The sequence below is a fragment of the Streptomyces sp. MBT53 genome (assembly GCF_016654115.1).
GTDB lineage: Bacteria > Actinomycetota > Actinomycetes > Streptomycetales > Streptomycetaceae > Streptomyces.
Genome location: NZ_JAEQAZ010000015.1, coordinates 56,864 through 112,726, shown reverse-complemented (window position 1 = coordinate 112,726; position 55,863 = coordinate 56,864). Strand labels below are relative to the sequence as shown.

The 55,863-nt window shown below is 71.2% G+C and carries 55 protein-coding genes (2 of these 55 only partly in view); 37 read left to right on the top strand and 18 right to left on the bottom strand.

Annotated elements, in window-relative coordinates; translation table 11 throughout:
- The 4 genes from JHN45_RS08350 to JHN45_RS08335 all read left to right on the top strand — a co-directional run.
- On the top strand, window positions 1-292 hold the end of the coding sequence (locus JHN45_RS08350) for an HAD hydrolase-like protein (protein WP_200712117.1). Its footprint begins 737 nt before the window's first position; only the last 292 of its 1,029 coding nucleotides appear in the window; its start codon lies off the left edge, out of view; its stop codon occupies window positions 290-292.
- A 70-nt stretch (window positions 293-362) separates the two neighbouring features.
- Complete coding sequence (locus tag JHN45_RS08345; RefSeq protein ID WP_200712116.1) at window positions 363-1,406, top strand: iron ABC transporter permease; 1,044 nt, start codon at window positions 363-365, stop codon at window positions 1,404-1,406.
- Between the two features lie 11 nt (window positions 1,407-1,417).
- Window positions 1,418-2,458, top strand: coding sequence for an iron chelate uptake ABC transporter family permease subunit (locus JHN45_RS08340; protein WP_201048575.1), 1,041 nt, complete (start codon window positions 1,418-1,420; stop codon window positions 2,456-2,458).
- Entirely contained in the window at window positions 2,455-3,354 is a 900-nt protein-coding gene (locus JHN45_RS08335) for an ABC transporter ATP-binding protein (protein WP_201048574.1), read from the top strand. Before JHN45_RS08340 ends, JHN45_RS08335 begins: the two co-directional genes overlap by 4 nt.
- On the opposite strand, the gene JHN45_RS08330 is transcribed toward JHN45_RS08335, so the two are convergent.
- Window positions 3,338-3,685: an SCP2 sterol-binding domain-containing protein gene (locus JHN45_RS08330; protein ID WP_200712113.1), complete on the bottom strand. Its 348-nt coding sequence runs from the start codon at window positions 3,683-3,685 to the stop codon at window positions 3,338-3,340. The two genes, JHN45_RS08335 and JHN45_RS08330, sit on opposite strands and share 17 nt — an antisense overlap.
- A 42-nt stretch (window positions 3,686-3,727) precedes the next feature.
- Between JHN45_RS08330 and JHN45_RS08325 the strand changes: the two genes are divergently transcribed.
- The 5 genes from JHN45_RS08325 to JHN45_RS08305 all read left to right on the top strand — a co-directional run bounded on the left by JHN45_RS08325 (window position 3,728) and on the right by JHN45_RS08305 (window position 8,981).
- Entirely contained in the window at window positions 3,728-4,021 is a 294-nt protein-coding gene (locus tag JHN45_RS08325; RefSeq protein WP_200712112.1) for a hypothetical protein, read from the top strand.
- A 7-nt stretch (window positions 4,022-4,028) separates the two neighbouring features.
- Window positions 4,029-4,844 (top strand): TlyA family RNA methyltransferase, encoded by an 816-nt coding sequence (locus JHN45_RS08320; protein ID WP_200712111.1) that lies wholly within the window; start codon window positions 4,029-4,031, stop codon window positions 4,842-4,844.
- The gene (locus JHN45_RS08315; RefSeq protein WP_026179466.1) at window positions 4,841-5,746 is read left to right on the top strand and encodes an NAD kinase; all 906 of its coding nucleotides are present in this window, start codon (window positions 4,841-4,843) and stop codon (window positions 5,744-5,746) included. Before JHN45_RS08320 ends, JHN45_RS08315 begins: the two co-directional genes overlap by 4 nt.
- Window positions 5,747-5,898: 152 nt before the next feature.
- Window positions 5,899-7,617 carry a DNA repair protein RecN gene (recN, locus tag JHN45_RS08310; RefSeq protein ID WP_200712122.1) on the top strand — a complete coding sequence of 573 codons (1,719 nt, stop codon included), beginning with the start codon at window positions 5,899-5,901 and terminating at the stop codon, window positions 7,615-7,617.
- A 227-nt stretch (window positions 7,618-7,844) separates the two neighbouring features.
- Window positions 7,845-8,981, top strand: coding sequence for a glycosyltransferase family 4 protein (locus tag JHN45_RS08305; RefSeq protein ID WP_201048573.1), 1,137 nt, complete (start codon window positions 7,845-7,847; stop codon window positions 8,979-8,981).
- Between the two features lie 23 nt (window positions 8,982-9,004).
- On the opposite strand, the gene JHN45_RS08300 is transcribed toward JHN45_RS08305, so the two are convergent.
- A complete protein-coding gene (locus JHN45_RS08300; RefSeq protein ID WP_236583484.1) occupies window positions 9,005-9,685 on the bottom strand; it encodes a hypothetical protein in 681 nt (226 codons plus the stop codon).
- 37 nt (window positions 9,686-9,722) lie between these two features.
- Here JHN45_RS08300 and JHN45_RS54335 point away from each other — a divergent pair, with 37 nt between their 5' ends.
- On the top strand, window positions 9,723-10,235 hold the full coding sequence (locus tag JHN45_RS54335; RefSeq protein WP_200712109.1) for a CGNR zinc finger domain-containing protein: 513 nt from the start codon (window positions 9,723-9,725) through the stop codon (window positions 10,233-10,235).
- A gap of 12 nt (window positions 10,236-10,247) precedes the next feature.
- Here JHN45_RS54335 and JHN45_RS08290 read toward each other — a convergent pair whose 3' ends face one another.
- From JHN45_RS08290 to JHN45_RS08275, 4 genes are all read right to left on the bottom strand, one after another.
- A complete protein-coding gene (locus JHN45_RS08290; protein ID WP_200712108.1) occupies window positions 10,248-11,894 on the bottom strand; it encodes a PucR family transcriptional regulator in 1,647 nt (548 codons plus the stop codon).
- A 43-nt stretch (window positions 11,895-11,937) separates the two neighbouring features.
- On the bottom strand, window positions 11,938-13,320 hold the full coding sequence (locus JHN45_RS08285) for an FAD-binding oxidoreductase (protein WP_200712107.1): 1,383 nt from the start codon (window positions 13,318-13,320) through the stop codon (window positions 11,938-11,940).
- A gap of 113 nt (window positions 13,321-13,433) precedes the next feature.
- Window positions 13,434-13,643, bottom strand: a complete 210-nt coding sequence (locus JHN45_RS08280) for a DUF6243 family protein (protein WP_200712106.1) — start codon at window positions 13,641-13,643, stop codon at window positions 13,434-13,436.
- A gap of 56 nt (window positions 13,644-13,699) precedes the next feature.
- Window positions 13,700-15,502 carry a glycoside hydrolase family 15 protein gene (locus tag JHN45_RS08275; protein ID WP_200712120.1) on the bottom strand — a complete coding sequence of 601 codons (1,803 nt, stop codon included), beginning with the start codon at window positions 15,500-15,502 and terminating at the stop codon, window positions 13,700-13,702.
- Window positions 15,503-15,961: 459 nt separating this feature from the next.
- Here JHN45_RS08275 and JHN45_RS08270 point away from each other — a divergent pair, with 459 nt between their 5' ends.
- The 13 genes from JHN45_RS08270 (at window position 15,962) to JHN45_RS08210 (ending at window position 29,507) form a co-directional block, all read left to right on the top strand.
- Window positions 15,962-17,611: a CTP synthase gene (locus tag JHN45_RS08270; protein WP_200712105.1), complete on the top strand. Its 1,650-nt coding sequence runs from the start codon at window positions 15,962-15,964 to the stop codon at window positions 17,609-17,611.
- A 133-nt stretch (window positions 17,612-17,744) separates the two neighbouring features.
- Complete coding sequence (locus tag JHN45_RS08265) at window positions 17,745-18,371, top strand: NUDIX hydrolase (RefSeq protein ID WP_201048572.1); 627 nt, start codon at window positions 17,745-17,747, stop codon at window positions 18,369-18,371.
- 199 nt (window positions 18,372-18,570) lie between these two features.
- Window positions 18,571-20,637, top strand: a complete 2,067-nt coding sequence (locus JHN45_RS08260; RefSeq protein WP_201048571.1) for a tetratricopeptide repeat protein — start codon at window positions 18,571-18,573, stop codon at window positions 20,635-20,637.
- Between the two features lie 142 nt (window positions 20,638-20,779).
- Window positions 20,780-21,895, top strand: a complete 1,116-nt coding sequence (gene ald, locus JHN45_RS08255) for an alanine dehydrogenase (protein ID WP_201048589.1) — start codon at window positions 20,780-20,782, stop codon at window positions 21,893-21,895.
- 402 nt (window positions 21,896-22,297) lie between these two features.
- Window positions 22,298-23,434, top strand: coding sequence for a ParA family protein (locus JHN45_RS08250; protein ID WP_200712102.1), 1,137 nt, complete (start codon window positions 22,298-22,300; stop codon window positions 23,432-23,434).
- Window positions 23,419-23,973: a hypothetical protein gene (locus JHN45_RS08245; protein ID WP_201048570.1), complete on the top strand. Its 555-nt coding sequence runs from the start codon at window positions 23,419-23,421 to the stop codon at window positions 23,971-23,973. The genes JHN45_RS08250 and JHN45_RS08245 overlap by 16 nt, the downstream gene beginning before the upstream one ends.
- An 18-nt stretch (window positions 23,974-23,991) precedes the next feature.
- Entirely contained in the window at window positions 23,992-24,975 is a 984-nt protein-coding gene (locus JHN45_RS08240) for a ScpA family protein (RefSeq protein WP_201048569.1), read from the top strand.
- Window positions 24,972-25,628 (top strand): SMC-Scp complex subunit ScpB, encoded by a 657-nt coding sequence (gene scpB, locus JHN45_RS08235; RefSeq protein WP_200712099.1) that lies wholly within the window; start codon window positions 24,972-24,974, stop codon window positions 25,626-25,628. The genes JHN45_RS08240 and scpB overlap by 4 nt, the downstream gene beginning before the upstream one ends.
- The gene (locus JHN45_RS08230) at window positions 25,628-26,809 is read left to right on the top strand and encodes a pseudouridine synthase (RefSeq protein ID WP_201048568.1); all 1,182 of its coding nucleotides are present in this window, start codon (window positions 25,628-25,630) and stop codon (window positions 26,807-26,809) included. The genes scpB and JHN45_RS08230 overlap by 1 nt, the downstream gene beginning before the upstream one ends.
- A gap of 157 nt (window positions 26,810-26,966) precedes the next feature.
- Window positions 26,967-27,695, top strand: coding sequence for an NUDIX domain-containing protein (locus JHN45_RS08225; RefSeq protein ID WP_201048567.1), 729 nt, complete (start codon window positions 26,967-26,969; stop codon window positions 27,693-27,695).
- Window positions 27,692-28,714, top strand: coding sequence for an ADP-ribosylglycohydrolase family protein (locus tag JHN45_RS08220; protein ID WP_201048566.1), 1,023 nt, complete (start codon window positions 27,692-27,694; stop codon window positions 28,712-28,714). The genes JHN45_RS08225 and JHN45_RS08220 overlap by 4 nt, the downstream gene beginning before the upstream one ends.
- A 62-nt stretch (window positions 28,715-28,776) precedes the next feature.
- Window positions 28,777-29,100: a type II toxin-antitoxin system Phd/YefM family antitoxin gene (locus tag JHN45_RS08215; RefSeq protein WP_201048565.1), complete on the top strand. Its 324-nt coding sequence runs from the start codon at window positions 28,777-28,779 to the stop codon at window positions 29,098-29,100.
- Window positions 29,097-29,507, top strand: a complete 411-nt coding sequence (locus JHN45_RS08210; protein ID WP_200717107.1) for a type II toxin-antitoxin system VapC family toxin — start codon at window positions 29,097-29,099, stop codon at window positions 29,505-29,507. Before JHN45_RS08215 ends, JHN45_RS08210 begins: the two co-directional genes overlap by 4 nt.
- On the opposite strand, the gene JHN45_RS08205 is transcribed toward JHN45_RS08210, so the two are convergent.
- The 4 genes from JHN45_RS08205 to JHN45_RS08190 are packed head-to-tail and all read right to left on the bottom strand — an operon-like array spanning window position 29,496 to window position 31,917.
- Window positions 29,496-30,176 carry a DNA polymerase beta superfamily protein gene (locus JHN45_RS08205; protein ID WP_201048588.1) on the bottom strand — a complete coding sequence of 227 codons (681 nt, stop codon included), beginning with the start codon at window positions 30,174-30,176 and terminating at the stop codon, window positions 29,496-29,498. The two genes, JHN45_RS08210 and JHN45_RS08205, sit on opposite strands and share 12 nt — an antisense overlap.
- Window positions 30,177-30,218: 42 nt before the next feature.
- Window positions 30,219-30,632, bottom strand: coding sequence for a Rieske (2Fe-2S) protein (locus JHN45_RS08200; RefSeq protein ID WP_201048564.1), 414 nt, complete (start codon window positions 30,630-30,632; stop codon window positions 30,219-30,221).
- Window positions 30,629-31,210 carry a DUF6529 family protein gene (locus JHN45_RS08195; protein WP_201048563.1) on the bottom strand — a complete coding sequence of 194 codons (582 nt, stop codon included), beginning with the start codon at window positions 31,208-31,210 and terminating at the stop codon, window positions 30,629-30,631. The genes JHN45_RS08200 and JHN45_RS08195 overlap by 4 nt, the downstream gene beginning before the upstream one ends.
- A gap of 26 nt (window positions 31,211-31,236) precedes the next feature.
- On the bottom strand, window positions 31,237-31,917 hold the full coding sequence (locus JHN45_RS08190) for a hypothetical protein (RefSeq protein WP_201048562.1): 681 nt from the start codon (window positions 31,915-31,917) through the stop codon (window positions 31,237-31,239).
- Between the two features lie 262 nt (window positions 31,918-32,179).
- Between JHN45_RS08190 and aroH the strand changes: the two genes are divergently transcribed.
- The 5 genes from aroH to der all read left to right on the top strand — a co-directional run bounded on the left by aroH (window position 32,180) and on the right by der (window position 36,656).
- Entirely contained in the window at window positions 32,180-32,548 is a 369-nt protein-coding gene (gene aroH / locus JHN45_RS08185; RefSeq protein ID WP_201048561.1) for a chorismate mutase, read from the top strand.
- Window positions 32,545-33,630 carry a prephenate dehydrogenase gene (locus JHN45_RS08180; RefSeq protein WP_200716096.1) on the top strand — a complete coding sequence of 362 codons (1,086 nt, stop codon included), beginning with the start codon at window positions 32,545-32,547 and terminating at the stop codon, window positions 33,628-33,630. Before aroH ends, JHN45_RS08180 begins: the two co-directional genes overlap by 4 nt.
- 112 nt (window positions 33,631-33,742) lie before the next feature.
- Entirely contained in the window at window positions 33,743-34,438 is a 696-nt protein-coding gene (gene cmk, locus JHN45_RS08175; protein ID WP_200716097.1) for a (d)CMP kinase, read from the top strand.
- On the top strand, window positions 34,396-35,106 hold the full coding sequence (locus JHN45_RS08170) for a lysophospholipid acyltransferase family protein (RefSeq protein ID WP_374195599.1): 711 nt from the start codon (window positions 34,396-34,398) through the stop codon (window positions 35,104-35,106). The genes cmk and JHN45_RS08170 overlap by 43 nt, the downstream gene beginning before the upstream one ends.
- Window positions 35,107-35,180: 74 nt before the next feature.
- Window positions 35,181-36,656, top strand: a complete 1,476-nt coding sequence (der, locus tag JHN45_RS08165) for a ribosome biogenesis GTPase Der (protein ID WP_200716099.1) — start codon at window positions 35,181-35,183, stop codon at window positions 36,654-36,656.
- An 81-nt stretch (window positions 36,657-36,737) separates the two neighbouring features.
- Here the strand turns inward: der and JHN45_RS08160 are convergent, their stop codons facing one another.
- On the bottom strand, window positions 36,738-37,160 hold the full coding sequence (locus tag JHN45_RS08160) for a hypothetical protein (RefSeq protein WP_200716100.1): 423 nt from the start codon (window positions 37,158-37,160) through the stop codon (window positions 36,738-36,740).
- Between the two features lie 37 nt (window positions 37,161-37,197).
- Entirely contained in the window at window positions 37,198-37,986 is a 789-nt protein-coding gene (locus JHN45_RS08155; RefSeq protein ID WP_200716101.1) for a hypothetical protein, read from the bottom strand.
- Between the two features lie 504 nt (window positions 37,987-38,490).
- Between JHN45_RS08155 and JHN45_RS08150 the strand changes: the two genes are divergently transcribed.
- Window positions 38,491-39,222: a transglycosylase family protein gene (locus tag JHN45_RS08150; RefSeq protein ID WP_201048559.1), complete on the top strand. Its 732-nt coding sequence runs from the start codon at window positions 38,491-38,493 to the stop codon at window positions 39,220-39,222.
- Between the two features lie 70 nt (window positions 39,223-39,292).
- On the opposite strand, the gene JHN45_RS08145 is transcribed toward JHN45_RS08150, so the two are convergent.
- The 3 genes from JHN45_RS08145 to JHN45_RS08135 are packed head-to-tail and all read right to left on the bottom strand — an operon-like array spanning window position 39,293 to window position 43,727.
- Window positions 39,293-39,928, bottom strand: coding sequence for an ATP-binding cassette domain-containing protein (locus JHN45_RS08145; protein ID WP_201048558.1), 636 nt, complete (start codon window positions 39,926-39,928; stop codon window positions 39,293-39,295).
- Window positions 39,925-43,251: a branched-chain amino acid ABC transporter permease/ATP-binding protein gene (locus JHN45_RS08140; protein ID WP_201048557.1), complete on the bottom strand. Its 3,327-nt coding sequence runs from the start codon at window positions 43,249-43,251 to the stop codon at window positions 39,925-39,927. Before JHN45_RS08140 ends, JHN45_RS08145 begins: the two co-directional genes overlap by 4 nt.
- Window positions 43,251-43,727, bottom strand: coding sequence for a hypothetical protein (locus tag JHN45_RS08135; RefSeq protein WP_201048556.1), 477 nt, complete (start codon window positions 43,725-43,727; stop codon window positions 43,251-43,253). The genes JHN45_RS08140 and JHN45_RS08135 overlap by 1 nt, the downstream gene beginning before the upstream one ends.
- Before the next feature lie 122 nt (window positions 43,728-43,849).
- Between JHN45_RS08135 and JHN45_RS08130 the strand changes: the two genes are divergently transcribed.
- The 4 genes from JHN45_RS08130 to JHN45_RS08115 all read left to right on the top strand — a co-directional run bounded on the left by JHN45_RS08130 (window position 43,850) and on the right by JHN45_RS08115 (window position 47,228).
- Window positions 43,850-44,407, top strand: a complete 558-nt coding sequence (locus JHN45_RS08130) for a hypothetical protein (protein WP_201048555.1) — start codon at window positions 43,850-43,852, stop codon at window positions 44,405-44,407.
- On the top strand, window positions 44,376-45,692 hold the full coding sequence (locus JHN45_RS08125; protein WP_201048554.1) for an ABC transporter substrate-binding protein: 1,317 nt from the start codon (window positions 44,376-44,378) through the stop codon (window positions 45,690-45,692). The genes JHN45_RS08130 and JHN45_RS08125 overlap by 32 nt, the downstream gene beginning before the upstream one ends.
- A gap of 56 nt (window positions 45,693-45,748) precedes the next feature.
- Window positions 45,749-46,750, top strand: a complete 1,002-nt coding sequence (locus JHN45_RS08120; protein WP_201048553.1) for a YafY family protein — start codon at window positions 45,749-45,751, stop codon at window positions 46,748-46,750.
- A gap of 262 nt (window positions 46,751-47,012) precedes the next feature.
- On the top strand, window positions 47,013-47,228 hold the full coding sequence (locus JHN45_RS08115) for an I78 family peptidase inhibitor (RefSeq protein WP_093625044.1): 216 nt from the start codon (window positions 47,013-47,015) through the stop codon (window positions 47,226-47,228).
- Window positions 47,229-47,323: 95 nt separating this feature from the next.
- Here JHN45_RS08115 and JHN45_RS08110 read toward each other — a convergent pair whose 3' ends face one another.
- The gene (locus JHN45_RS08110) at window positions 47,324-48,361 is read right to left on the bottom strand and encodes a phosphatase PAP2 family protein (protein ID WP_201048552.1); all 1,038 of its coding nucleotides are present in this window, start codon (window positions 48,359-48,361) and stop codon (window positions 47,324-47,326) included.
- Window positions 48,362-48,598: 237 nt separating this feature from the next.
- Window positions 48,599-49,765: a hypothetical protein gene (locus JHN45_RS08105; protein ID WP_201048551.1), complete on the bottom strand. Its 1,167-nt coding sequence runs from the start codon at window positions 49,763-49,765 to the stop codon at window positions 48,599-48,601.
- A 259-nt stretch (window positions 49,766-50,024) separates the two neighbouring features.
- Between JHN45_RS08105 and JHN45_RS08100 the strand changes: the two genes are divergently transcribed.
- Both JHN45_RS08100 and JHN45_RS08095 read left to right on the top strand, forming a co-directional pair.
- A complete protein-coding gene (locus JHN45_RS08100) occupies window positions 50,025-51,626 on the top strand; it encodes an MFS transporter (protein ID WP_200716110.1) in 1,602 nt (533 codons plus the stop codon).
- A gap of 210 nt (window positions 51,627-51,836) precedes the next feature.
- Window positions 51,837-53,030, top strand: a complete 1,194-nt coding sequence (locus JHN45_RS08095) for an acyl-CoA dehydrogenase family protein (protein WP_201048550.1) — start codon at window positions 51,837-51,839, stop codon at window positions 53,028-53,030.
- A gap of 68 nt (window positions 53,031-53,098) precedes the next feature.
- Here JHN45_RS08095 and JHN45_RS08090 read toward each other — a convergent pair whose 3' ends face one another.
- Window positions 53,099-53,539 carry a cell division protein SepF gene (locus JHN45_RS08090; protein ID WP_019074897.1) on the bottom strand — a complete coding sequence of 147 codons (441 nt, stop codon included), beginning with the start codon at window positions 53,537-53,539 and terminating at the stop codon, window positions 53,099-53,101.
- Window positions 53,540-53,837: 298 nt separating this feature from the next.
- Between JHN45_RS08090 and JHN45_RS08085 the strand changes: the two genes are divergently transcribed.
- Window positions 53,838-55,100: a DUF5685 family protein gene (locus tag JHN45_RS08085; RefSeq protein ID WP_236583483.1), complete on the top strand. Its 1,263-nt coding sequence runs from the start codon at window positions 53,838-53,840 to the stop codon at window positions 55,098-55,100.
- A 211-nt stretch (window positions 55,101-55,311) separates the two neighbouring features.
- Window positions 55,312-55,863 carry the 5' portion of a nitrate- and nitrite sensing domain-containing protein gene (locus JHN45_RS08080; protein WP_201048549.1) on the top strand. 1,680 nt of this gene lie beyond the right edge of the window, so 552 of the gene's 2,232 nt are visible here — the first part of the coding sequence; the start codon lies at window positions 55,312-55,314; its stop codon lies off the right edge, out of view.

Sequence of the window (55,863 nt, the reverse complement as noted above, 5' to 3'; positions counted from 1 at the left end):
GGGCGTGACCGACGGAGCGCAGCTTCTTGCCGCGCCGCCGCAGCACCGGCCGACGTACGTCGACGCCGATCTGCGGGGCATGCTCACCGGGCAGCCCGAGGTCAGCGAGGCGGGAGACGGCTTCCGTTGCGGGGGTTGGACGGCGAAGGCGGGCCGGGAGCGGCTGGAACTCGACGGTGAGGGCGAGCCCCTGGACGGGCTGCGCGCGCTCTGCGCGGCGGCCTGGACGGCGGCCGGGGACGGCTCCTGCGCGCTGGACGCGGAGAAGGCGCTGGCGCGACTGGGGCTGTGACGAGGGGGCTCACCTTCCGGACAGGGACTCGCCCTCCGGGCCGTATGCGAGGGTAGGCTAACCTAACCTCGTGTTGGTCGACAGTCCCCCAGAACAGCGCGCGGAGACCGCCCCCGCGCCCCCGACCCGCAGGGCGGTACGAGTCCTTGGGCTCTTCGTCTCCGTGGTGCTCCTGCTGCTCGTCGCCCTGGCGAGCATCGCGATCGGCGCGAAATCGCTGCCGTTGGGGGATGTGTGGCACGGCCTGTTCCATGACTCGGGGACGTACGCCGACATCGTGGTCGACGACCGTATCTCCCGTACGGTCCTCGGGCTGCTCGCCGGAGCCGCGCTCGGCCTCTCCGGTGCGGTCCTCCAGGCGCTCACCCGAAACCCCCTCGCGGACCCGGGGCTGCTCGGCATCAACGCCGGCGCCTCGGCCGCGGTCGTCACCGCGATCACGTATTTCGGCGTCACCTCGCTGAGCGGCTACGTCTGGTTCGCCTTCGCGGGCGCGGCCGTCGTCGGGGCGCTGGTCTGGTTCCTCGGCGGCAGCCGGGGGGCCACCCCCGTGCGCCTCGCCCTCGCCGGTACCGCGATCAGCGCCGCGCTCTACGGCTATCTCCAGGCCGTCATGATCATGGACGACGCGGCGCTCTCCAAGATGCGCTTCTGGACGGTCGGTTCACTGTCCTCGGCCACCGGATCGACCATCACCCAGGTCGCGCCGTTCCTCGCGGTCGGCACCGTCGTCTCACTGCTGCTCGCCCGGCCGCTGAACGCGGTGGCGATGGGCGACGACACCGCCCGCGCCCTCGGCGCCAACCTCAACCGCACCCGGGCGCTCGCCATGCTCTCCGCGACCGTGCTGTGCGGAGCCGCGACCGCCGCCTGCGGGCCGATCGTGTTCGTCGGCCTGATGGTCCCGCACGTGGTGCGCTCCTTCACTGGCCCCGACCTGCGCTGGATCCTGCCGTACGCCACGGTCCTGTCGCCCGTGCTGCTGCTCGGCGCGGACGTCCTGGGCCGGTTGATCGCGCGGCCCGCGGAGCTGCAGGTCGGCATCGTGACCGCGGTCCTCGGCGGTCCCGTCTTCATCTTTCTCGTGCGGCGCCGAAGGACGGCTCAGCTGTGAAGACTTCACGTATGGGGGCCTCCCGGGTCCAGGCCGTACGGACCGGTGGTCTCTCCCTCCGCCTCGATCTCCGTGCCCTCACGGTCGTCGTCCTGCTCCTCGTCTGCGCGCTCGCCGCGAGTGTCGTGCTGATCGGTACCGGCGACTTCCCGATCTCGGCCGGTGACGTGCTCAAGACGCTGTTCGGGGGCGGTGACGCGGGCCAGGAGTTCATCGTCAACGAGCTGCGGCTGCCGCGGGTCCTCGTCGGGCTGCTGGTCGGCGCCTCGCTCGGGCTGGGCGGTGCGTTGTTCCAGTCCATCTCCCGTAATCCGCTGGGCAGTCCGGACGTCCTCGGCCTCTCGCAGGGGGCGACCGCCGGGGCGCTCGTCATGATCGTGCTGTTCTCCGGCAGCGCGACCGCCGTCACCTTCGGGGCGCTCGTCGGCGGTCTGGTGACCGGGCTCGCGATCTATCTGCTCGCCTGGAAGCAGGGGGTGCACGGGTACCGGCTCGTCCTGGTCGGCATCGGCGTCTCCGCCGTCGTCACCGCCGTCAACGGCTATCTGCTCACCAAGGCCGACCTCGTCGACGCGGCCCGCGCGGTCGTGTGGATGACCGGTTCCCTCAACGGCCGTGACTGGACCCAGGTCTGGCCGCTGCTCGCGCTGTGCGCCGTACTGCTGCCGCTCGTCCTCGCCAACGCGCGCGGGCTGCGGATGATGGAGATGGGCGACGACGTGTCGTACGCCCTCGGGGTGCGGGTCGAGCGCGTACGGCTGCTGCTGATGGTGGCCGCCGTGCTGCTCACCGCCGCCGCGACCGCCGCGGCCGGACCCGTCGGCTTCGTCGCCCTCACGGCGCCGCAGTTGGCCCGGCGGCTGACCCGCTCGCCGGGCCCCAACCTGGTGTCCTCGCTGTGCATGGGCGCCACCCTGCTCGTCACCGCCGACTGGGCCTCCCAACGGGCCTTCGGCGCCGACCAGTTGCCCGTGGGCGTGGTCACCGGAGTCCTCGGCGGGGTCTACCTCCTGTGGCTCCTGGTCACCGAGCGCAAGGCGGGCCGGATATGACCACGGAGAAGAACGCGAATACGAACACCTCGGCGAACGAGGCCAACCGAAGGAGCACCGTGAACCGCCTGTCCGCCGAGAACGTCACCCTCGCCTACGACCAGCGCGTCATCGCGCGCGAGCTGTCGGTGGAGATCCCCGACAACTCCTTCACGGTGATCGTCGGCCCGAACGCGTGCGGCAAGTCCACGCTGCTGAGGGCGCTTTCGCGGATGCTGAAGCCGAGCGAGGGCCGGGTGCTGCTCGACGGGCAGGTCATCCAGTCGATGCCCGCGAAGAAGGTCGCGCGGACGCTCGGCCTGCTCCCGCAGTCGTCCATCGCGCCCGACGGGATCACCGTCGGCGACCTCGTGGGCCGCGGCCGGTACCCGCACCAGGGCATCCTGCGCCAGTGGTCCCAGGAGGACGAGCGGGTCGTACGGGAGTCGATGGCGCAGACCGGGGTCGCCGAGCTGGCCGATCGCTATGTCGACGAACTCTCCGGCGGGCAGCGGCAGCGCGTGTGGATCGCGATGGCGCTCGCCCAGCAGACGCCCCTGCTGCTGCTCGACGAGCCGACCACCTATCTGGACATCCAGCACCAGATCGACGTCCTCGACCTCTGCGCCGAGCTGCACGAGGAGCAGGGCCGCACGCTGGTCGCGGTGCTGCACGACCTCAACCACGCGGCCCGGTACGCCACCCACCTCATCGCGCTGCGGGAGGGCGCGGTGATCGCGGAGGGGGCGCCGGGCGACATCGTCACGGCGGAACTGGTCGAGGAGGTCTTCGGGCTGCGCTGCCAGGTCATCGACGACCCGGAGACGGGGACGCCGCTGGTGGTGCCGGCGGCGCGCAAGGCACGTACGCGGGCGCGGACCGACCTCGACAAGGTGCCCGCTACAGAAGCTTCCTGAGGCGGAACAGGTCGAACACGTTGGCCTCCAGCTTCACCCGGCCCGAGCCCCAGGCCTTCGCGAAGTTCAGCCCGCCGTCGACCATGGCGACCAGGTCGTCACCGGCCATGGTCAGCCTGATCTGGGCCTTCTCCGGGGGAAGGCCCTCCACGGTCTCGTCCACCACGATCCGGCCGCCGGTCAGCCGCCCGACGAAGGTGACGTCGAGATCGGTGATCCGGCAGCTGACCGAACGGTCCATGGCCGCGGCTGCGCGGACATTCCCGTCGGCCTTCTGCATGTTGTCGGAGAGCTTCTCGAGTGCGACGCGGCACTCTTCGATCGTTGCCATCGTGATCGACGGTACCCCAGGCCGGCGGGGTAGCGTCTGGGCATGAGCGACTCAGTTCCCGAGGCCCAGGCCGTACCCGAGGCGGAGGCAGTACCCGAGGCGGAGCCCACGTACGACCCCGCCGCCCCCGCCCCGCTGAACGTGGACCGCACCCCGAGCGGCAACGCCGACGTCGACGCCCAGCTGGGGCGCCTCGCCGACACCGACCACCTCGCCACGGACGGCCATGTCGAGGTGTACGAGGATGTACATCGGGGGCTGCGCGACGCGCTCACCGCGCTCGACGCCCGCCCGGGACCTCCGGCGCCCCCTTCGTCGTACGGCAATAGGAGCTGAACCGAACGTGGCAGGAGTGGCACGCCGACGTCTCGACGCCGAGCTGGTGCGGCGGAAGCTCGCGCGCTCGCGGGAGCACGCGAGCCAGTTGATCGCCGCAGGGCGGGTCACCGTCGGCAAGACGGTCGCGACCAAGCCCGCCACCCAGGTGGAGACGGCGGCGGCCATCGTCGTCGTGGCGGATGACGACGACCCCGACTACGTGTCGCGGGGCGGCCACAAGCTCGCGGGCGCCCTGGAGGTCTTCGTGCCCCAGGGGCTCGTGATCGAGGGGCGGCGGGCGCTGGACGCCGGCGCGTCCACCGGAGGCTTCACCGATGTCCTGCTGCGGGCCGGGGCCGCGCAGGTCGTGGCGGTCGACGTCGGGTACGGACAACTCGCGTGGTCTCTGCAGAGCGATGAACGCGTCACCGTCAAGGACCGTACGAACGTACGCGAGTTGACGCTTGAAGCGATCGATGGGGAGCCTGTGGATCTTGTCGTGGGGGATCTGTCCTTCATCCCGCTCGGACTGGTGCTGCCCGCCCTGGCGCGGTGCACGAAGCCGGACGCGGACCTGGTGATGATGGTCAAGCCGCAGTTCGAGGTGGGGAAGGAAAGGCTGGGGAGCGGCGGTGTCGTACGCAGCCCGGAACTACGGGCCGAGGCCGTGCGCGGAGTCGCCCGGCGGGCGGCCGAGTCGGGGCTCGGGGTGCAGGGCGTGACCGCCAGCCCACTGCCCGGGCCGTCCGGGAATGTCGAGTACTTTCTGTGGCTGCGGGCCGGCGCACCCGAACTGGACCCGGCCGATGTTGACCGTGCAGTGGCGGAGGGGCCGCGTTGACACAGAACCGAGCTCGTACTGTTTTCCTCCTCGCGCACACGGGTCGCCCCGCGGCGATCCGGAGTGCCGAACTGGTCGTCAAGGGGTTGTTGCAGTCCGGCATCGGAGTGCGGGTCCTGGAGTACGAGGCACGCGACCTGCCGTTGCCCGACGAGGTGGAGACGGTCACCGAGGCCACCCCGCAGTGCCTCGAGGGCTGCGAACTGCTCATCGTCCTCGGCGGCGACGGCACGCTGCTGCGCGGCGCGGAGTTCGCACGCGCGTCCGGGGTGCCGATGCTCGGCGTCAACCTCGGCAGCGTGGGATTCCTCGCGGAGGCCGAGCGGGACGATCTCGACAAGGTCGTGGACCGGGTGGTCACCCGGGCCTACGAGGTCGAGGAGCGGATGACCGTCGATGTCGTCGTGCACAAGAACGGCAACATCGTGCACACGGACTGGGCTTTGAACGAGGCGGCGGTGCAGAAGGCCGGCGCCGAGAAACTGCTGGAAGTCGTGCTGGAGATCGACGGGCGCCCGGTGACGGGGTTCGGGTGCGATGGGATCGTTTGTGCGACGCCTACCGGGTCGACCGCTTACGCCTTCTCTGCCGGTGGGCCTGTGGTGTGGCCCGAGGTGGAGGCGTTGTTGATGGTGCCGATCAGTGCGCACGCGCTGTTCGCGAAGCCGTTGGTGACCTCGCCGGATTCTGTGCTGGCCGTCGAAGTGTTGCCGCACATTCCTCCGGGGGTGTTGTGGTGTGACGGGCGGCGGACTGTGGAACTGCCTGCTGGGGCTCGGGTTGAGGTGCGCAGGGGGGCTGTGCCTGTGCGGCTTGCTCGGCTGCACCATGCGTCGTTCACGGATCGGCTTGTTGCGAAGTTCGCGTTGCCTGTTTCGGGGTGGCGGGGGGCTCCTCACTAAGCGCGGCTGAGTGGGGGCTGAGCGCGCCCACGCGGCGGAGCCGCAAATCGATACAGCCCCGCGCCCCTTTGGGGCGCTTCCCTCCCCCGGGTGACAGGGTGCCTCGCGCTTCTCCCGCCCTACCTCGTAAGGTCTTCACCGTGCTGGAAGAGATGCGGATACGGTCGCTCGGAGTCATCGACGACGCTGTCGTCGAGCTGTCGCCGGGGTTCACCGCTGTCACGGGTGAGACGGGTGCGGGCAAGACCATGGTCGTCACCAGTCTCGGGTTGTTGCTCGGTGGGCGGGCGGACCCGGCGCTGGTGCGGATCGGGGCGAAGAACGCGGTCGTGGAGGGGCGGATCTCCGTCCCTCCGGGCGGCTCCGCCGTGCTGCGCGCCGAGGAGGCCGGGGCCGAGCTGGAGGACGGGACGCTGCTCATCAGCCGTACCGTTTCCGCCGAGGGGCGGTCCCGGGCGCACCTGGGCGGGCGTTCCGTGCCGGTGGGCGTGCTCGCGGAGCTGGCCGACGAGCTGGTCGCCGTGCACGGGCAGACCGACCAGCAGGGGCTGTTGAAGCAGTCCCGGCAGCGGCAGGCGCTCGACAGGTACGCCGGGGACGCCGTCACCGGGCCGCTGGCCAAGTACGCGGAGGCTTACCGGCGGCTGCGGGCGGTCGCCGTCGAGCTGGACGAGATCACCACGCGCGCGCGGGAGCGGGCCCAGGAAGCCGACATGCTGCGCTACGGCCTCGACGAGATCGCGGGCGTGGAGCCGCGGGCCGGGGAGGACGTGGAACTCGCCGCCGAGGCCGAGCGGCTCGGGCACGCGGAGGCGCTGGCGTCGGCCGCGACGGTCGCTCATGCCGCGCTGGCCGGCAACCCCGAGGACCCGGAGGGCATCGACGCGGCGACCCTCGTCGCGGGTGCGCAGCGGGCCCTGGAGGCCGTACGGTCGCACGACTCGGCGCTGGCCTCGCTCACCGACCGGATCGGTGAGATCGGCATCCTGCTGGGCGATGTGGCGGGGGAGCTGGCGGGCTACGCCGACGACCTGGACGCCGATCCGCTGCGGCTGGCCGCGGTGGAGGAGCGGCGGGCCGCCCTCAACGCGCTCACGCGGAAGTACGGCAAGGACATCGCGGCCGTGCTCGCGTACGCCGAGCAGGGGGCCGCGCGGCTGACCGAACTCGACGGCGACGACGAGCGGATCGACGAGCTGACCGCCGAGCGGGACGCGTTGCGGGCCGAACTGGGCGGCCTGGCGCAGGCGTTGACCGACGCGCGGACGGAGGCCGCCGAGCGGTTCGCCGCGGCCGTCACCGCCGAGCTGGCGTCCCTCGCGATGCCGCACGCGCGCGTGTCGTTCGAGATCCGGCAGACCGAGGACCCGGAGGGCGTGGAGGTCGGCGGGCGCGCGGTCGCCTACGGTCCTTCGGGCGTCGACGAGGTCGAGCTGCTGCTCGCCCCGCATCCCGGTGCTCCGCCGCGGCCCATCGCCAAGGGCGCGTCCGGCGGTGAGCTGTCGCGCGTGATGCTGGCCGTGGAGGTCGTGTTCGCGGGGACGGACCCCGTGCCGACGTATCTCTTCGACGAGGTCGACGCCGGTGTCGGCGGCAAGGCGGCGGTCGAGATCGGGCGGCGGCTCGCGAAGCTCGCGAAGACCGCACAGGTCGTGGTCGTCACGCACCTGCCCCAGGTGGCGGCCTTCGCCGACCGGCAGCTGCTGGTGGAGAAGACCAACGACGGGTCCGTGACCCGTTCCGGCGTGAAGGTCCTCGAAGGCGAGGAACGGGTACGGGAGTTGTCCCGGATGCTGGCCGGCCAGGAGGACTCGGAGACGGCCCGTGCCCACGCGGAGGAGCTGCTGGCGACGGCGAGGGCGGACGGCTAGGGCGGGTTCGTCGTTCAGGAGGTACGCGCTCCTCACTCGTACGGGTGACATCCCCGCCCGTGTTGCCCTTTCGTTCGGCCTCCGGGCTTTTCCGCGTTGTCGGAACACCCGTACGTACTGGCATCCTTGAGTTGGAACGCGTAGGAAGCGTGCGGTACACCCCCACCGCACGATCCTTCTGTACTTTCTTCGTGACCGCCCGTCGCCGAACCAGGAGCCCCGGCCACGTGACCCCCGTGAGCAGCCACTCACCGCACGGCCAGTCGCCGCTGCGCACCGTGCAGGTGCTCGGCGGGGGCAACGCCGCCAGCAGCGCGCATGTGCGCTCCCTGGCCTCCGGGCTCGTCGCGCGGGGCGTGCGGGTCACGGTGTGCGCCCCCGTCGAGGCCGATCACACCTACGACTTCACGGGTGCCGGCGCCGAACACGTGTACGTCCCGCGCAGCAGCGACCCGTCCTCCGTGGCCGCGCTGCGAGCCGCCTGCGCCGACGCCGACCTGGTGCACGCGCACGGACTGCACGCCTCCTTCCGCGCCGTCCTCGCGCTCAGCGGCCGTCGTACGCCCCTCGTGGTCACCTGGCACGACCGCGCCCAAGTCGAAGGGGCGCGCGCCCATCTGCTGCGGCTTCTGGAGCGGCGGGTCGTGAAGGCTGCGGTCGTCGTGCTGGGGGCCACGTCCGATCTCGTCGACCGGGCGCGGCGGACCGGCGCCCGGGACGCGCGGCTCGCCGCCGTCGCGCTGCCGGGGCCGCGCAAGGCCGTCGAGCACGAGGATCCCGACCGGCTGCGCCCCAAGCTCCGCGCCGAACTCGGCACCGCCGACCGCCCGTTGCTCGTCGCCGTCGGCTCGCTCGACCGGCAGCGCGGCTACGACACCCTCCTGGACGCCTCGCGCGGCTGGTGCCGCCACGATCCGACCCCGCTGCTCGTGATCGCGGGGGAGGGGCCGCTGCGGGCCGAGTTGCAGCGGCGGATCGAGGACGAGGAACTTCCGGTCCGGCTCATCGGGCGCCGCGACGACGTGGGTGAACTGCTCGCCGCCGCCGACCTCGCACTCCTGCCCAGCAGTTGGGAGTCCCGCTCGGTGATCGCGCAGGAGGCCCTCCACGCGCGCGTCCCGCTCGTCGCCACCGCCGTCGGCGGCATCCCCGAACTCGTCGGCGACGCCGCCGAACTCGTGCCCTACGGCGATGCCAAGGCCCTCTCCGACGCGGTCACCCGCCTGCTCCGCGACCCCGAACGCCGGGAACTGCTCCGGGAGAAGGGCGTCCGGCAGGCGTCCACCTGGCCCACCGAGGACGAGACCGTCGCCCAAGTGCTGAGTGTCTACGACGAGTTGACCCAGCCGCTGCCGTTGACCTGAGCGGAGCGTCCGGGCCCGGCGGATCAGTTCTCCGACAGCAGCCAGCCGATGCGTAGTTCTTCCGCGCCCGGACGGAAGGTGCGCATCAACTCGGCGCGCTCCGGGTCGTCCTCGGGGAGGCTGTCGGCGAGGAGGGCCTGCGAGGCGACCGTCTGGGGCCGGGCTCCGAGCGCGGCGCGCAGATGAAGTGAGCGGCGTAGCATCGCGATCCGCACGGCGGGCTCCTTGTGCGGTGCGAGGTGGCGGATGATGTAGGACTCGAAGAGGCCGTCACCGGTCTTCGTCGCGATCGTGAGAGCCGACTCGTAGAGCGGGACGGCCCCGGCCGCGTCCTCGTCGATGTTGTCCAGCAGGACCGCCCGGTGGTACTCGGCCCAGGCGCGCTGCTTCTCGTCGCCGCTCTCGGCGGCCGCGCGGTAGCCGGCCTCGGCCGTGGCGCGGTCGTCCGCGCGGGGGTCGCGCCGGAACAGCAGGCGGCTGTAGGCCAGTCGGCCCGTGAGCAGGTGACGGGTCGGCGACGCGGGATCGAGCGCCTCGACCGCCTTCTCGGCCTCCTCGTGCCCCTCGATCCGGAAGAACCAGCGGTCTACGGCGATCTCCGCGCGCAGTTCGGGTTCGGTGTCCGGGCCCAGGACGGCGAGCGCGGCGTCCCACTCCCCGAGCAGAAACAGGCGGCGGGCCGTGTAGGTGTCATCGGGTAACATGACGCCTACATTAGGAAGCGGCGACGTAGGTGGTCAAGTGCTCTACGGTGACTACATCGGGAACGTGACGCGGCTGGCCGTGGAGCTGGCCAATACCGGGACCCTCGACGAACAAGGCGAACTGGTCGCCGCGTTCTTCACGGAACACGAGGTCACTTCGCCGCCGGGTGGCGATTACGGCGAGCTGCCGGACCTCGTGCGCACGGCCCTGGCGGAGTCGGTCGACGGCGCCGCCCCCAAGGCCGTGCACCGCCTGCTGCGCGACTATCCGCCCGAGATGCACCTGTCCGACCACGACGGCGGCTGGCACATCCATTTCAGCCGCAACGGCACTCCGGCCCAGCGCTGGGCCGGTCAGCTGATCGCCGCCCAGCTCGCCCTGGTCGCGGCCGGGGATCCGGCGGTGACGCTGGGGCGCTGCGCCGCGGCCGGATGCGGCAACTACTTCGTGGACCAGTCACGGAACCGGACCCGACGGTTCTGCTCCAACGCGTGCGCGAGCCGGACGACGGTCGCGGCCCATCGGGCCCGGGCGGCGAAGAACTCGTAGCGGCCCGCGGACTCAGGGCACCAGCCTGCGCGCTCGCAGTGCGAGGCTCAACGCCAGTACCGTCTGGGGGTCTTCGAGGTCCGTGCCCAGCAACTCGCCGATGCGGGCGAGCCTGTTGTAGAGGGTCTGCCGGTTGAGGTGCAGTTCGCGGGCGGTCTCCGCCTTGCGGCCCGCGTGCGCCAAGTACGTTTCCAGCGTGGGCAGCAGGGGCGGTTTCGAGCGGTTGTCGTGGTCGCGGAGCGGGCCGATCGCGCGGTCCACGAAGGCCGCCAGGTCGGGGTGGTCGCGCAGTCGCCACAGCAGCAGCTCGATGTCCAGGCGCCGGGCGTCGTACCAGGGGCGGTCGGACAGGCCCTGGGCCGCCGTCGCCGTCTCGGCCGCGTGCCGCAGCCCCGCCGACGCCGCCGCCCAGCCGCCGGCCACCCCGACGACCACGATCGGCGGCTGCGCGCCCGGGCGTTGCATCCCGGCCCGCTCCACGCCCGCCCGCAGCGCCGCCGCGACCCGGTCCGCGACCGCCGACCGTTCCGACTCCGAGCGCAGGCCGAGGAGAAGGGGGACCCGGCCCTCGACCGGTCGTACGCCCAGCAGGACCGGGACTCCCACCGAGGCCAGCTCTTCCGCGACCGCGCGGGCCAGGACCGCCCAGCCGCCGCCGGGTGCGGTCAGCGCGTCGCCCAGCCGCATCACCACGGGCAGCAGCGGGCTGGTGCCGGGCTTGAAGCCGAGCACGCGGGCCTGGGCCGGGGCGTCCTCGGCGGCGATACGGCCCTCGGCGAGGTCGGTGAGGAAATCGCCGCGTCCGCGGGCCGCCAGCTCCTCCTCCTGGCGGGCCTGCATCAGGACCACGGCGAGGATGCCGGCGGCCCGTTCGGCGGCGATGCGGTGCACGGGGGCGAGGGGAGCGCGGACCGGGAGGAGGACGATCCGCGCGCGGACCGAACCCGTGCCGGGACCGCCCCCGGGCACGTCCACCAGCACCGAACCGGCGGACGGCGAGGCGTCCTTGTGCTGGCCGCGCAGCCCCTCCCACACCTGGAGCGGGTCGGCGCCCTCGGGTCCGGACCCGGCGGCGTAGAGGAGTTGGCCGTCCGGGGTCTCCAGGAAGACCGGGTTGCCGCTGAAGTCGGCCAGGATGCCCAGGACTTGGGGGATTCCACCGCCGCCCAGCAGGGCCTGCGTGCAGCGGCGGTGGACCTCCTCGGCCTGCTGGAGGAGCGCGTAGTGGCCGTTGACGATCTCGGTGTGGATCTCCTCGGTGACTGCCACGAACGGCACCTCGCGGTGCAGCTGGACCAGCGGGAGTCCGGTCGCCCGGGCCGTCTCGACGAGGGTGGCGGGGAGGCGGGTGAACCGCGGGCCGAGTTCGACGACCAGGGCCGCGATGCCCCGCTCGGCCAGGGTGCGGACGAAGGCGCGCTGCTCCGCCGGGCGCGTGCCGAGGCCGTAGCCCGTGGTCAGGAGGAGTTCGCCGCCCTTGAGGAGGGAGGCGATGTTCGGGACCTCGCCCGCGTGCACCCAGCGCACGGTCCGCTGCAGCCGGTCCGCGCCCGCCAGGATCTCCGGCAGCCCGCTGCGCAGCCCGGGCAGCTCCAGCGCCCGCTGAACGGTGATCCCGGCACCCTGGCTGTCGAATGTGCTGTCCGTACGGCTGTCCATGCAGCGGACGCTACCTGCGCGGATGCCCTCCGCACACCTCGGGCTAGGCAGGCGCGATGTTGTGGTTGAAGCGGAAAACGTTGTCGGGGTCGTACTCCCGCTTCACGGCCGCGAGCCGCCGGGTGTTCTCGGCGCCCAGGCCCGCCGTCACGCGGTCCGTGCCCTCGTCGCCGACGAAGTTGAGGTAGACCGCTCCGGTGCTCCAGGGCTGGACCCGGGCGCGGACGTCCTTGACCCAGGCGATGCAGCGTTCGTCGTCGGCCGGGTCCTCCCAGATGCCGAAGGGGTGCACGGCCCAGGGCGCGTCCCGATAGGGCACCGGGAACTCGGTGGGCCCGGAGGCGATGGCGCCGCCCAGCGGGAACAGCACGTGCTGGGTGCCGGTGGGGACCGGCATGCTCTCCCCGAGCGCGCAGAAGACATCCGTGAACTCGTCGGGCGCGCCGGTCAGATACTCGGCCGACCAGTAGTTCCGCAGGTTCGGCGGGTCGTCGAGCATCGTCTGGAAGTGGGTGTACGGCAGCGCGGTGACGATCTCGATCTCGTGCGGCAGCGCCAGCAGCGGCTGGGCCAGCTTGCGCAGGTCCTCCTCCGCCCCGGCGTAGGTGATGAGAGCGCCACACAGTCGCGTGCCGACCAGGTGCTCGGGCACGAACTCCTCGGGCGGGCCGGTGAGATAGATGACTCCGCCGCTCGCCTCCTGCGGGCCGTTCTCGATGATCTCGCGGTAGGTGCGGACCACGTCAGGGCCGTGCTCGGGGTCGTACATCATCAACGCGACGGAGAACTCGGGCAGTTCGTGCAGTCTCAGGGTCAGCGCGGTGGCGATGCCGAAGTTCCCGCCGCCGCCGTGCAGGGCCCAGAACAGCTCCGGGTTCTCCTCGGCGCTCGCGTGCACCACGGTCGCGTCGGCGGTCACCAGGTCGACGCCGAGCAGGTTGTCGACGGAGAGGCCGAAGGCGCGGTCCAGCCAGCCGGAGCCGCCGCCCAGGACGAAGCCGCCGACCCCGGTCGTGGAGACCCGGCCGCCGGTGGTCGCGAGACCGTGCTCCTGGGTCGCGCCGTCCAGTTCGCTCATGGTGGCCCCGCCGGCGATCCGTACCGCCCGGGCCGCGGGATGGACCGTCACCTCGCGCATATGGCGCAGGTCCACGACGAGCGCCCCGTCGCCCAGCGCCATGCCGGCGACGCTGTGGCCGCCGCCGCGCACCGCGATCGGCAGGTCCAGGTCGCGCCCGAAGCGTACGGCCCGTACGACATCCGCCTCGTCCACACACTGCGCGATCACGGCGGGACGCCGGTCGATCATCGCGTTGAAGACGACACGGGCGTCGTCGTAACCCTGATCCCCCGGGGCGAACACGTCGCCGACCAGATCCTCGCGCAACGCGGTGAGAGCCGCGCTCGCCGTCGAGAGGGAAGCCATGGCCGCCCCCCTTTCAGAAAAGGGGCTTTTGTCGGCTTCCAGCCTAGGCGGGTGACGTGCGGCGGTCGCGCTGGGCCGCCGCACGTCACCAAGCCGTAAGGACCGGCCGGGCGTCAGCCCTTCGCGGTGTCGTCGCCCGCCTGCCCGGCGGCCTCGGCCGCCTTCTCGCGCATCTTGCGCACGAGTTCCGCCTTCAGGTCGGCCGCGCCCTGGCGGTCGAGGTTGCGGTGCGGACCGTGGTTCTGCCGTTCGGCGCGGGACTGCTTCTTGCGCTTGCCGCCGCCCTGGCCCACGGGGTTGTTGATGTTCTTGCTGACGGTCATGGTTCTCCCGGTAGTGATGTCAAGTGGTCCGCGGATTCATCACCCCGGCGACGGTGTCAGCCGCCGTAGGCCCCCGAAGCCGTGAGGCGCAGGGCCGTGTCGATCAGCGGGACGTGGCTGAAGGCCTGCGGGAAGTTGCCGACCTGGCGTTGCAGGCGCGGGTCCCACTCCTCGGCCAGCAGACCCAGGTCGTTGCGGAGCGAGAGCAGCTTCTCGAACAGCTTACGGGCCTCGTCCACCCGGCCGATCATCGCGAGGTCGTCCGCCATCCAGAACGAACAGGCCAGGAACGCGCCCTCGTCACCGGGGAGGCCGTCGACGCCCTCGTCCTCGCCCGAGGTCGGGTAGCGCAGGATGAAGCCGTCCGGGGTGGACAGTTCGCGCTGGATCGCCTCGATCGTGCCGATGACGCGCTTGTCGTCGGGAGGCAGGAAGCCCATCTGCGGGATGAGCAGCAGCGAGGCGTCCAGCTCCTTCGAGCCGTACGACTGCGTGAAGGTGTTGCGCTCCTTGTCGTAGCCGCGCTCGCACACGTCCCGGTGGATGTCGTCGCGCAGTTCGCGCCACTGCTCCAGCGGGCCGTCCGCGTCGCCCGACTCGATCAGCTTGATCGTGCGGTCGACCGCGACCCAGGCCATCACCTTCGAGTGCACGAAGTGGCGGCGCGGGCCGCGGACCTCCCAGATGCCCTCGTCGGGCTCGTCCCAGTGCTTCTCCAGGTAGCGGATCAGCTTGAGCTGGAGGAGGGAGGCGTAGTCGTTGCGGGCCAGGCCGGTCATGTGGGCCAGGTGCAGGGCCTCGGTGACCTCGCCGTAGACGTCGAGCTGGAGCTGGTGCGCGGCGCCGTTGCCGACCCGGACCGGGCCGGAGTTCTCGTAGCCGGGCAGCCAGTCGAGCTCCGCCTCGCCGAGCTCGCGCTCGCCGGCGATGCCGTACATGATCTGCAGGTTCTCCGGGTCGCCGGCCACCGCGCGCAGCAGCCACTCGCGCCAGGCGCGGGCCTCCTCGCGGTAGCCGGTGCGCAGGAGGGAGGAGAGGGTGATGGCCGCGTCGCGGAGCCAGGTGTAGCGGTAGTCCCAGTTGCGGACGCCGCCGATCTCCTCCGGGAGGGAGGTGGTCGGCGCGGCGACGATGCCGCCGGTCGGGGCGTACGTGAGGGCCTTGAGGGTGATCAGGGAGCGGACGACGGCCTCGCGGTAGGGGCCGTGGTACGTGCACTGGTCGACCCAGTCGCGCCAGAACTCCTCGGTCGCCACCAGGGACTGCTCCGGCTCGGGGAGGGCCGGGGGCTGCTTGTGCGAGGGCTCCCACGAGATGGTGAACGCGATGCGGTCACCCGGCGCGACGGTGAAGTCGGCGTAGGTCGTGAGCTGCTTGCCGTAGGTCTCCGCCGATGTGTCGAACCACACCGAGTCGGGGCCCGCGACGGCGACCGTGCGGCCCTCGTGCTTGTGCACCCAGGGGACGACCCGGCCGTAGGAGAAACGCATCCGGAGCGCCGAGCGCATCGGGACGCGGCCGGAGATGCCCTCGACGATGCGGATCAGCTGGGGGGCGCCGTCACGAGGGGGCATGAAATCGGTCACGCGGACCGTGCCTCGCGGGGTGTCCCACTCGGACTCCAGGATCAGCGAGTCACCTCGGTAGCCGCGCCGGGCCGCGGTGGGCGGCGGCGCGTCGGCGGCGTGGGCCGGGCCCAGCCGCCAGAAGCCGTGTTCCTCGGTGCCGAGCAGACCGGCGAAGATGGCATGGGAATCGAATCGGGGCAGGCACAGCCAGTCCACCGTGCCGTCCCGGCAGACCAGGGCAGCGGTCTGCATGTCTCCGATGAGTGCGTAATCTTCGATGCGCCCGGCCACGTGCAACTCCAGTCGAACGGCCACGTCGCCCCACCAAGAAGGGGGCGGTCGCTGTGTGCGGTCAAGGGATCGTTTGTAGTGCGTCGTTGAGCCATGAAGCAAATGGGGGTCGTCGCCCAACGGGCCGACGAGCTCTCGTTGTTCCGGGATATACGGGCGGGGGTGGTGCCGTGTTCCGGACCGGCTCGGCAGCGAGTGTCCGAGCAGGATACGACGCACGTAGATGATCTGTGTGCCGCTCTCGCCAACGGACCTGGGCCGAACGGGTGAGCAGCACGTGAGAAGCAGGTAACCAGGGCGCGTCTGTGTCGACGCGAGTCACCAGTGTGTCGAGGCGAGTGCGGAGCGTGGCCGGAAGCCATCTCGTCCGGGCGCTGATACCCTGGTAGCCCGTGGACCGGTGGGCACAAAACCCCCGACCGCAACTCGAACCGCGACCACGGGAGCCCCCTCTTGGCCATGCCACCCAAATCCACGACGACCAAGCACATCTTCGTCACCGGGGGTGTCGCCTCCTCGCTCGGCAAGGGTCTGACGGCCTCCAGCCTGGGCATGCTGCTCAAGGCCCGGGGCCTGCGCGTCGTGATGCAGAAGCTCGACCCGTATCTGAACGTCGACCCCGGCACGATGAACCCCTTCCAGCACGGTGAGGTCTTCGTCACCAACGACGGCGCCGAGACCGACCTCGACATCGGCCACTACGAGCGTTTCCTCGACCGCGACCTGGACGGCAGCGCCAACGTCACCACCGGCCAGGTCTACTCGACGGTCATCGCCAAGGAGCGGCGCGGCGAGTACCTGGGCGACACCGTGCAGGTCATCCCGCACATCACCAACGAGATCAAGCACCGCATCCGGCGGATGGCGACCGACGAGGTCGACGTCGTCATCACCGAGGTCGGCGGCACGGTCGGTGACATCGAGTCGCTGCCCTTCCTGGAGACGGTCCGCCAGGTCCGCCACGAGGTCGGCCGGGACAACGTGTTCGTGGTCCACATCTCGCTCCTGCCGTACATCGGCCCCTCGGGAGAGCTGAAGACGAAGCCCACCCAGCACTCGGTTGCGGCCCTGCGGAACATCGGTATCCAGCCGGACGCGATCGTGCTGCGCTCCGACCGCGAGGTGCCGACCGCGATCAAGCGCAAGATCTCCCTGATGTGCGACGTCGACGAGGCCGCCGTGGTCGCCTGCCCCGACGCCCGCTCGATCTACGACATCCCCAAGACCGTGCACAGCGAGGGCCTGGACGCCTATGTCGTCCGCAAGCTGGACCTGCCGTTCCGCGATGTGGACTGGCGGACCTGGGACGACCTGCTCGACCGCGTCCACAACCCGCTGCACGAGATCAACCTCGCGCTGGTCGGCAAGTACATCGACCTGCCCGACGCCTACCTCTCGGTCACCGAGGCGCTGCGCGCCGGCGGCTTCGCCAACAAGGCCCGGGTGAAGATCAAGTGGGTCACCTCGGACGACTGCAAGACCCCGGCGGGCGCCGCCAAGCAGCTCGGTGACGTCGACGCGATCTGCATCCCCGGCGGCTTCGGCGACCGCGGTGTCTCCGGCAAGGTCGGCGCCATCCAGTACGCCCGCGAGCACAAGATCCCGCTGCTCGGCCTCTGCCTCGGCCTCCAGTGCATCGTGATCGAGGCCGCGCGCAACCTGGCCGGCATCGCGGACGCCAACTCCACCGAGTTCGACGCGGCCACCGGCCACCCCGTCATCTCCACCATGGCCGAGCAGCTCGACATCGTCGCCGGCGACGGCGACATGGGCGGCACCATGCGCCTGGGCATGTACCCCGCCAAGCTCGCCGAGGGCTCCATCGTGCGCGAGGTGTACGACGGCAAGGAGTACGTCGAGGAGCGCCACCGCCACCGCTACGAGGTCAACAACGCCTATCGCGCCGAGCTGGAGAAGAAGGCCGGGCTGCAGTTCTCCGGCACGTCCCCGGACGGCAAGCTCGTGGAGTACGTGGAGTACCCGCGCGAGGCGCACCCCTACCTCGTCGCCACGCAGGCCCACCCGGAGCTGCGCTCCCGCCCGACCCGGCCGCACCCGCTCTTCGCGGGCCTGGTCAAGGCGGCCGTGGCACGCAAGACGGGCAAGTAGTACGAGGGTTGTACGGTGACCGGGGTGCGCGCCTTCAAGAGGTGTGCACCCCGGTTTCTTTTGTCATGCAGGTCGTAATACAGGTCGTAATACAGGTCTTTGCAATGCAGGCACGTGCGCGGGAGGACAGGGCATGACCATCAAGGACACCCCGGAGGAGTGGGAGGTCCGGGCGACCGCGACCCCCTTCGTCGGCAACAAGACCTCCGTGCGCACCGACGACGTCGTGATGCCCGGCGGCGCGGTCGTGCACCGCGACTACCAGGTCCACCCCGGCTCCGTGGGCGTCCTCGCCCTCGACGAGCAGGACCGGGTGCTGCTCATCCGGCAGTACCGCCACCCCGTGCGGCAGAAGCTGTGGGAGATCCCGGCCGGACTCCTCGACATCCCCGGCGAGAACCCGCTGCACGCGGCCCAGCGCGAGCTGTACGAGGAGGCGCACGTCAAGGCCGAGGACTGGCGGGTGCTGACCGACGTCTACACCACGCCCGGCGGCTGCGACGAGGCCATTCGCATCTTCCTCGCCCGCGATCTCTCCGAGGCCGACGGACAGCGCTTCGAGGTCGAGGACGAGGAGGCCGACATGGAGCACGCGCGCGTGCCCCTCGACGACCTGGTCCGCGGGGTCCTCGCCGGCGAGCTGCACAACAACTGCCTCGTCGTCGGCGTCCTCTCCCTGGTCGCCGCCCGGCACGGCGAGGGCATCGACGCGCTGCGCCCGGCCGAGGCGCCGTGGCCCGCGCGTCCCTTCGAGTCCTGAAGCCGCAATTCCCCTGAAGCCACGCCTCATCCTTTCGGCGTCCTTCGGCGTCTTCCGGTGTGACCATCGGCTGATCCGATCGGGGGATGTGCCCGCCGCGCTCCGCACGGTTCGTCGCAGAGCGTGAACTAGGCTCTGGAATCACCCGATCCGGAGTCCCGGCGGGCTATGCGCGTGCAGTGGGACGGGAGTGTGGCCCGTGACGGATCAGGCAGTGGACACAGATGGCGTGAAGCTGTCCGAGGACACTTCTGCCGAGGGTCAATTCCTGGGCCGCGCAAGAGAGTTGAAGGAGCTGCGGGCCGACATCGAGCGCGCGGGCCTGGACACCATCGCCGGCCGGAAGGCGCCCCGCGCGCGTGTCCTCCTCATCGCGGGCAAGCCCGGCTCCGGCCGCAGTGCCCTCGCCGGGGAACTCGTCCGGCAGGTCGCTGACCGTTACGACCACGGTGTGCTCCGGGCCCGGCTCAGCGAACCCGACGGCACCCCCGTCCCCACCGAACGCACCGCCCGCGAACTGCTCACCGCCCTGGAACTGCCCACCCCGGCCGGCGCCTCCGAGGACGACCTCTCGGACATCCTGCGCGCCGCCCTCGCCGACCGGCGGGCCCTGCTCCTGCTCGACGACGCGGCCGACGCCGAACAGGTCGACGCGCTCCTTCCGGACACGCCCGACTGCCTGGTCGTCGCCGTCTCCGGCGGCCCGCTCACCGGCATCGCCGACGTCCGCCCGTGCACTCTGGGCGGCCTCGACACCAAGTCCGCGCTGGAACTGCTCACCCGCTACACCGGCGCGGTCCGCATCACCGTCGACCCGCTCGCCGCCGAGGGCCTGGTCGAGGTCTGCCGGGCCCAGCCCGCCGCGCTGACCCTGGCCGGCGGCTGGCTCGCCGCCCGCCCGCAGGCCGCCGTCGCCGACCTCGCCAAGCACCTGCACGCCGAGAGCGACGAGGGCACCGCGCTCAGCCGAGTCTTCCGGCTCGTCTACGGCTCGCTGCCCAGCCCCGCCGCCCGGATACTGCGACTGCTCTCCCTCGCCCCGGCCGGCCTGGTCGACCCGCAGACCGCCTCCGCGCTCGCCGGCTGCTCGGTCAACGGCGCCCGCGCCACCCTGGACGACTTCGTCACCGCGGGCCTGCTGCGCGCCCTGGACTCCCCGCTGCCGCAGTACGAGGTCCCCGGCTGCCTTCACCCCCTGCTGCACGCCCTCGCCGAGACCCAGGACCGCCCGGCCGAACTCCAGCTCGCCCGCGCCCGCATGCTGGAGCGGACCGTACGGCTGCTCCAGTCCTGCCGCGCCATCACCGAGACCGACAGCCCCCAGGCCAAGGAAAAACTCCTCGGCATGCCCAGCTCGCTGCGCTTCCCCAACCCCCGGGCCGCCGCCGACTGGCTGCGCGTCCGCCAGCCCGCCCTGCTGGCCTCCGCCCGCCTCGCGGTCGCCGACGGCGAACTCGACACGCTGGCGCGGCGGTTGATGTCCCAGCTGGTGCGCGCGATGGTCGCCCACTTCGGCACCCAGGCCGCCGCCCCCGAGCTCTACGGCATCCACAGTCTCGTCCTCGACGTGGCCGAGCGGCGGAATCTGCCCCGCGAGCAGGCCGCCGCGCTGCTGAACCTCGCCGATCTGGACGCGCAGACGGGCCGTACGACCGAGGCGCTGGCGCGCTATCGGGCCGCGCTGGACGCCGGACGCGAAGCAAATGACCCGTATGCGACCGGGCGCGCGATGGAATCCGTAGGGTGCGCGCACCAGGAGCTCGGCGACTACGACCGGGCCGCCGACTGGTTCGGCCGCGCGCTGGCCCAGCGGCTGGCCCGGGACGAGCGCGCGGAGGCCGCCCGGCTGTACGGCCGGATCGCCGCCGCGCACACCTACGCGGGCCGCTACGGCGAGGCCCTGCGGAACTGGCGGGCGGCCGTCGCCGGGTACCGCAAGAACGGTGATGTGCCCGCCCAGGCACGGGCGTTGAGCGAGCTGGCCCGGGTCCAGGAGTACGCGGGCCGCCCCGAGGAGTCGCTGCTCACCTGTCACGAGGCCGTCGAGTGGGCGCGCCGCGCGGAGGACGTACGGCTGCAGGCGGCGCTGCAGCTGCGGCTGGCCGACACCCTCGACCGGCTGGGCGATCCGGCGTCCGCCGCGCTGCACCGCGGCACGGCCGAACGCATGCTCGGTGAGGAGCTCCAGGAGGGTGATCCGGCCCCCGAATCCCTGGAACATGACGCTAACGCCTGCGAAATCCGTAGTACATCCGCTGAAGATTGATGCATTGAAAGGCTAGACAGCGAGAACACCTTCATTAAACTGGCTCTGCCGCACCTTCTCCTGCGGTCTCCCGGTGCGCTCACGCATGTCCGGGTATGAGATGTATTGCCCCACACCCTCTGAGCCAAGGACCGTGATCCACGTGAAGGTCGGCATCCCCCGCGAGGTCAAGAACAACGAGTTCCGGGTGGCCATCACACCCGCCGGCGTGCACGAGCTGGTGCGCCACGGCCACCAGGTCGTCATCGAGCAGAACGCCGGCGTCGGCTCCTCGATCCCGGACGACGAGTACGTGGCGGCGGGCGCGAAGATCCTCGCCACCGCCGACGAGGTCTGGGCCACCGCCGACCTGCTGCTCAAGGTGAAGGAGCCCATCGCCGAGGAGTACCACCGCCTCCGCAAGGACCAGACGCTCTTCACCTACCTGCACCTGGCCGCCTCCAAGGAGTGCACCGACGCGCTCATCGAGTCCGGCACCACCGCGATCGCCTACGAGACCGTCGAACTGCCGGGCCGCGCCCTGCCGCTGCTCGCCCCGATGTCCGAGGTCGCGGGCCGCCTCGCCCCGCAGGTCGGCGCCTACCACCTGATGCGCTCGGTCGGCGGCCGCGGTGTGCTCCCCGGCGGTGTCCCCGGCACCCAGCCCGCGCGGGCCGTCGTCATCGGCGGCGGTGTCTCCGGCTGGAACGCCACGCAGATCGCCGTCGGCATGGGCTTCCACGTCACACTGCTCGACCGCGACATCAACAAGCTCCGCGAGGCCGACAAGGTCTTCGGCACCAAGGTCCGGGCGATCATGTCCAACTCCTTCGAGCTGGAGAAGGCCGTCCTGGACGCCGACCTCGTCATCGGCGCGGTGCTCATCCCGGGCGCCAAGGCCCCGAAGCTGGTCACCAACGAACTCGTGTCCCGGATGAAGCCCGGAAGTGTGCTTGTCGACATCGCGATCGACCAGGGCGGCTGCTTCGAGGACTCCCGCCCGACCACCCACGCCGAGCCGACCTTCCCGGTCCACAACTCGGTCTTCTACTGCGTCGCCAACATGCCCGGCGCGGTGCCGAACACGTCCACCTACGCGCTCACGAACGCGACGCTCCCGTACATCGTGGAGCTCGCGAACCGCGGCTGGGTCGAGGCGCTGCGACGTGATCCTGCTCTCGCCAAGGGCCTCAACACCCATGACGGCAAGGTGATTTACCGCGAGGTCGCCGAGGCGCACGGACTGGAGCACGTCGAGCTGGAGAGCCTGCTCGGCTGACTCTGTCGACTAAGTCACCGTTCAGCAAAAGGCGATACGTCAACACAGGTCGTCAACACCGCGCACCCGGCCGGGCCTTGCTCGACAGGCCCGGCCGGAAGTGTGTGTATGGTCACTTTGCGGCGATCGGTCAACTCGCCCCGAACATAACCCTTGAACCGATTCGTGCACCGGTGAAACCTGCCGTGCGACTGCCGTACGCCCTTGACAGAGGGATGTTTCATTGCCGACACATCGGGCCGGGTCCGGCGGATTGTGTTGCTGCGAACACCCGACACGCCATAGAGTCGCCAACCGTCGGCATGGTGCCACGCTGACCTATCGAGAAGTTCCCTGGTCACCAAGGAGGTAAGACGACTTGTGAATGAGTCGACATTTTCTCCCGGGGGTGGTCAACCAGGAATGCCGGCAAGGGGCCAGGAGCCCGCGGGGTTCGAGGCTGTCGGCTCCGTCGCTGTGCGCACCTTCGCAGCCCACCGGGGTCACCACAAGCCAGGGGTGACCCAGCCAGCACACCAGAGCATGGATGGCCATCACGTGAACGCCATGGCCGGCGACGGAAGGGGCGCGCCCCACAACCATTTCGCCGACTACGACGAACTGCCCGACGGGCACTTCTACGACCCCGACGCCGAGTACGAGCCCGATCCCGAGTACGCGGCCACACTCGCGCCCGACGCGGCCCGTCAGCGCCGCGAGCGCGTGGGCCCGACCGGACGCCCGCTGCCCTACTTCCCGATCCCGGGCCCGCTGACCAGTCACGGCCCCGCGACGATCATCGCGATGTGCAACCAGAAGGGCGGCGTCGGCAAGACCACGTCGACCATCAACCTGGGTGCCGCGCTCGCGGAGTACGGACGACGCGTACTGCTCGTCGACTTCGACCCGCAGGGCGCGCTGTCGGTCGGACTGGGCGTCAATCCCATGGAGTTGGACCTCACCGTCTACAACCTGCTCATGGAGCGGGGCATGTCGGCCGACGAGGTGCTCCTCAAGACAGCTGTCCCGAACATGGACTTGCTGCCGAGCAACATCGACCTGTCCGCCGCCGAAGTGCAGTTGGTGAGCGAGGTCGCGCGCGAGTCCACCCTGCAAAGGGCGTTGAAGCCGCTGATGGCCGACTACGACTACATCGTGATCGACTGTCAGCCCTCCCTCGGCCTGCTCACCGTGAACGCCCTGACGGCGGCCCACAAGGTGATCGTGCCGCTGGAGTGCGAGTTCTTCGCGCTGCGCGGTGTCGCGCTGCTGACCGAGACGATCGAGAAGGTCCAGGAGCGGCTCAACCCCGAGCTGGAGCTCGACGGCATCCTCGCCACGATGTACGACTCCCGGACCGTGCACAGCCGTGAGGTGCTCGCCCGCGTCGTCGAGGCGTTCGACGATCACGTCTACCACACGGTCATCGGCCGCACGGTGCGCTTCCCGGAGACCACGGTCGCCGGTGAGCCGATCACCACGTACGCCTCCAACTCCGTCGGTGCCGCCGCCTATCGCCAGCTCGCCAGGGAGGTGCTCGCCCGGTGTCACGCCGAGTGAGTCTGCCGGGGGCCGACGAACTGTTCCGTACGACAGGGGGGATGGCGCTCCAGGCGTCCACCCCCAGGCGCCAGTCCAACGGCGAGGCGCGGGTACCGGCTCCGGCGGGGGAGAGCGACGGTGCCGCCGCCGGGGAGGACGCCCCGCATTCCGTACCCGCACAGGGCGGTGACGGCGAGGGCGCGGAGCATGTGGCGGCCGACGCGGACGCGGGCGAGTCCCGCAGCCGGGCCGCGGAGGGCTCCGTACGACGTCAGGAGGCGCAGGAAGGTTCTGCCGCCGGACAGCCCCGCAAGCGCGGCCGACAGCCCGCCCAGCGGCGTCCCAGCGGGCGGGAGCGACACGACGAGAAGATCACCGTGTACGTCTCCGCCGAGGAACTGATGGACCTGGAGCACGCCCGGCTGGTGCTCCGGGGCGAGCACGGCCTCGCGATCGACCGCGGACGGATCGTCCGCGAGGCGGTCGCCGTGGTGCTGGCCGATCTGGAGTCCAGGGGGGACGCGAGCATTCTCGTCCGCCGGCTTCGCGGGCGGTAGCGGTAGCCTGCGGGGGCCATGACCTCGAACGACGCTCCCGCCGCCGGCGCACCCGCCGGACGTCGGCGTGCGCTCGGGAAAGGGCCGGGCGCGGCTCCGGAGCCGGAGCCCGAGGCCGTCGTAGAAGAAGCGGTCGTCGAAGAGGTTGTCGAAGAAGTCGCGGACGAAAGCGCTGAAGAACCCGACGACGGGGTCTTCAAGGTGCGGCTCGCCAACTTCGAGGGGCCCTTCGACCTTCTCCTCCAGCTGATCTCGAAGCACAAGCTCGATGTCACCGAGGTGTCGCTGTCCAAGGTCACCGACGAGTTCATGGCGCACATCAGGGCGATGGGGCCCGACTGGGACCTGGACCAGACGACCGAGTTCCTCGTCGTCGCGGCGACCCTGCTGGATCTGAAGGCGGCCCGGCTGCTGCCCGCCGCCGAGGTCGAGGACGAGGCCGACCTCGCGCTGCTGGAGGCCCGGGACCTGCTGTTCGCGCGGCTGCTGCAGTACCGGGCGTACAAGCAGATCGCCGAGATCTTCAACCGGCGCCTCGACGAGGAGGCCCGGCGCTACCCCCGTACCGTCGGACTCGAACCGCACCACGCCGAGCTGCTGCCCGAGGTGGTCATCAGGATCGGCCCGGAGGGCTTCGCCAGGCTCGCCGTGAAGGCGATGCAGCCCAGGCCCAGGCCGCAGGTCTACATCGACCACATCCACGCGCCGCTGGTCAGCGTGCAGGAGCAGGCCGGGATCGTGGTGGCGCGACTGCGGGAGCTCGGCGAGGCCAGCTTCCGCACGCTGGTCGAGGACGTCGACGACACCCTGACCGTCGTGGCGAGGTTCCTGGCGCTGCTGGAGCTGTACCGGGAGAAGGCCGTCGCCCTCGACCAGGAGACCGCGCTCGGCGATCTGATCGTGCGCTGGACCGGTGGGGACGGGGAGGCCGAGCCCGTGGTCACGGACGAGTTCGACCGGCCGCCCGAGGTGCCCAAGGAGACCAAGGAGGAGTCGGCGTGAGCGAGGAGTCCACGGGAGTACCGGCGAGCCCGTCAGCCGTCGCGGAACTCGACCTCAAGCCCGCCCTGGAGGCCGTCCTCATGGTCGTGGACGAGCCCGCGACCGTCGAGCACCTCGCGAAAATACTCCAGCGGCCCAAGCGGCGGATCGCGGACGCGTTGCGCGAGCTGGCCGACGAGTACACCGTCCAGGGGCGCGGTTTCGAGCTGCGGCTGATCGCCGGCGGCTGGCGTTTCTACTCCCGGCCGGAGTTCGCGCCGGCCGTCGAGGGCTTCGTCCTGGACGGTCAGCAGGCCCGGCTCACCCAGGCGGCGCTGGAGACCCTGGCGGTCGTCGCGTACCGCCAGCCGGTCAGCCGCAGCCGGGTCTCGATGGTCCGCGGAGTCAACTGCGACGGCGTGATGCGCACCCTGTTGCAGCGCGGTCTGGTCGAGGAGGCGGGGACGGAACCCGAAACAGGTGCGATCCTGTACGTGACGACGAACTACTTTCTGGAGCGGATGGGCCTGCGAGGCCTGGACGAGCTCCCGGAGCTCGCGCCCTTCCTCCCTGAGGCCGAGGCGATCGAGGCGGAGACGCTGGAAGGGGTCCCGTCGTTCGATCCGGATGCACCGGATGCAGATGCAGACGACACGACGACGACGGAACTTTGATGCGAAGCAGTGGCAGTGGCAGCAGTGGTGGCGGCGGTAGGAGCGGCGGGCGCGGTAACCCCCGCGGGACCGGCGGGGGCAACCCCCGGGGTTCCGGTGGGGGCGGCGGCGGTCGTGGTTCCGGCGCGGGCAACTCCCGGGGTGCCGGCGGGGGCGGCTCCCAGCCGAGGGGCGCGGGAGGCCGCGACGACAAGCCGAAGCGCGCCGGAAAGCCGCGTCCCGAGGAGCGGCGCTACGACGTAGGCCCCACGGGGTCCCACGAAGGCCCCAAGACCGGGCGTGGTGCCTCCGCGCGCGGTGGCGCCAAGGGCGGCCCCAAGCAGGGCCAGAGCACCGGACGCGGGCGCTGGGCGCCGGCGACCTCGCGTGAGTACGACGCGCGGGCCGAGGAGCGCAACCGGGAGCGTTACGCGGGCAAGAAGGACATCAAGCCGCCCAAGACCTTCCCGGGCGCCGAGCAGGAGGGCGAGCGACTCCAGAAGGTCCTCGCCCGCGCGGGCTACGGCTCCCGGCGCTCCTGCGAGGAGCTGATCGAGCAGTCCCGGGTCGAGGTCAACGGCGAGATCGTGGTCGAGCAGGGGCTGCGCGTCGACCCCGAGCACGACGAGATCAAGGTCGACGGGCTGACGGTGGCGACGCAGTCGTACCAGTTCTTCTCGCTGAACAAGCCCGCCGGTGTCGTCGCGACGATGGAGGACCCCGAGGGCCGGCAGTGCCTCGGCGACTACGTCACCAACCGCGAGACGCGTCTTTTCCACGTCGGGCGGCTCGACACCGAGACCGAGGGTGTGATCCTGCTCACCAACCACGGCGAGCTGGCGCACCGGCTGACCCACCCCAAGTACGGCGTGAAGAAGACCTACCTCGCGCACATCGTGGGCCCGATCCCGCGAGACCTGGGCAAGCAGCTGAAGGACGGCATCCAGCTGGAGGACGGGTACGCGCGTGCGGACCACTTCCGGGTCGTCGAGCAGACCGGCAAGAACTACCTGGTCGAGGTGACCCTCCACGAGGGCCGCAAGCACATCGTCCGCCGCATGCTCGCGGAGGCCGGCTTCCCGGTCGACAAGCTCGTGCGGGTCTCCTTCGGCCCGATCACCCTGGGCGACCAGAAGTCGGGCTGGCTGCGGCGGCTGTCGAACACCGAGGTCGGCATGCTGATGCAGGAAGTCGATCTGTAAGTCGATCTCCAGAAGCGCGAGTTGGGTGCGGCCGGTTCCGGGTTCTCCGGGGCCGGCCGTTTCGTTTTCCTCGTCTCGTTTTCGTCGGGTGCGGGGGGTTGTGCGGGACCGCGATCGCTCTTTATAGTCGAAGTGACTATTAACGGGGTTGATCACCATGACCGCAACATCGGCCTACGACAAGTACGCCTTCGAACCCTTCGCCGTCACCGCCGACCTAGCCGTCCTCACGATCCGGGCCGGCGCCCTGCACGTCCTGCTCGTCGAGCGCGGCCAGGAGCCCTACGCCGGACACTGGGCGCTCCCCGGTGGCTTCGTGGCACCCGACGAGTCCGCCGAGACGGCGGCCCGGCGTGAACTCGCCGAGGAGACCGGCCTGTCGGACGTCTCCGGGCTCCACCTGGAGCAACTGCGCACCTACAGCGAGCCCGACCGCGACCCCCGCATGCGGGTCGTCACCGTCGCCTTCGCCGCACTGCTCCCCGACCCGCCCGAACCGCGTGCGGGCAGCGACGCGGCACAGGCCCGCTGGCTGCCCTACGACGCGCTCGGGCCGCTCGCCTTCGACCACGACCGGATCCTGGCCGACGCGCACGAACGGGTGGGCGCCAAGCTGGAGTACAGCTCCCTCGCCACCGCCTTCTGCCCGGCCGAGTTCACGCTCGGGGAACTGCAACAGGTCTACGAGACCGTGTGGGGCGCCGAGTTGGACCGCCCCAACTTCCGCCGCAAGGTGCTCGCCACGCCGGGTTTCGTCGAACCGGTGCCCGGCGGCGCCAAGTTGACCGGCGGTCGCGGCAAGCCGGCCGCGCTGTACCGCGCGGGCACCGCCACCACCCTGTACCCGCCGCTGCTCCGCCCGACCCGGGAAGGAAGCCCCGCATGACCACGACCAGTGTCCGCAAGCGCGCCGCCACCGGAGCCCTGATCGGCCTCGCCCTCGGGGACGCGCTGGGCTTCCCGACCGAGTTCAACGACGTGCCCGCGATCCTCGCCAAGTTCGGTCCCTGGCGCGAGATGGAGCTGCCGAAGCCGGCGATCGTCACCGACGACACCCAGATGACACTGGCGTTGGGGCGCGGGCTGCGAACCGCCATGGATCGAGGGCTGCTGGGGCCCAAGCGGATGGAACGGCCGGTGCGCGAGGAGTTCGTGGACTGGTACCAGTCGCCGGAGAACAACCGTGCCCCCGGCCGGACCTGTCTCGTCGCCTGCAACCTGCTGAAGGCCGAGGACCGGCTCTGGCAGGACGCCAGCCAGATCGGCTCGAAGGGCTGCGGGGCCAACATGCGCGTCGCACCGATCGGACTCGTCCCCGGCCTGAGCGACGAACAGCGGTCCGGCGCCGCCCAGTTGCAGTCCGCGCTCACCCACGGCCACCCGACCGCGCTCGCCGCGTCCGACCTCACCGCACACGCCGTACGGCTCCTCGCGCAGGGCGCCGAACCGACCGGACTGGTCGGGCTGCTGCGGTCGTACGCCGTGGAGAACCGCACCCGCTATCACCACCGCTGGCTGGGCGACCTGTGGACCCGGAGCCAGGACCCCACGCCCGAGCACTTCATCGCGCGCGGCTGGGACGACTGCCTGGAGATCCTGGACCGCCTCCAGGAGGCCGTACGCGCCAACTCCCCGGAGACCGACCCCTGTCTGGCCACCGGCGCCGGCTGGATCGCCGAAGAGGCCCTGGCGACCGGCCTGTTGTGCTTCCTGCTGTTCGTGGAGGAACCGGTGACCGCGTTGCGCCGCGCGGCCTGTACGTCCGGCGACTCGGACTCGATCGCCTGCCTCACGGGAGCTTTCGCGGGCGCACACCTCGGCGCGGACGCCTGGCCGGAGGAGTGGGCGGGGCGGATCGAGTACCGGGGGGAGCTGCTGGCGTTGGGGGCGCTCTGGGACGCCTGACGGTCCGCGACGGCGCATGACATCGATGGACGCTGTCATGCGCCAGGCGTATTGTGGCAGGCATGGGCAAAACGAAGCGCAGGCGAGTGCCGGCCCGAGAACTGGCTCGGCACACGGCGGCTCTGCTGGACGCGGTGGCGGCGGGTGAGTCGATCGAGGTCACTCGGGACGGTGTACCGGTCGCCATACTGTCTCCGCTGGAGCCGGCCGAACGGGACATCCGTGCCGCGATCGCCATCGGCCTGCTCGACGCCTCGGTCATGGACGAGAGCCACGGCACCGAGGCCGCGGACGCGCTGGAGCGGCTGCGCGCGGTCAGGCGGGACGCGGAAGGACATGGGCCCACCGCGGAACTGCTCGCTCAGCGCGAGGAGGAGACGCGGTGACGCTGCTCTACCTCGATGCCTCGGCGATCGCCAAGCTGCTGCGGGCGGAGGCCGAGACGACCGCGCTGGAGCAGTGGATCGGGCGGCACGGCGGGATGCGTCGCGTGGTCACCTGCGACCTGGCACAGACCGAAGTGCGGCGACTGCTGCACCGGCTCGGCGCGGACGAGGTCGAGCGATCGGCCGCGGACGCTCTGCTGAACGCCATCGCCCATGTTCGTCTCACGCCTGAACTGATGCTGGAAGCGGGGGAGTTGGCGCCCGGCTCCGCACTGCGCAGCCTCGACGCGATCCACGCCGTGGCCGCCCTCAAGCTCGGCCACGGCGTCAGCTGGTTCGTGACGTACGACAAGCGGCAGGGCGAGGCCGCTGCCGATGCCGGGTTGCCGGTGGCGTCACCCCGCTGAAGCGCGCCGCACCCCGATCAGGAAGTCCTCCACGCGAGCGCGGTCCGGCTCCGCCGGGAGCGGAGTTCGGGTCGCCGCCTCGTCCGTCTCCGTCGCCAGGCGGGTCATCCACAACTCGACGTCCGGCCACGGCACTTCGCCGCGTTTGACGGCCAGCAAGGGGTCACGCTGGTCGCCCACGTCGATGGTCAGGGTGCCCGTGCGGAGCACGTCGCGGGCGCTCATCAGCAGGCGGAGCAGATGCATCGCGTGTTTCCAGCGGGGCGCTCCGTGCAGGCGGATGTCCGCCTCCAGCTTCTTGCGCTGGCCCAACGCGTAGCGGGTGAACGTCTCGTGGACCTGGCGGGAGAGGAACGCGCCGCGCAGGGCGAGGAGTTCACGGCCGGTGTCGTCGATGCGCTCGACGACGGGGGAGTGCAGGCACTCCAGGATGTTGGGGTTGGCGCGCAGGGCCAGTTCGCAGAAGCGCTCCAGCTCCCAGCTGAACTGCTCCTCCGCCGGGCCCTCCAGATGCGTCGGCGGCTTCTGGAAGCGCCAGAACAGGGGAGTGGGGGCGAGGAACACGCCCCGGCGGTCCGTGTCGCTGCCCTCCGTCGCCAGGCCGAAGGCGCGCGACCCCATCACGCAGGAGTAGATCGTGTGGTCGCGGACCAGGGACTCGGGGTCCATGACGGGAGTGTCGGGCTGCATTCCGGGAGCGTACGCGGCACTTCACGCCAGGCGGATCGAATTTCCCTCCACCGTGATCTGCTCCGCCGGCAGCGGCTTCGGCGCCGGGCCGCCCGCGACCGTACCGTCGGCGATGTTGAACTTGCTGCCGTGGCAGGGGCAGTTGATCGTGCCGTTCGCGATGGCGCTCACCGTGCAGCCCTGGTGGGTGCAGATCGCCGAGAAGGCCTTGAACTCGTCCTTCTTCGGCTGGGTCACCACGATCTTCTGGGCCTTGAGGATCTTGCCGCCGCCGACCGGGATGTCGGCGGTCTTCGCCAACTCCTGGCCGCCGGAGGCCTTCACGGACGACGAGCCCGAGGAGTCGTTGCTGTCGCCGTACTTGCTGCATCCGGCGGTGAGCGCGGCGGCCGCACCCGTGACGAGAACCGTGCGGCGCGTCGAGCTGTCGGTCATGTACTCACTCCGAAGGTGCGGAAGAACCAGAGGGCGGAAGTCAGCCAGAGCAGGGTGAGGCCGGTGAAGACCAGCCCGCCGACGAGCGGCAGCAGCCAGCCGGGGAGGCGCTCCGAGCGGAGCAGCAGCATCTTGGCACTGAAGGCACCGAAGAACAGGCACCCCAGGAGGGAGTGCCACATCACGCGTGTCGAGTACGTCTGGTACCCGAAGGCGTAGAGGCAGTGCACCGCGACCGGCACCGCCACCAGGAACGCGATCCGCCCCGACCAGCGGTGCAGGGTCGCCGACCAGCTCGGTCCCGGCAGCTTGCCGTAGACCATGAAGGCCGAGACGACCTGGACGAGGGCGAAGAAGAACGCGGTCGTCGCGAGCCACGACTTCACCGCGCCCGTGCTGCTGAAGCCGGCGAGGTTGAAGGCGGTGCCGGCCGGGTCGTGGACCTTGCCGTAGACACCGAGTCCGACGGCCACGGCCGCGGCCACCAGGGCCGGGACCAGATAGCGGGCGGCGCTGTCGCGGCGGTGTCCGGGCGGGGGCGGGAAGGCCTGGGTGGCGGCGTTCGGGTCGGCGGTCATGATCGGCTCCCGAGGCGGATGGTGGGTCAGGGGGTGACGGGCTGTGCGGTGAGCTGCTGTCCGTCGACCGTGACCGCGCCGGTCTCCGGGTCGATACGGGGTGCGGCGGAAACCTTGCCGTCGCGGGTGACGATGCCGGTCTGGCGGCCGTTCGGCAGCACGATCCAGCCGCCGTCGATCTTGGCGCCGCGCACCTTGGCCGTGGCCCGCCACAGTCCGGACGGCTTGACGGCCTTGTCGGCGGTGAAGGCGTAGTTCCGGCCCTCGTCCTTGACGGTGCCGCGGATCTTCGTGCCCTGCTGGAGCTTTCCGTCGAGTACGGCGCCGTTCGGTGCGGTGAGTTTCATCGTGCCGTCGTCCGCGACCGGGCCGCGCAGCCAGGCCTCCTTGTAGCGGCCGTCGCAGAAGTACGCGACCGCCTTGCCGTCGCGGATCGTCACGGCGACCGAGGCCGTGTCGTCGTCGGTGCGGCCGGCGTAACTGGCGTTCGGGACGGCCGACTTGGACGGCGTCGGGCTGGGCGTGACGGTCGGTGTCGGCGTCCGTGACGCGGGCGCCGACTTCTTCGGGGACGCCGACGCCGACGGCGATGCCTCGCTGTACGAGGACGACGCGGTCTTCGTCCCCGACGTCACATTGAGCGTCAGCATGAACAGGCCCAGCACCAGGCCCGCCAGAAGTGTGAGCAGTGGTCCAGGACGCTTCATTACTGTCCTCCCCCGAGGCGAGCTACCAGCCCATGAGAGCGGACTCGGGGCCGTGCGTAAAGAGGCATACCGGGATGATCTCACCACCTGTAGCGGACCAGTAGCGGAACAGAGTGATTCAGGTGACATTGGCAGGGTTCGCGAGGCCCGCTCCGGCCCACCCCTGGCCCGTCTCAGGAGGCGGGCGCCGGGCACCCGTACCGGACGGGCTGACTAGGCTGGATGCGCAGAGCCGGGTTGTACATCAGCGAGGAGCAGAGCAGTGGCGGTACGAGCGGTCCGGGGCGCCGTCCAACTGGACAGGGACGAGGCCGGCCACATGGACGAGCGGGTCGGCGAGCTGCTGACCGCCGTCCTGGAGCGCAACGGCCTCACCGCCGACGACCTGATCAGCGTCTGGTTCACGGCCACGCCAGATCTGCACAGCGACTTCCCGGCCGCCGCCGCCCGCAAGCTCGGCAGCGGCTTCGCCGACGTACCGCTGATCTGCGCGCAGGAACTCGACATCGCGGGTGCCATGCCCCGCGTGGTCCGCGTCCTCGCGCACATCGAGTCCGACCGGCCCCGCGCCGACATCGCCCACGTCTACCTCGGTGCCGCCGCCGCCCTCCGCAAGGACATCGCCCAGTGAGAACCGCGCTCGTCATCGGCACCGGCCTCATCGGCACCTCCGCCGCGCTCGCCCTCGCCTCCCGGGGCGTCGTCGTCCACCTCGCCGACCACGACCCCGAGCAGGCACGTACGGCCGCGGCGCTCGGCGCCGGTACGGAGGAGGAGCCGGAGGGGCCCGTCGACCTCGCGATCGTCGCCGCCCCGCCCGCGCTGGTGGCCGGGGTGCTCGCCGACGCGATGCGCCGGGGCGTGGCCCGCGGCTACCTCGACGTGGCCAGCGTCAAGGGCGGCCCGCGCCGCGAACTGGAGGCGCTCGGCCTCGACCTGTCGTCGTACATCGGCTCGCACCCCATGTCAGGCCGCGAGAAGTCCGGCCCGCTGGCCGCGACCGCCGACCTCTTCGAGGGCCGCCCCTGGGTGCTGACCCCCACCCGGGACACGGACACCGAGGTACTGAACCTCGCGCTGGAACTGGTCTCGCACTGCCGTGCCGTGCCGGTCGTCATGGACGCCGACGCCCACGACCGCGCGGTCGCCCTCGTCTCCCACATGCCCCACCTGGTGTCCAGCATGGTCGCCGCGCGGCTGGAGAACGCGGAAGAGGCAGCCGTACGGCTGTGTGGGCAGGGGATTCGCGATGTGACCCGGATCGCCGCGTCCGACCCCCGGATGTGGATCGACATCCTGTCCGCGAACCCGGGGCCGGTCGCCGACCTGCTCACCGATGTCGCCGGGGACCTGGAGGAGACGGTACGGGCACTGCGCTCGCTGCAGTCCGCCGACGAGGACAAGCGCCGCGAGGGTGCGGGCGGCATCGAGGACGTGCTGCGGCGCGGCAACGCGGGCCAGGTCCGCGTCCCCGGCAAGCACGGGTCCGCGCCGCGGGTGTACGAGGTCGTGGCCGTACTGATCGACGACCAGCCGGGGCAGCTGGCCCGGATCTTCGCGGACGCGGGGATGGCCGGGGTCAACATCGAGGACGTCCGCATCGAGCACGCGACCGGGCAGCAGGCGGGTTACGTGCAGCTGATGGTGGAGCCGAAGTCGGTGCCGGTGCTGAGCGCCGCGCTGCGGGAGCGGGGCTGGGCGATCCGGCAGTAGTGCCGGTCGGCCATCCGGCAGTAATACGCCGTGCGGGGAGCCAGTAACCTTGTCCGGGGCGCACTCGCGTCCCCACCCCGCTCACCACCCTTCACCAGGAAGGTGTCCTCCCGTGGAAAACGGCGCCGCCCGGACCGCCCCGGCAGTGATTGTCGCCATCGACGGCCCCTCCGGCACGGGCAAGTCGAGCACGTCGAAGGCCGTGGCCGCGCAGCTCGGGCTGAGCTATCTGGACACCGGCGCCCAGTACCGGGCGATCACCTGGTGGATGGTGAACAACGGGATCGACCTCACCGACCCCACCGCGATCGCGGACGCGGCGGGCAAGGCGGAGATCGTCTCGGGCACCGACCCGGCGCACCCGACGATCAGCGTCGACGGCGTGGACGTGGCAGGACCGATCCGCACCCAGGAGGTCACCTCCAAGGTCAGCGCGGTCAGCGCGGTGCCCGAGGTGCGGGCCCGGATCACCGAGCTGCAGCGCTCGCTGGCCGCCGACGCGGAACACGGGATCGTCGTCGAGGGGCGGGACATCGGCACGACCGTGCTGCCCGACGCCGATCTGAAGATCTTCCTCACCGCCTCCCCGGAGGCACGGGCCGCCCGGCGCAGCGGTGAGCTGAAGGGCGCCGACGTCCAGGCCACCCGTGAGGCGCTGCTGAAGCGGGACGCGGCCGACTCCTCGCGCAAGACCTCGCCGCTCGCGAAGGCGGACGACGCGGTCGAGGTGGACACCTCCGACCTCACGCTCCAGCAGGTCATCGAGTGCGTGGTCACCCTGGTCGGGGAGAAGCGGGCCGCCAAGTGACAGCTCCAAAAGCTTCAACAGCTCCGACCGTCGCATCGGAGCGGGGCGCCGAGGTCGGGCGGCGCATCGGCGTCGGCCTGATGTACGGGCTGTGGAAGCCGCGCGTACTGGGCTCCTGGAAGGTGCCCGCCGCCGGTCCGGTGATCCTCGCCGTGAACCACTCCCACGGCGTGGACGGCCCCATGGTCATGGGTGTGGCACCCCGGCCGACGCACTTCCTGATCAAGAAAGAGGCGTTCGTCGGCCCGCTGGACCCCTTCCTGCTGCGCATCGGCCAGCTGAAGGTGGACCGTTCGGTCGCCGACCGTACGGCGATCACCGGGGCGCTGGACGTCCTGGCGGCCGGCGGCGTCCTCGGGATCTTCCCCGAGGGCACCCGCGGCGAGGGCGACTTCGCCTCGCTGCGCGCGGGGCTCGCCTACTTCGCGGTCCGCAGCGGCGCCCCGATCGTGCCGGTGGCCGTGCTGGGCACCGCCGAGAAGAGCGGACGACTGATAAAGGCGCTGCCTCCGCTGCGCTCCCGCGTCGACGTCGTCTTCGGCGACCCGTTCGACGCGGGCGACGGCTCCGGCCGCCGTACGCGCAAGGCACTGGACGAGGCGACCGAGCGGATCCAGAAGCAGCTGGCCGCCCACCTGGACGATGCCAGGCGCCTCACCGGGCGCTAAGAGACACTTGAGTAGTGGATCACCCGAAATCCGGGGGTTCCACCGATCACCACGATGAACGAGGTACCGACTTCATGAACGACCAGATCCAGCCCGACGGCTCCGGCGAGGAGCACGAGCACGGGGCGCTCGGCGACGCCGAGTACGCGGAGTTCATGGAGCTCGCCGCCGTAGAGGGCTTCGACATCGAGGACGTCGAGGGCGCCATCGAGGAGGCCGGTCACGGGCCGCTGCCCGTGCTCGCCGTCGTCGGCCGCCCGAACGTCGGCAAGTCGACTCTCGTCAACCGCATCATCGGGCGGCGGGAAGCCGTCGTCGAGGACAAGCCGGGTGTCACCCGTGACCGGGTGACGTACGAGGCCGAGTGGGCCGGGCGCCGCTTCAAGGTCGTCGACACCGGCGGCTGGGAGCAGGACGTCCTCGGCATCGACGCCTCCGTGGCCGCCCAGGCCGAGTACGCGATCGAGGCCGCCGACGCGGTCGTCTTCGTCGTCGACGCCAAGGTCGGCGCCACCGACACCGACGAGGCGGTCGTACGACTGCTGCGCAAGGCCGGCAAGCCCGTCGTGCTCGCCGCCAACAAGGTCGACGGCCTCAGCGGCGAGTCCGACGCGGCCTACCTGTGGTCCCTGGGCCTCGGCGAGCCGCACCCCGTCTCCGCGCTGCACGGCCGCGGCACCGGCGACATGCTGGACGCCGTCCTGGAGGCCCTGCCGGAGGCGCCCGAGCAGACCTTCGGCACCGCGACCGGCGGCCCGCGCCGGATCGCCCTCATCGGCCGTCCGAACGTCGGCAAGTCCTCGCTGCTGAACAAGGTCGCGGGCGAGGAGCGCGTGGTCGTCAACGAGATCGCGGGCACCACCCGCGACCCGGTCGACGAGCTGATCGAACTCGGCGGTGTGACCTGGAAGTTCGTCGACACGGCGGGCATCCGCAAGCGCGTCCACCTCCAGCAGGGCGCCGACTACTACGCCTCGCTGCGCACCGCCGCCGCCGTCGAGAAGGCGGAGGTCGCGGTCATCCTGATCGACGCCTCCGAGTCCATCTCGGTGCAGGACCAGCGCATCGTCACCATGGCCGTCGAGGCGGGCCGCGCGATCGTCCTCGCCTTCAACAAGTGGGACACCCTCGACGAGGAGCGCCGCTACTACCTGGAGCGCGAGATCGAGACCGAGCTGGCCCAGGTCGCGTGGGCGCCCCGGGTGAACATCTCGGCGCGCACCGGACGCCACATGGAGAAGCTGGTCCCGGGCATCGAGACCGCCCTCGCCGGCTGGGAGACCCGCGTCCCCACGGGCCGCCTGAACGCCTTCCTCGGCGAGCTGGTCGCCGCCCACCCGCACCCGGTCCGCGGCGGCAAGCAGCCCCGCATCCTCTTCGGCACCCAGGCCGGCACCAAGCCCCCGCGCTTCGTGCTCTTCGCCTCCGGCTTCATCGAGGCGGGCTACCGCCGCTTCATCGAGCGCCGCCTGCGCGAGGAGTTCAGCTTCGACGGCACCCCGATCCACATCTCGGTCCGGGTGCGCGAGAAGCGCGGCAAGAAGAAGTAGCCGTAGCCATACGGCAGTTGCTACGACGAGGAGGGCGGCCCCTGTGGAAACAGGGGCCGCCCTCCTCGTGTGCGTGCCGCGTCAGATCCCTCGGCGTGGGCCGGGCGGCAGGGCCGGGATGTGGTGCATCCCGGTGTGGCCCTGCTGCTGGCCGACATGGCCGAGCTGTCCCACGCGCTGCCACTGCGACTGCTGCCGGGCGCTGTAGGCCCCGGCGCTGTACGCGCTGTACGAACCCCCGCCCAACGAGCCGCCACCGAAGGAGCCGCCGCCGAACGAGCCTCCGAACGAGCCCGTGCTGTGCGGGCTGTGCCCGAAGGCGGTGAAGCCCAGCTCCTCCTCGCCGCTGCGGTCGCCCGGCAGCGAGCGGAAGGTCTTGACCCACTCCGAGTAGAGCCGGTCGTAGATCGGCGTGGCCGACGGGCCGCCGGAGCTGTCCCGGTCCGATCGCGAGGACGGGATCGACTGGTACGGCCGGCTGCGGGGAACATCGTATGCGTGCACGTATGTCCAAACGACGCGTGACCTGAAGGGATGCGGCTCAGGTGCCCGCGAGCGGGAGCGCGGAGCCGACCAACTGGCCGTTCGCCGCCGCCTTGTCGAGCGCGCCGCGCAGCAGGTCCTCGCGGGGCTGGCGGCCGATCGAGCCCACCGGCGCCGCGAACATCAGCACCTGCTGGTGCTTGTTGGCGGCGGCCCGCCAGCTGTCGGTGACCTGGAGCGGCTGGTGCGCCTGCCACCAGGCCACCGGGGAACCGCCGTTGCTGCTGGGCTGCAGCACCGCGTGCAGCTGGCCCGCGGCGAGCAGCACCGACCAGCCGTGCAGTACCGGCGGCACGGTGGTGATCTCGCTGAGCGGCATGAAGCCCTGCTCGATCAGCAGCGGCAGGAAGTCGTCGCCGGCACCGGTCGAGCCGGGCCGCACGATGGCCGCGGTCGGCTCCACCACCAGCGCGGGGTGCAACTCCCCTGAGATCAGAACGAGTCCGCTGGTCACACCGAGCACGGCCTGCTCGGGTACGGCCTTCTCCGGTTCGCCGGCCGGGGTGTGCGCGTTGCCGCTGATGGAACGGACGGCGCCCTGCAGCTGCTCCTCGGTGACCTGGACGATCTGGGAGGGCAGGCAGGTGGCGTGGGCGAAGGCGAGAACGGCGGTCTCGTCGCCGATGAACAGGACGGTGCTGGTGCGCTCCTGATCGGAGTCGCCCTGGGTGCGGCACGACGTGCAGTCGTAGCTGCCCGGGGCGTTGTCTCCGGCGAGCAGCCGGTCGGCTTCTTCGTCGCCGATCTCGGCGCGTACGTCGTCGCTGACGTCGAGCATGCGCGGCACGGGGGGCTCCCTCGGAATGCGGTGCCCGGTGGGTCCCGGGCTCATGAAGAAGACAACGGAGGATCTGTGGCGGGAGTCACGCTCCAGAGCGAACCGAATCCAACCAACCGCAGCACAGCGTCACACCGGGTGCGGAATCGGGCACTCCCTGTCAACTGCATGGAAATGCAAGGGAGTTGGTTGCGTGAACCGAGTCACAGTGCGAAGGGGTAGTTGGTCGAAAAATCAGTAAATGAGGGAATGTAGTGGGTGGCCGGAAAATGCCGCTACCTGGGGTAACAGTCAACTGGCCTGGCACAACGGGCCGTTGGTCGACACCGGCTCGTCCACGTCCGTACATTCCTCCGCCGTGTGCAACGAGCACCGCTCGGGAACGTCCGCCGGCCGATCAAGCCAGTTCAACAGCACAGCCGCCGGCGGACGGGGAGGAGCGCGAGGACCACGTCGATGCGTGGGAGCCGCGAACCGCCTTGGGGGACCCCGAGTTGTTGGAGAGGGAACTACATGTCCGAATGTGCCGATACCACTCGCGACAACACGCCTGAGACCCACCGCAAGGGTCAGGCACGGACGACGGCGGTCCTCGCCGGAGCCGCCCTGCTCGCCCCCCTGGGCGTGCTCGCGGCCACCGGCAACGCCGCGGCGGCCGACAGCGGAGTGTGGGACCGCATCGCCCAGTGCGAGAGCGGCGGCAACTGGCACATCAACACCGGCAACGGCTACTACGGAGGACTCCAGTTCTCCGCCGGCACCTGGCGCGCCTACGGCGGCTCGGCCTACGCGGCCACCGCCGACCAGGCCTCCCGGTCCGCGCAGATCACCGTGGCCACCAAGGTCCAGCACGCCCAGGGCTGGGGCGCCTGGCCGGTCTGTTCGGTACGGGCAGGAGCGAGCGGCAGCGCACCCGCGGCCTCCTCCGGCACGGTCACCGAGAAGTCCACGAAGACGAAGTCCAACAAGTCCGCGAAGACGACGAAGAAGTCGTCCACCGAGTCGACGGTCAAGTCGACCAAGAAGGCGGCCCCTTCGAAGCCCGCGGCGAAGACTCCGGACCGCGGCACGAACAACGCCTCGCGCGGCACGTCCCGCGGCGACTACACCGTTCGCCAGGGCGACACCCTCAGCGGCATCGCGGCCGAACACGGCACCACCTGGCGGAAGATCTACGCCGCCAACAAGGCCGTCATCGGCGGCGACCCCGATCTGATCATGCCCGGGCAGCAGCTCGACCTCTGAGCCGAACCGCTCCCGTGCCGCCGCCCCCGCCAGGTCCTCCGACCGGGCGGGGGTCCGGCCGTTGCAGGCCTCAGTGCAGTTCGGCCGCCTCGCCGCCGAACACGACCGCCCCGCGCCGCAGTTCGTACACGAGGGCGGCCCGGCCGCGCAGCACGGGCGGCAGCCGCTGCTCGGCGACGACCACGCACGCGTCCAGCCCGCGCAGCAGTTCGTACGTGCGGTCCGCGACCGCCGGTGACATGCCCTGCGCGGGCTCGTCGACGAGCACCACCCGCGCGCGTGCCAGCAGGGCACGGGACAGGGCCAGCATGCGCTGCTCGCCCCCGGAGAGGGTGCCGGCCCGGCGGGGGAGCAGGGGGCCGAGCTGCGGGTACGCGTCGAGGGCCACGGAGTGGTCCCGCGCCGCGAGTTCGAGGTTCTCGCGGACGGTGAGGGACCCGAACACGGCCCGCCGCTCCGGCACCAGACACAGCCCCCGGCGGGCCCGTTCGTGGGCGGGCATACGGGTCACATCGGCGCCGTCCCACACCACCGCGCCGCCCGACAGCGCGACCGTACCGGCGAGGGCGCGCAGCACGGTCGTACGGCCGGAGCCGTTGCGGCCGAGCAGGACGGTGAGCCCGTGGGCGGGGGCGGCGAGCGTGATGCCGTGCAGGGCTTCGAGGGGGCCGTAGCGCACGCGCGCGTGGCGCAGGGAGATGGTCATGCCGGGGCCTCCCAGGTACCGGGTGCGTCGAGGACACGGTCCGGCGGTCCTATGGCGACGATGCGGCCCGCCGCCATCACATGGACCACGTCGGCGAGGTCGGCGACCAGATCGAGGTCGTGCTCCACGACGAGCAGCGCGGTGCCCTCGGCGGCCAGCGCCCTCAACACCAGGGTCAGCGCGGCCACTTCGGCGGTGTCGAGTCCGGCGGCGGGCTCGTCGAGCAGCAGCACGCGAGGGCCGCCCGCGAACGCCCTCGCCAGCTCGACCCGGCGCAGCGTCCCGGTGGACAGCCCGGCGGCGGGCAGCGACCGCAGCTCCCCGCCGAGCCCGAAGAGCCGCAACGCCCGCTCCACGGCCCCCGGTTCTTCGACGCGCCCCTGCTCGGCCCCCACCCGCACGTTCTCGGCGACGGTCAACGAGGGGAAGACGGCGAGCTGTTGAAAGCTCCGAGCGACCCCGAGCCGCGTCCGGGCGTGCGCGGGCAGCCGGGTGATGTCCCGCCCGTCGAGCCGCACCCGCCCGCGCACGGGCCGCAGGGTCCCGGCCAGACAGTGGAACAGGGTGCTCTTTCCAGCCCCGTTGGGCCCGACGACGGCGGTCACCTGCCCCGCCCGCACGACGAGATCGACACCGTTGAGGGCGGTGAAGCCGCCGTAACCGGCGTGCAGGCTATGGGCGGTGAGGACGGTCGGGACCCGTGCCGGGTCCCGTTCGGCAGGGCGTGCCCGTTCGGGCGGGCGAGTGGCCCCAAGGCCGCGAGCCCACCCGGCGTAGCCCGCCGCTGGACGCGCAACGCCCCTGCGGGTGGAGGCCGGTGGGTCGGTGTCGCTCCTACGGGTGGAGGGCGGTGGGCTGGTGTCGCTCCTACGGGTGGGTGCTGTTGGGTTGGCTTCGCCCCTGCGGGCGGCCGCCGCGGAGCCGGTCTCGCTGCTGCTGGTGGCTGCCGTTGGCTCGGCTCCGCTCCTGCGCGCGGCGGCCGTTGAGCCGACCCCGCGTCCGCGAGCAGCCGCAGGAGAGCCCGCCTCGTCCTGCTGCCCAGGTCCGGCGGTGTGCTCTCGTGGGTTCCGGGCTCCGGGGGTTCGTCCGGGGTCGGTCTGTGCTGGGTGTGCAACGTCCTTGTGGGTGGCTGCCGTTGGGCCAGCCCCGTCTCCGCGAGCAGCCGCCGGAGAGCCTGCCTCGTCCTGCTGCCCAGGTCCGGCGGTGTGCTCTCGTGGGTCCTGAGCTTCGGGGGTTCGTCCGGGGTCGGTCTGTGTTGAGCGTGCAACGTCCCTGCGGGTGGCCGCCGTTGAGCCGACCCCGCCTTCGCGAGTAGCTGCCGAAGAGCCCGCCTCGTCCCGTTGCCCAGGCCCGGCGGTGCGTCCTCGCGGGTTCCGGGTGTCGTCGGACAGCCGACCGCCACCGAGCTCCGCGCGGCGCGCAACACCCGTGTGCACAGACGTCGTTGAGCTCATCCGCAGCGGCCCGGCCGCCACCCGCAACCTCCGCCGCACACGCACCCCCAACGGCGTGAGCCGCGCCCGCCGTTGAGGTCGCAGGCGTTCCGCCGCCGTCCGCAGCGCCTCGTACGGGCCTCCGGGAAACCGTCCCACGCACACCGCCAGCACCCCGATCAGTGCCGCCGCCACTCCGCCGCGCGCGCCCGCGTCCAGGCCCACCAGCAGGGCCGCGGCCGTCAGTGCGCCCAGTGTGCTGTCGGCGCCCAGGACGACCAACGCGGCGAACCACAGCAGGCCCCGGACGGGGTCGTAGGCCGAAGGGTCGAAGGCGCGCAGGCCCATGCCGAGCATGCCGCCGCCGAGGGCGGCCAGGGCGGCGCCCGTGACGAACGCCAGGAGCTTCAGGGCGGGGACGCGGACGCCCGCCGCCGACGCGCCCGCCTCGTGGTCGCGCATCGCGGCGAGGGCGCGGCCCGTGCGGCCCCGGCGCAGGGCGTGGGTCGCCAGCAACGCGCCGGTCAGGAGGGCGAGTTCGAGGGTGTAATAGGCGCGGTCGCCGTCGAAGCCGGACGGGCGGTCCAGCGACAGGCCCGCCGTGGCGTACGGCTGGGCGAAGACGAAGCGGCTGACCCCGACGCCGACCGCGAAGGTCGCGAGGGCCAGGGACAGGCCGTGGCGGCCGATCGCCGGCCAGCCGGTGAGTAGGCCCAGGGGGGCCACCAGGAGGACTGCTGCCGCGAGTGCGGCCAGTTCGGGGAGGCGGGGCAGGCCCGGGAAGCGGCCTGCCGCCAGCAGCGCCGTGAACAGGGCGCCCAGGCCCGCGTACGCCGCCTGCCCCAGCGAGAGCTGGCCGCCGCGCCCGGTGACCACCACCAGGGACAGCAACACCACGCCCAGCGCCGGAACTTGGACCGAGGTGTGCAGGTCCGAGCCCGCGAAGCCGAGGGGGACCAGGAACAGGACCGCCGCCACGATCCAGGCTCCGGGAGGCGTCGCGACGCGTGCGGAAGCCGTACGGGGGAGGGCGTCCCTCGCACCGACACCCGGCAGTACCAGTGCCGCGACCAACAGCGCGACCACGAACAGGTTCGCGCCCACCGCCTGCACCAACTGCCCACCCCAGCCGGACAGATGGACCCGCGTCAACTGGCTCTGCCCGACCCCGATCCCCAGCGCCACCACCACGACGACCGGCAGACTCCGCATCCGCGCGGCCACCGCGACCGCCACCACCTCCATGACGAGCAGGGGCAGGCCGTACGGGTCCAGGCGCACGAACGGGGCGAGGAGCACGCCCGTCAGGCCCGCCGTGAAGGACCCGAACGCCCAGCCCGCCGCCGCGACCCGGTCCGCGTCCACCCCGCCCAGCACCGCGAGTCGGCGGTCGTCGACCACGGCCCGGAGTTCCCGTCCGAACCGCGTCCAGCGGATGACCGCCCCGACGCCCGCCGCGAGGACCAGGACCACCGCCAACTGGCCCCAGGGATCGGCCGACACCAGCTCCGGCGCGTCGTCCCGCGCACCCTGTCCCCACACCAGCACCGCCCCGCCGACCAGCAGCACGAACACGCCGATGGACGCGACCAGGGTCTGCGCCGGATCGCCGCCGAGGACCGAGAGCGGCCGGAAGACGAACCGTTCCAGCGCGACTCCGACGGCGGGCGCGAGGAACAACAGCGTCACCACCGCGCCCAGCCACAGCGGCCAGCCCCACCCCACCACGCACTGCCGCAGCGCGTACGCGCAGACCATCGCGACCGCGCCGTGCGCGAAGTTGAGGACGCCGGTCGCCCGGTACGTCACGATCAGGCCGATCCCGGTGAGCGCGGCGGCGCTGCCGACGGACAGGCCGGCCAGGGTGAGGTCGTAGGTCAGCGAGGACATCAGTCGTCGGCTTCGGCGGGCTCGCAGATCGGGCAGGGGCTCAACTCGCCGTTCGCCACCAGCTTCGAGTCCACCGGCACCGCCTCCGCCTTCCCGGCGACCAACGGGCAGTCCGCGCGGTGCCACAACGTGCCGCCGGGCACCATCAACAGGTCCCCGCTGACCGCCAGGGGCGCGGCGGCGGCCTCCGCCGACTCCTCCGCGTCGTCGGCCCCGGCGGCCACGAGAAGGGCGTACAGCTCCTCCACGCGCGCGGTGGCGAGGGCGCTGCGGCCCTGGGCGAGCAGGACCGCGCCGGCGACGATCAGCGCGGCGCCGGGGATCGTGCAGGAGGCCAGGTAGGGGAGTTGGCGCTCGGCGTAGCGCTCGCCGGAGACGCCGTACCAGCCGAGCACGCACAGCACCGCACCCGCGGCGAGCGCGGCCCAGCCGGCCCACAGGATGGGACGCACGGTCCGCAGTCGGGCTGTCCGCATTTACGGCTCCCACATGTCATGTGTCTGTCCATGCCGGCCAATGGCTTGCACTATGCCTTCTGACACCCGACCTGAAAACACCGGGCGCGCACGGCCCGGACCGACACCCGGCGGTGAGCCAGATGGTTCTCGGGAGCGACCTCAGGCGAAGGAACTCAAGGCGCGGGCGGGGCACGGTAGTTACGGCCGCCGCCCTGATCCTTGTGCTCGGCTCGGCCCTGGCGGCCTGCAGCGACGACAGCGGGGGCGGCAGCAGCGCACCACCGCCGACCCCGTCCGTGGAACAGACCACGAGCGCACCGGCGACCGCGCCCGCCGACCCGGCCGCCGCCACCACCCAGATCAAGGCCAACTGGAAGAAGTTCTTCGACCCGGCCAGCTCCACCAAGGACAAACAGGCCGTCCTGGAGAACGGCGACAAGATGGGCCCCGTCCTGAAGGCGTTCAACGGCGACAAACGCGGCGGCCAGGTCCAGGCGGAGGTCACCAAGGTCGTGTTCACCAAGACGGACAAGGCGACCGTGACCTACACGCTGACCCTCAACGGCGCCACCGCCCTGCCGGACGCCTCCGGGACCTCCGTCGAACAGGGCGGCACCTGGAAGGTGTCCGTCAACACCCTGTGCGCGCTGGTGGCGTTGAGCGGCGATGCCTCGTCGTCGCCCGGGTCGGGCTGCTGAGGCCGCTGCCGCGGTGCTGCTGCTCCTCCTCGGGGGCACGGCCTGCGGCAGCCGTCTCCCGGAGAGCGACTTCGAGCACGGCGGCACCCGTACGCCCGCGCCGAGCACGGGTACGGGCACGGGCACGCCGATCCGGGTCGGCATCATCACCAGCGCGACCAGCCCGGTCGGCGGCGACACCTTCACCGGCCCCCGCGACGGCGCCGAGGCGTACTTCGACCGCGTCAACGCGCGCGGGGGCATCGCCGGGCGCCGGGTCGAGGTGCGGATGTGCGACGACGGCGGCAGCGGTGTCGGCGACAACGAGTGCGTGCACCAGCTGATCGACGAGGACAAGGTCGTCGCCCTGGTCGCCACCACCGCCCTCGACTACGCGGGCGCCTCCCGCGTCTCCCACGCGCGCGTGCCCGACATCGGCGGCCAGCCCATCGGCGCCGCCTACGACACCTGGCCGCACCTCTACGGCATCTACGGCAGCCTCGCACCCCGCGCGGGCACCCCGGGCTGGGGCGGCAAGCTGTACGGCGGCACGGAGGTCTACCGCTACTTCAAGCAGCGCAAGGGCGCCCGTACCGCCGCCGTCGTGTCGTACAACCAGGCAGCCTCGGCCGCCTACGCCCGGCTCGTCGAGCAGGGGCTCAGGGCCGAGGGCTACAAGGTCGTCCCCGAGCAGGTCGACTTCGCGCTGCCCAACTTCCGCGCGGCGGCGGCCGACCTGAAGCAGCAGGGCGCCGACCTCGTCTTCGACGCCCTCGACACGCACGGGAACGCCCAGTTGTGCGCGGCGATGGACCAGGTCGGCGCGAGCGTCGTCGCCAAGGTGACGAACGTACAGAATTGGACATCCACCGTCCCGGAGGACTACAAAAACTCCCCGCGCTGCCGCAACGCCCTGTGGGCGACCGGGTCCAGCCGTGACTTCGACGACGTGTCGCAGCCGGCCGTACGGGAGTTCCGGGACGCCACCAAGGGGCTGAAGACGCATTCCCAGTGGCAGTTGGAGGGCTGGGCGGCGGCGATGTGGTTCACGGACGCGGCGAAGGCCTGCACGGAGACGAAAACGGGCGTCACGCGCGCGTGCGTCGACGGGTTCATGAACCGGAGCGAGCACTACACCGCCGACGGCCTGCTGGTTCCCGTCTCCTTCGAGCGGCTCGCCGCACCGCCGACCACCCGCAGGACGTGTCTGTCGGTGGCCCGCTGGCAGGACGGCAAAGGGTGGATCCCGCAGGGGGACATGAACAGCACTTGCTTCGAGGTGCCCCAACTCCCTTACAGCCCTTGATAACTGCCCTACAGCTCTTGATAACTGCCCTACGGCCCTTGATACAGACTTTGACCATGTTGGAGACCTCGGCACGACTCCTGCGGCTGCTCTCGTTGCTCCAGGCCCACCGCGAGTGGTCCGGCGCCGACCTGGCCGACCGGCTCGGGGTCACCCCGCGCACCGTGCGCCGGGACGTCGACCGGCTGCGCGAGCTGGGCTACCCCGTCAACGCGAGCCCCGGCACGGGCGGCGGCTACCAGCTGGGCGCGGGCGCCGAGTTGCCGCCGCTGCTCCTGGACGACGACGAGGCGGTCGCCGTGGCGGTCGGTCTGCGGACCGCCGCCGGGCAGGGCATCGAGGGCATCGGCGAGACCTCCGTACGCGCCCTCACCAAGCTGGAACAGGTGCTCCCGAACCGGCTGCGCCGCCGGGTGGGCGCGCTCAACGCGTTCACCGTGCCGATGCTGCACAACACCCTGCCGTCCGCCGTCGACCCCGCCGTACTGACCGAGCTGGCCGCCCTGTGCCGGGACGCCGAGCGGCTGCGCTTCGAGTACGAGAGCCACGACGGCGCCCCCACCCGCCGTACCGTCGAACCGCACCGCCTGGTGTGCACCGAGCGCCGCTGGTACCTGGTCGCCTGGGACCTGGACCGCGAGGACTGGCGCACCTTCCGCGTCGACCGCGTCACGCCCAAGCCGCCGCACGGCCCGCGCTTCACCCCGCGCGAACCACCGGCCGAGAACCTCGCCGCGTACGTCTCGAAAGGGGTCTCCACGCGCGCGTACGCCTCGCAGGCCGTCGTCCGGCTGCTCGTGCCCCTGGAGCGGGCCGCCGAGCGGATCTCACCGTCCGCCGGGACGCTGGAGGCGGACGGGCCGGACGCCTGTCTGCTGCGGACCGGGGCGCCGAATCTCGATGTGATGGTGATCCATGTGGTGATGATGGGCTTCGATTTCGAGGTCCTGGAGCCTGCGGAGCTGACCGGGGCGATCAGGACGGCGCGGGACCGGCTGACCCGTGCGCTGGACCGGGACGGCCGGGTGCCGCACGACGATTCTGTGCCGGAACGGTGAAACTCTTATGCGGCGTCAGCTCCCGCCGTACGGCACGGAATCGGAATGGAATGGGGCACCCGGCCGGTTCTCGCGGAACTTTCCGCCGGGCTATTCGACGGGCCGGACCGACACGCGGGAATTACGTTCGAATGGCCGCGTAAGGCGTACGGAACCGCTCATACGTGTGAGCCGGACGGAACAAAACACACGTCCTGATCCTGTGACAGAAGTGTGACCGGAGCGGGTCATGGAGAGCGGGAGAAGGGCTAGCGTGGCGGGCATGGCACCCATTCCGACTCCACCGGCGGAACCCCAGGACAACCCCAACACCTACGTCGGCCTCGACGCCCCCGAGGCCGAGCGGCTCGCGCGGGAACGGGGGTGGTCGACCGTGCGGTCGCTGCCGCCGGGGGCGATCATCACCATGGAGTACCGCGAGGGCCGACTGAACTTCGAGGTCAAGGACGGCACGGTGGCGCGTGCCTGGAAGGGCTGAACGCGCACGTCACGAAGGCCCCGGTTCCGCAGGAGGAACCGGGGCCTTCGTCATGCGGGGATGGGTTGTGCGTACCGGCCCCGCGGTCTGGTGGGTCAGCCGCCCGCCGCCGGACGGGCCGTCGCCGAGGCGGTGCCACGTGCCACCCGCTCCGGATGCGGCGGGCGGCGGCTGCCGATCGGGGTGACCGGGGTGCGCTCCGAGCGGGTCGTGTGCGGGCTCGGCGCCAGATGGGCGGGAGGCCGCGCCGAACGGCTCGCGGTGACCGTCTCGCGGGCCGCCGGGACCTCGTCGCCCGAGGCGGAGGTGCGCGGCTTGAGCAGCACGGGCGCGGTGACCGGCAACGCAGGCACCGGGGCGGGCGCCGTACCGCCGCGGCGGGCGCGCCAGCGGTCGCGGTAGTCGAAGATGCGGGTCTCGGCCAGCGCGATCAGCGGCTCGCACCACGGGAGGGCGAGCAGCACCAGCAGACCGGCGGCCCAGCCGAGCAGGACGTCGCTCAGCCAGTGCGTACCGAGGTAGACCGTGGCGAGACCGACGCCGAGCGAGGTCACGGCGGACGCGGCGGACAACCAGCGGCGGGCCCTCGGTGTCGAGGCCAGATAGGCCAGAATCCCCCAGGTCACGACCGCGTTGGCGGTGTGGCCGCTGGGAAATATATCGCCGCCCAGGCCCATCTCGTTCGAGCCGATGACGGTGGCGTAGTGCGGGCCGAGGCGGCCCATGCCGAGCTTGGCGGCGCCGACCGTGATGTTCAGGAGGAGCAGCAGGGTACCCAGGGTCAGCAGCGGACGCAGCGTGTGCTGCCGCCACGAGCGCCAGCCCAGCCAGGCCGCGACCATCACCGCGGTGGGGCCGCGCTGGCCCAGCACCACGTAGTAGTCGACGAACCAGTGGATGCCCGCCCACTGCTGGTACGGGCGGAAGAACATGACCTGCCAGTCGAACCGGACCAGCCAGGACGTGGTCACGACGAGCCACACGATCGCCAGATAGAAGGCCAGGGTCGCGGCAAACAGCACGACCCTGTGCCGGCTCATCTTCGGCACATCGATGTTGGCCGGCCGTTCAGGTTCACGGTCCAGCCTCGCGAACACCCGGTCCAGACGGGTGAGGTTTCGTTCGGTACGCACTCAATCGACGTTACAGCGAGTGAGTGTGGATCCCCGTCGAATCAGCGGCTTTGTGATGACGATGTGATGTGGGAAAGCTCTCAGAGACAGGTTTATTTCCGAGGATTCCGCAATCCCCGATGCCTCCGCCCTTCAATTCCTTTGATCATGCCGGGCCCGAGTTTTATGGCACTTATGAATTAGTTCACCAAACGCTGGGGTGAAATTAGCCGGGCGCTCACCGGTCCCCGGCGTGGATCATGGCGGACCGGAACCGTTCAGCCAGAACGCCCCGTACACGGCCGACGCCACCGCGACACCGCCCACCACCCACGCTGACCTGGACGTACGCAGCCGCGCCAGAGCGAGCGCGAGAGGGAACAACAGGGGGAAAGCGGGCATCAGCAGGCGCGGTTTCGAGCCGAAGTAGCTCGACGCGCACAGCGCGAGCGCGGTGACAACCCCCGTGTACACCAGGAGGGGCAACGGCTGCCGCTGCCGGACCCCGACCACGTACAGCCACACCACCAGCCCGACCCCGACGATCAGCCCGACCCCGGCCAGGGCGGACGGGAACGAGGTGAACTTCTCGCCGACGAAACGGGCGAAGGCGGCGCCCCCGTCGAAACCGTTGCGCCAGCCCGCCTGCACGTCGAGATAGCCCAGCGGCCCCTTGCCGGTGCGGTGGCCGACCCACAGGACGTACCCGGCGGCGCCCAGGGGCGCGAGCACCAGACCGAGGGCGCACCGCCAGTTCCGCGCGCCGGGCGCGGGCGCCGTGCTGCGGTCCCGCACGAAAGAAGTCACTGAAGGGGCCACGAAAGAGGTGACGCCGGCGACCCACACCGCGGCGACCACTGCGAGCCCCACGGGCCGGGTCAGACCCGCCAGCAGCGCCAGAGTCCCCGCCGTCAGCCAGCGGCCGGTCAACGCGGCGTACAGCGACCAGGCGGCGAGCGCGGTGAACAGCGACTCGCTGTACGCCATCGACTGCACGATCCCCACGGGGAGCACGGCCCACAGCAGCACGGCACACACGCCCGCCCTACGGCCGTAGACGTGCTCGGCGACGGCGAAGATCCCCCAGGCCGCCGCGAGCGAGGCGAGCAGGCTCACCACGAGACCGCCGTCGGCGTACGACAGCGGGGAGACCGCGTGCATGAACCTTTCCAGCCAGGGCAGCAGCGGGAAGAAGGCGAGGTTCGAGTGGACGTCGCCGTTCGGGAGCCGCACCTCGTAGCCGTAACCGAGGTCGGCGACCCGGGTGTACCAGAGGGCGTCCCACCGCGCGGTCAGCAAGGTGTGGGCGCTCTTGCCGCGCGCCGCGCTCCACACCGCGAGCACCACCAGGCCCAGGGCGCGGACGGCGGCGTACCCGAGGAGGGCCGGGGCCGCCCGGCGCAGGGGTGCTTCAAGATCGGTCACGGGCTCGATTATCGACGGGGTGCGGAACCGACCGGCCCGCCGGGGCGTGGTCCACAGGAGGGGGAGTGGTGTACGCCACACGTGTTGTCCGGGGAGTGTGAGAGGTCCGCCACGTGGCATTGGCGTGAACTCGCGTACTCTGACGGCTCACTCGCCTTCGTTGCGCGGGCCGGAGACACCGCTCCTCTCCGGCCGCAGTCACGGGGAGTCCCCACCCCGTGAGCCCGCCGAACGCGAGGGAACATCTGGGAGGTAGTACATGTCCGGGACGACCACGGCCGCCGCAGCGCTGCGCCGTCGGGCGGCCGGGGCCGGTGCCAACCGCTGGGTCGTCCTCGTCGTCCTCTGCGTGAGCCTGCTCCTCGTCGCGCTCGACGCCACCGTGCTCCATGTCGCGGTGCCCGCCGTCACCGAGGACCTCAAACCCGGCGCGATAGAGCTGCTCTGGATCGTCGACGTCTATCCGCTGGTCTGCGCCTCGCTCCTCATCCTCTTCGGCACGCTCGGCGACCGCGTCGGCCGCAGACGCATCCTGCTCCTCGGCTACGGCCTCTTCGGCATCGCCTCCGGCCTGGCCGCCTGCGCCCATTCCGCCCAGGTACTGATCCTCGCGCGGGCGCTGCTCGGCGTCGGCGGCGCGATGATCATGCCCGCCACGCTGTCGATCCTTCGCCAGGTCTTCCCCGACCGGCGCGAGCGCGCGGTGGCGATCGGCGTGTGGAGCGCGGTGGCGGCGGTCGGCGCGGCGGTGGGCCCGCTGCTCGGCGGGTTCTTGCTGGAGCACTTCTGGTGGGGCTCGGTCTTCCTGGTCAACATCCCCTTGATGCTGATCAGCCTGCCGATCGGCCGCCTCCTGCTCCCCGAGTCCCGCGGCGACCGCAACGGCCCGTGGGACGTCGTCGGCGCGCTGATGGCCGCCGGTGGACTCTTCGGAGTCGTCCTGGGCGTGAAACGGCTCGGCGGCGGAGAGCCCGTGGACAGCGCGTGGACGGTGGCCCCGCTGCTCGTGGGCGCGGTGCTGATGGTTCTTTTCGTACGACGGCAACGGCGCCGTACGCATCCGCTGGTGGACCTGAGCATGTTCCGCAGGCCGGCGTTCAGCACCTCCGTCGGCTGCATTGTCCTGGCGATGCTGGCCCTGGTGGGCCTCGAACTCATCGCGGCCCAGTATCTGCAACTGGTCCTGGGCCTGTCGCCTCTCCAGACGGGTCTACGACTCCTGCCGCTGACGTTCGCGGCGATGGCGGCCGGGCTGTTCGGGGCGCGGATGCTCCGGCGTTTCGGCCCGCGCCGGATGGTGTGCTTCGGCTTCTGCCTGACCGCGTTCTCGGTGCTGACGCTCACCGCGATGGGCGGCCGGGACAATACCGGGCTGCTGCTCTTCGGGTTCCTGCTGCTCGGGTTCGGCCTGGAGATGACCCTCTTCGGGGCGTACGAGTCGATGCTCAGCGAGGCTCCGCCGGCCCAGGCGGGCGGAGCGGCGGCGATCGGCGAGACCTCCTACCAACTCGGCGCCGGTATCGGCATCGCGCTCCTCGGCAGCGTCATGAACGCGGCGTACGCGCCAGGTCTGCGCTCAGTGCCCGGGGTTCCGACCTCCGCGTCGGCCTCGGCGGGCCATTCACTGGGCGAGGCGTACGACGTCGCGTCGCGTCTCGGTGGAGTGCGTGGCGCCGCCCTGCGTGACGCGGCACGGCACGCCTTCGTGCACGGGCTGCACGTCACGCTCCTCGTCAGCGCGGGCTTGCTGCTGCTGGGCGCGGTGATGGCGTTGCGCCTGCCGCGCGTCATGCAGTGCGAGGCACCTCTGGCCAAGGTGCCGGCCCCGCGCGAAGTCACCCAGCCCCGCGTCTCCGCCTGAACACCCTTCTCCCACCCACGCACCGCCCGTGACGGGCACTCGAAGGGTGGACGCTTCCCGTGGGGGTTCCCCGCCGTCGGCGACCGCGGGTCGGGGAGGGGGAGAGCCGCAGAAGTTTGGGGGGTGGTGGACGTGCTCGACTCGTCGTCGTAACGTCGACCCCGTTGTCGTAACTAGCGGTGATAGTTTTTAGGTGCCGGAGGCTGAGCCATGTCATCGTCCTCGAAGTTGCCCCCCTTCGACCCCGCCGACCCCCTCGGCCTCGACGACCTGCTCGACCCCGAGGATCTCGCGATCCGCGACACCGTTCGCGCGTGGGCCGCCGACAAGGTGCTGCCGTACGTCGCCGAGTGGTACGAGAAGGGTGAGTTGCCCGGGATCCGGGAGCTCGCGCGGGAGTTGGGCGGGATCGGGGCGCTCGGGATGTCGCTCGACGGGTACGGGTGCGCCGGTGCCTCCGCCGTCCAATACGGGCTCGCCTGCCTGGAGTTGGAGGCCGCCGACTCGGGGATCCGGTCGCTCGTGTCGGTGCAGGGATCGCTCGCCATGTACGCCATCCACCGCTTCGGGAGCGAGGAGCAGAAGCAGACCTGGCTGCCGAACATGGCCTCCGGTGACGTCATCGGCTGCTTCGGGCTGACCGAACCCGACCACGGCTCCGACCCCGGCGCCATGCGCACGTACGCCAAGCGCGACGCGAGCGGCGACTGGATTCTCAACGGGCGGAAGATGTGGATCACCAACGGCTCGGTGGCCGGCGTCGCCGTCGTGTGGGCGCAGACCGACGACGGGATCCGGGGGTTCGTCGTACCGACGGACGTCTCCGGCTTCTCCGCGCCCGAGATCAAGCACAAGTGGTCACTGCGCGCGTCCGTCACCAGCGAACTCGTCCTCGATGATGTGCGATTGCCCGCCGATGCGGTGCTGCCCGAGGTCGTGGGACTGAAGGGGCCGCTGAGCTGTCTGTCGCACGCCCGTTACGGAATCGTGTGGGGTGCGATGGGCGCGGCGCGCGCTTCCTTCGAGTCCGCCGTCGAATACGCGAAGACGCGGGAGCAGTTCGGGCGGCCCATCGGCGGCTTCCAGCTCACCCAGGCCAAGCTCGCCGACATGGCGGTCGAACTGCACAAGGGGATTCTGCTCGCCCATCACCTGGGGCGGCGCATGGACGCCGGGCGCCTGCGTCCCGAGCAGGTCAGCTTCGGCAAGCTCAACAACGTACGGGAGGCCATCGAGATCTGCCGTACGGCACGGACGATCCTCGGTGCCAACGGGATCTCGCTGGAGTACCCGGTGATGCGGCACGCGACGAACCTGGAGTCGGTGCTCACGTACGAGGGCACCGTCGAGATGCACCAGCTCGTGCTGGGCAAGGCGCTCACCGGACTCGACGCCTTCCGGTAGGAAGACCCGAGGACCCTGATCGACGTTGATCAACCCTGCGGGAGGCAGGGCCGGTAAGCGGCCCTGCCTCAGCTCTGGTTGAAGAAACCGTCCTCGCGGCGCGCGACCGGGTCGCCGCTGACGATCTCCGTGTTGGCGGGGGTCAGCAGGAAGACACGGTTCGCGACCCGCTCGATCGTGCCGCGCAGGCCGAAGGTCAGGCCGGCCGCGAAGTCGACCACGCGCTTGGCGTCGGTCGCCTCCATCGCCGTGAGGTTCACGATCACCGGGACACCTTCCCGGAACAGCTCACCGATGGCGCGGGCGTCCCGGAAGCTGTCCGGGGTGACCGTGCCGATGCGCCGGCCCTTCACCTCGGCCACGTCCGAGGCCACCTTCACTCGCGGGTCCGTCACCCAGGCATCCCCGGGCTGCTCGGTCCCTTCGGAGTAGTCGTCGTCGTAGTAGCGCTCGTCATCGTTGTCGTCAACGAGCCCAAGCCAGGCACTCGCCTTGCGTACCGATCCCATGGACGCCTCCTCTCACAGCGGTCTTTATTGCTATCCGCATCCCTATGGTCATCCATGATGCGGATCGCGCGCCAAGTGGATAGACGCCGCGCGGGGGGTTTGTGACGCTACTGGTGCACAGCCAATACGTCGAGGGCCCCCGTGTATCAAGGGTGTTGCCGCATGCGGCTGCTGACTGAGAGTGAAATATGATTCTTCCCGGCGTCCGGGTGATGGCTGGTGCGTACGGGTGAACGGAGTGGTCGATGCGATGCGGCCGCTCAACGCCCACCGGGCGTCGTAGTGAACGCCACGTCAGATGTCGTACACGCCACGGGGGATCGTCGTGTTCGGAATGGTCAGGCCCTGCAGTCATCGGCTCGGAGAGAGCCTCAAGGCCCAGTGGATGGCGCACTTGTGCGGGTTGTGCCTCGCGCTGCGCGGAGACCACGGGCAGCTCGCGCGGGTGGTCACCAACTACGACGGGCTGCTGCTCTCGGTCCTGACGGAGGCTCAGGTCGAGCGGGAGGCCGGCGGCTGGCGGCGTACGGCCGGGCCCTGCCCGTTGCGCGGGATGCGCACCGCGTCCGTCGCGCAGGGCGAGGGCGCGCGCCTCGCGGCGGCCGTCTCGCTGGTGCTCGCCTCCGCGAAGGTGCGTGACCATGTCGCCGACGGGGACGGGCTGCTGGCCCGCAAGCCCGTGGCCCTGGCCGCGCGGCGGGTCGCCGGGAGCTGGGGGCGGGCCGGGGCGCGGACCGGCGCGGGCGTCGGGTTCGACGCCGGTGTCCTCGTCGAGGCCGTGGAGCGGCAGTTCGGCATCGAGGCGCTCGCCGGGCCCGGCACCCAGATCCTGACCGTCACCGAACCGACCGAGACCGCCACCGCGGCCGCCTTCGCGCACACCGCGCTCCTGGCCGGACGGCCCGGCAACGCCGTACCGCTCGCCGAGGCCGGGCGCCTCTTCGGCCGGCTCGCGCATCTCCTGGACGCCGTGGAGGACCGGGAGTCCGACGCGGCGTCGGGTGCCTGGAACCCGCTCACCGCGACCGGCACCCCGCTCACCGAGGCCCGGCGCCTGGCCGACGACGCGCTGCACGGGATACGGCTCGCGCTGCGGGAGACGTCCTTCACGGACGGCAAGTTGGCGCATCTGCTGCTCGCGCACGAGCTCGGCCGCTCGGTCGACCGGGCCTTCGGGACCCAGTCCTGCGGACACGGGAACGGAGGCGGGAACGGAGGCGGGTATGGGCAGGCGCCGGGGCCGCGGGCCGCCTTCGGACCGCCGCAGACCCCCTATCTGCCGGGCGATCCGCGCCACGACGGCAATCCCTACGGTGGGAATCCGCACGGCGGCAACCCCTTCGGCGGTGAACCCCCACGGCCCGACAAGCGCGGCTTCTGGGCCGGGTGTGCCGCCGCGCTCGGGCTGTGCTGCACCTGCAAGGTGTGCTGCGCCGACGAGTTCGAGGGACCGTGGTCGCGGCGGCGGCGCGAGGGGTGCTGCTCCAGCTGCGACTGCTCGTGCTGTGACGCCTGTGAATGCTGCGAGTGCTGTGAATGTCTCTCGTGCTGTGACTGCTGAGCGTGACGGTGACGGGGAGTCACCACCGTTGTATACGACCGGCTCGCGAGGTATTGCCGACCTGCGGGGCCGGGAGGCCCGTGTTTCGGCGCGGTAAAACAAAAACATGATCCGGTGACCGGTGTGCCGTGAGGGTCGTTGGGCGGGAGCAGAACCATTTCTGCCTCAGGTTCGACTCTTGATCAACTCGCCACCCACTTAAGGCACTTCAGTGGACGTCACAACAAAAGCGACCACCAGCATCCGCGCCAGGCTGCTGAGGATTCTGGTCCTCGCTCTCGCGGTCCTGCTCGCCCTGCTCGGCATCGCGGCCACCGAGCAGATCTCCGCCTACCGCAACGCCTCCGCGACCGCCGACAACGCCCGCCTGGAGATCACCCTCCAGGGACTCGTGCACGAACTCCAGAAGGAGCGCGGGCTCACCACCGGATACGTGGGCGGAGTCCGGCAGTTCAGCGCCAAACTGCCCGCGCAGCGCAAGGCGACCGACGCCGCCCGCCAGCAGCTGGACCTGGCCCTGAAGGGGCGCGAGGACTCGGCCGCCGGTTCCGTGCGCGAGTCCCTGGGCCGGCTCGACGGCCTGGACGGGATCCGCAAGGACGCCGACGACGGCACCGGCGTGGTGAAGGACACCTTCGACTACTTCACCACCACCATCACCGTCCTGGACCGGCTCGACCTCGGCCTCGGAGACGTCCACGACGGCACGCTGCGCGACGCCTACCAGGCGCTTCAAGTCCTCGGCAACGCCAAGGAGTTCACC

Excerpts from the sequence above, each read along its gene's own strand:
- JHN45_RS08340 (WP_201048575.1), top strand. The coding sequence starts at position 1,418 with ATGGGGGCCTCCCGGGTCCAGGCCGTACGGACCGGTGGTCTCTCCCTC.
- JHN45_RS08335 (WP_201048574.1), top strand. The coding sequence starts at position 2,455 with ATGACCACGGAGAAGAACGCGAATACGAACACCTCGGCGAACGAGGCC.
- JHN45_RS08330 (WP_200712113.1), bottom strand. The coding sequence starts at position 3,685 with ATGGCAACGATCGAAGAGTGCCGCGTCGCACTCGAGAAGCTCTCCGAC.
- JHN45_RS08325 (WP_200712112.1), top strand. The coding sequence starts at position 3,728 with ATGAGCGACTCAGTTCCCGAGGCCCAGGCCGTACCCGAGGCGGAGGCA.
- recN (WP_200712122.1), top strand. The coding sequence starts at position 5,899 with ATGCGGATACGGTCGCTCGGAGTCATCGACGACGCTGTCGTCGAGCTG.
- JHN45_RS08300 (WP_236583484.1), bottom strand. The coding sequence starts at position 9,685 with ATGTTACCCGATGACACCTACACGGCCCGCCGCCTGTTTCTGCTCGGG.
- JHN45_RS08290 (WP_200712108.1), bottom strand. The coding sequence starts at position 11,894 with ATGGACAGCCGTACGGACAGCACATTCGACAGCCAGGGTGCCGGGATC.
- JHN45_RS08285 (WP_200712107.1), bottom strand. The coding sequence starts at position 13,320 with ATGGCTTCCCTCTCGACGGCGAGCGCGGCTCTCACCGCGTTGCGCGAG.
- JHN45_RS08280 (WP_200712106.1), bottom strand. The coding sequence starts at position 13,643 with ATGACCGTCAGCAAGAACATCAACAACCCCGTGGGCCAGGGCGGCGGC.
- JHN45_RS08270 (WP_200712105.1), top strand. The coding sequence starts at position 15,962 with ATGCCACCCAAATCCACGACGACCAAGCACATCTTCGTCACCGGGGGT.
- JHN45_RS08265 (WP_201048572.1), top strand. The coding sequence starts at position 17,745 with ATGACCATCAAGGACACCCCGGAGGAGTGGGAGGTCCGGGCGACCGCG.
- JHN45_RS08250 (WP_200712102.1), top strand. The coding sequence starts at position 22,298 with ATGCCGGCAAGGGGCCAGGAGCCCGCGGGGTTCGAGGCTGTCGGCTCC.
- JHN45_RS08240 (WP_201048569.1), top strand. The coding sequence starts at position 23,992 with ATGACCTCGAACGACGCTCCCGCCGCCGGCGCACCCGCCGGACGTCGG.
- JHN45_RS08230 (WP_201048568.1), top strand. The coding sequence starts at position 25,628 with ATGCGAAGCAGTGGCAGTGGCAGCAGTGGTGGCGGCGGTAGGAGCGGC.
- JHN45_RS08225 (WP_201048567.1), top strand. The coding sequence starts at position 26,967 with ATGACCGCAACATCGGCCTACGACAAGTACGCCTTCGAACCCTTCGCC.
- JHN45_RS08220 (WP_201048566.1), top strand. The coding sequence starts at position 27,692 with ATGACCACGACCAGTGTCCGCAAGCGCGCCGCCACCGGAGCCCTGATC.
- JHN45_RS08215 (WP_201048565.1), top strand. The coding sequence starts at position 28,777 with ATGGGCAAAACGAAGCGCAGGCGAGTGCCGGCCCGAGAACTGGCTCGG.
- JHN45_RS08205 (WP_201048588.1), bottom strand. The coding sequence starts at position 30,176 with ATGGACCCCGAGTCCCTGGTCCGCGACCACACGATCTACTCCTGCGTG.
- JHN45_RS08200 (WP_201048564.1), bottom strand. The coding sequence starts at position 30,632 with ATGACCGACAGCTCGACGCGCCGCACGGTTCTCGTCACGGGTGCGGCC.
- JHN45_RS08195 (WP_201048563.1), bottom strand. The coding sequence starts at position 31,210 with ATGACCGCCGACCCGAACGCCGCCACCCAGGCCTTCCCGCCCCCGCCC.
- JHN45_RS08190 (WP_201048562.1), bottom strand. The coding sequence starts at position 31,917 with ATGAAGCGTCCTGGACCACTGCTCACACTTCTGGCGGGCCTGGTGCTG.
- der (WP_200716099.1), top strand. The coding sequence starts at position 35,181 with ATGAACGACCAGATCCAGCCCGACGGCTCCGGCGAGGAGCACGAGCAC.
- JHN45_RS08150 (WP_201048559.1), top strand. The coding sequence starts at position 38,491 with ATGTCCGAATGTGCCGATACCACTCGCGACAACACGCCTGAGACCCAC.
- JHN45_RS08145 (WP_201048558.1), bottom strand. The coding sequence starts at position 39,928 with ATGACCATCTCCCTGCGCCACGCGCGCGTGCGCTACGGCCCCCTCGAA.
- JHN45_RS08140 (WP_201048557.1), bottom strand. The coding sequence starts at position 43,251 with ATGTCCTCGCTGACCTACGACCTCACCCTGGCCGGCCTGTCCGTCGGC.
- JHN45_RS08135 (WP_201048556.1), bottom strand. The coding sequence starts at position 43,727 with ATGCGGACAGCCCGACTGCGGACCGTGCGTCCCATCCTGTGGGCCGGC.
- JHN45_RS08130 (WP_201048555.1), top strand. The coding sequence starts at position 43,850 with ATGGTTCTCGGGAGCGACCTCAGGCGAAGGAACTCAAGGCGCGGGCGG.
- JHN45_RS08125 (WP_201048554.1), top strand. The coding sequence starts at position 44,376 with ATGCCTCGTCGTCGCCCGGGTCGGGCTGCTGAGGCCGCTGCCGCGGTG.
- JHN45_RS08120 (WP_201048553.1), top strand. The coding sequence starts at position 45,749 with ATGTTGGAGACCTCGGCACGACTCCTGCGGCTGCTCTCGTTGCTCCAG.
- JHN45_RS08115 (WP_093625044.1), top strand. The coding sequence starts at position 47,013 with ATGGCACCCATTCCGACTCCACCGGCGGAACCCCAGGACAACCCCAAC.
- JHN45_RS08100 (WP_200716110.1), top strand. The coding sequence starts at position 50,025 with ATGTCCGGGACGACCACGGCCGCCGCAGCGCTGCGCCGTCGGGCGGCC.
- JHN45_RS08095 (WP_201048550.1), top strand. The coding sequence starts at position 51,837 with ATGTCATCGTCCTCGAAGTTGCCCCCCTTCGACCCCGCCGACCCCCTC.
- JHN45_RS08090 (WP_019074897.1), bottom strand. The coding sequence starts at position 53,539 with ATGGGATCGGTACGCAAGGCGAGTGCCTGGCTTGGGCTCGTTGACGAC.
- JHN45_RS08085 (WP_236583483.1), top strand. The coding sequence starts at position 53,838 with ATGTCGTACACGCCACGGGGGATCGTCGTGTTCGGAATGGTCAGGCCC.